This window comes from Streptomyces sp. NBC_01198, from assembly GCF_036010485.1.
In the GTDB taxonomy this organism is placed as follows: Bacteria; Actinomycetota; Actinomycetes; order Streptomycetales; family Streptomycetaceae; genus Actinacidiphila.
In genome coordinates this window covers 7165733-7217674 of sequence record NZ_CP108568.1, presented here as the reverse complement: position 1 = coordinate 7217674, position 51942 = coordinate 7165733, and the positions used below count along the sequence as shown (strand labels likewise).

The 51942-nt window shown below is 65.6% G+C and carries 85 protein-coding genes, 1 tRNA gene and 7 other RNA genes (1 of these 93 running past the window's edge); 49 read left to right on the top strand and 44 right to left on the bottom strand.

Annotated features, from left to right (window positions below; genetic code table 11):
- Window positions 1-195: 195 nt before the first annotated feature.
- Complete coding sequence (locus OG702_RS32275) at window positions 196-609, bottom strand: thioredoxin family protein (RefSeq protein WP_327292492.1); 414 nt, start codon at window positions 607-609, stop codon at window positions 196-198.
- A 132-nt stretch (window positions 610-741) separates the two neighbouring features.
- Between OG702_RS32275 and OG702_RS32270 the strand changes: the two genes are divergently transcribed.
- Entirely contained in the window at window positions 742-1149 is a 408-nt protein-coding gene (locus OG702_RS32270; protein ID WP_327292491.1) for a DUF4395 domain-containing protein, read from the top strand.
- Between the two features lie 194 nt (window positions 1150-1343).
- The gene (locus OG702_RS32265) at window positions 1344-2087 is read left to right on the top strand and encodes a lysophospholipid acyltransferase family protein (RefSeq protein WP_327292490.1); all 744 of its coding nucleotides are present in this window, start codon (window positions 1344-1346) and stop codon (window positions 2085-2087) included.
- On the opposite strand, the gene OG702_RS32260 is transcribed toward OG702_RS32265, so the two are convergent.
- The 41 genes from OG702_RS32260 to OG702_RS32060 form a co-directional block, all read right to left on the bottom strand.
- On the bottom strand, window positions 2084-2689 hold the full coding sequence (locus tag OG702_RS32260) for a transglutaminase-like domain-containing protein (protein WP_327292489.1): 606 nt from the start codon (window positions 2687-2689) through the stop codon (window positions 2084-2086). The two genes, OG702_RS32265 and OG702_RS32260, sit on opposite strands and share 4 nt — an antisense overlap.
- A gap of 84 nt (window positions 2690-2773) precedes the next feature.
- Complete coding sequence (locus OG702_RS32255) at window positions 2774-3904, bottom strand: threonine aldolase family protein (protein ID WP_442814645.1); 1131 nt, start codon at window positions 3902-3904, stop codon at window positions 2774-2776.
- Window positions 3883-4641 carry an SDR family oxidoreductase gene (locus OG702_RS32250; RefSeq protein WP_327292488.1) on the bottom strand — a complete coding sequence of 253 codons (759 nt, stop codon included), beginning with the start codon at window positions 4639-4641 and terminating at the stop codon, window positions 3883-3885. The genes OG702_RS32255 and OG702_RS32250 overlap by 22 nt, the downstream gene beginning before the upstream one ends.
- 23 nt (window positions 4642-4664) lie before the next feature.
- Window positions 4665-6626, bottom strand: a complete 1962-nt coding sequence (locus OG702_RS32245; protein WP_327292487.1) for a recombinase family protein — start codon at window positions 6624-6626, stop codon at window positions 4665-4667.
- Between the two features lie 301 nt (window positions 6627-6927).
- Window positions 6928-7461, bottom strand: a complete 534-nt coding sequence (locus OG702_RS32240; RefSeq protein WP_327292486.1) for a hypothetical protein — start codon at window positions 7459-7461, stop codon at window positions 6928-6930.
- A complete protein-coding gene (locus tag OG702_RS32235; protein ID WP_327292485.1) occupies window positions 7458-7703 on the bottom strand; it encodes a hypothetical protein in 246 nt (81 codons plus the stop codon). Before OG702_RS32235 ends, OG702_RS32240 begins: the two co-directional genes overlap by 4 nt.
- A 53-nt stretch (window positions 7704-7756) precedes the next feature.
- Window positions 7757-8227, bottom strand: coding sequence for a hypothetical protein (locus tag OG702_RS32230; protein WP_327292484.1), 471 nt, complete (start codon window positions 8225-8227; stop codon window positions 7757-7759).
- Complete coding sequence (locus tag OG702_RS32225) at window positions 8224-8421, bottom strand: hypothetical protein (RefSeq protein ID WP_327292483.1); 198 nt, start codon at window positions 8419-8421, stop codon at window positions 8224-8226. Before OG702_RS32225 ends, OG702_RS32230 begins: the two co-directional genes overlap by 4 nt.
- 1 nt (window position 8422) lies before the next feature.
- Window positions 8423-8629 (bottom strand): hypothetical protein, encoded by a 207-nt coding sequence (locus OG702_RS32220; RefSeq protein WP_327292482.1) that lies wholly within the window; start codon window positions 8627-8629, stop codon window positions 8423-8425.
- A gap of 17 nt (window positions 8630-8646) precedes the next feature.
- An RNA gene (locus OG702_RS32215) (hammerhead ribozyme type II) lies at window positions 8647-8712 on the bottom strand.
- A 176-nt stretch (window positions 8713-8888) separates the two neighbouring features.
- On the bottom strand, window positions 8889-9314 hold the full coding sequence (locus OG702_RS32210) for a hypothetical protein (RefSeq protein WP_327292481.1): 426 nt from the start codon (window positions 9312-9314) through the stop codon (window positions 8889-8891).
- Between the two features lie 54 nt (window positions 9315-9368).
- Window positions 9369-9938 (bottom strand): deoxynucleotide monophosphate kinase family protein, encoded by a 570-nt coding sequence (locus tag OG702_RS32205; protein WP_327292480.1) that lies wholly within the window; start codon window positions 9936-9938, stop codon window positions 9369-9371.
- Window positions 9935-10249: a hypothetical protein gene (locus OG702_RS32200; RefSeq protein ID WP_327292479.1), complete on the bottom strand. Its 315-nt coding sequence runs from the start codon at window positions 10247-10249 to the stop codon at window positions 9935-9937. The genes OG702_RS32205 and OG702_RS32200 overlap by 4 nt, the downstream gene beginning before the upstream one ends.
- On the bottom strand, window positions 10246-10524 hold the full coding sequence (locus OG702_RS32195) for a hypothetical protein (RefSeq protein WP_327292478.1): 279 nt from the start codon (window positions 10522-10524) through the stop codon (window positions 10246-10248). Before OG702_RS32195 ends, OG702_RS32200 begins: the two co-directional genes overlap by 4 nt.
- The gene (locus tag OG702_RS32190; RefSeq protein ID WP_327292477.1) at window positions 10521-10757 is read right to left on the bottom strand and encodes a hypothetical protein; all 237 of its coding nucleotides are present in this window, start codon (window positions 10755-10757) and stop codon (window positions 10521-10523) included. The genes OG702_RS32195 and OG702_RS32190 overlap by 4 nt, the downstream gene beginning before the upstream one ends.
- A complete protein-coding gene (locus OG702_RS32185; RefSeq protein ID WP_327292476.1) occupies window positions 10757-11038 on the bottom strand; it encodes a hypothetical protein in 282 nt (93 codons plus the stop codon). The genes OG702_RS32190 and OG702_RS32185 overlap by 1 nt, the downstream gene beginning before the upstream one ends.
- Before the next feature lie 18 nt (window positions 11039-11056).
- An RNA gene (locus OG702_RS32180) (hammerhead ribozyme type II) lies at window positions 11057-11122 on the bottom strand.
- A gap of 229 nt (window positions 11123-11351) precedes the next feature.
- Window positions 11352-11909: a hypothetical protein gene (locus OG702_RS32175; protein ID WP_327292475.1), complete on the bottom strand. Its 558-nt coding sequence runs from the start codon at window positions 11907-11909 to the stop codon at window positions 11352-11354.
- Window positions 11910-12003: 94 nt separating this feature from the next.
- Window positions 12004-12300 carry a hypothetical protein gene (locus OG702_RS32170; RefSeq protein WP_327292474.1) on the bottom strand — a complete coding sequence of 99 codons (297 nt, stop codon included), beginning with the start codon at window positions 12298-12300 and terminating at the stop codon, window positions 12004-12006.
- Entirely contained in the window at window positions 12297-12506 is a 210-nt protein-coding gene (locus OG702_RS32165; protein WP_327292473.1) for a hypothetical protein, read from the bottom strand. The genes OG702_RS32170 and OG702_RS32165 overlap by 4 nt, the downstream gene beginning before the upstream one ends.
- A complete protein-coding gene (locus OG702_RS32160; protein WP_327292472.1) occupies window positions 12503-12748 on the bottom strand; it encodes a hypothetical protein in 246 nt (81 codons plus the stop codon). Before OG702_RS32160 ends, OG702_RS32165 begins: the two co-directional genes overlap by 4 nt.
- Complete coding sequence (locus tag OG702_RS32155) at window positions 12745-13113, bottom strand: hypothetical protein (RefSeq protein ID WP_327292471.1); 369 nt, start codon at window positions 13111-13113, stop codon at window positions 12745-12747. Before OG702_RS32155 ends, OG702_RS32160 begins: the two co-directional genes overlap by 4 nt.
- Before the next feature lie 3 nt (window positions 13114-13116).
- A complete protein-coding gene (locus tag OG702_RS32150) occupies window positions 13117-13305 on the bottom strand; it encodes a hypothetical protein (protein ID WP_327292470.1) in 189 nt (62 codons plus the stop codon).
- A 13-nt stretch (window positions 13306-13318) separates the two neighbouring features.
- Window positions 13319-13786 (bottom strand): hypothetical protein, encoded by a 468-nt coding sequence (locus OG702_RS32145; RefSeq protein WP_327292469.1) that lies wholly within the window; start codon window positions 13784-13786, stop codon window positions 13319-13321.
- The gene (locus OG702_RS32140) at window positions 13786-14028 is read right to left on the bottom strand and encodes a hypothetical protein (RefSeq protein ID WP_327292468.1); all 243 of its coding nucleotides are present in this window, start codon (window positions 14026-14028) and stop codon (window positions 13786-13788) included. The genes OG702_RS32145 and OG702_RS32140 overlap by 1 nt, the downstream gene beginning before the upstream one ends.
- 107 nt (window positions 14029-14135) lie before the next feature.
- Window positions 14136-14678: an antirestriction protein ArdA gene (locus tag OG702_RS32135; RefSeq protein WP_327292467.1), complete on the bottom strand. Its 543-nt coding sequence runs from the start codon at window positions 14676-14678 to the stop codon at window positions 14136-14138.
- Window positions 14679-14697: 19 nt separating this feature from the next.
- Window positions 14698-14759, bottom strand: an RNA gene (locus tag OG702_RS32130) — hammerhead ribozyme type II.
- Between the two features lie 31 nt (window positions 14760-14790).
- Complete coding sequence (locus tag OG702_RS32125; protein ID WP_327292466.1) at window positions 14791-14937, bottom strand: hypothetical protein; 147 nt, start codon at window positions 14935-14937, stop codon at window positions 14791-14793.
- Window positions 14938-14959: 22 nt separating this feature from the next.
- Window positions 14960-15023, bottom strand: an RNA gene (locus OG702_RS32120) — hammerhead ribozyme type II.
- Window positions 15023-15238: a hypothetical protein gene (locus tag OG702_RS32115; protein WP_327292465.1), complete on the bottom strand. Its 216-nt coding sequence runs from the start codon at window positions 15236-15238 to the stop codon at window positions 15023-15025. Before OG702_RS32115 ends, OG702_RS32120 begins: the two co-directional genes overlap by 1 nt.
- Window positions 15235-15471, bottom strand: coding sequence for a hypothetical protein (locus OG702_RS32110; RefSeq protein WP_327292464.1), 237 nt, complete (start codon window positions 15469-15471; stop codon window positions 15235-15237). The genes OG702_RS32115 and OG702_RS32110 overlap by 4 nt, the downstream gene beginning before the upstream one ends.
- On the bottom strand, window positions 15468-15791 hold the full coding sequence (locus tag OG702_RS32105) for a hypothetical protein (protein WP_327292463.1): 324 nt from the start codon (window positions 15789-15791) through the stop codon (window positions 15468-15470). Before OG702_RS32105 ends, OG702_RS32110 begins: the two co-directional genes overlap by 4 nt.
- Before the next feature lie 25 nt (window positions 15792-15816).
- An RNA gene (locus OG702_RS32100) (hammerhead ribozyme type II) lies at window positions 15817-15881 on the bottom strand.
- 2 nt (window positions 15882-15883) lie between these two features.
- Entirely contained in the window at window positions 15884-16201 is a 318-nt protein-coding gene (locus tag OG702_RS32095) for a hypothetical protein (protein WP_327292462.1), read from the bottom strand.
- Between the two features lie 4 nt (window positions 16202-16205).
- Window positions 16206-17087, bottom strand: coding sequence for a hypothetical protein (locus OG702_RS32090; RefSeq protein ID WP_327292461.1), 882 nt, complete (start codon window positions 17085-17087; stop codon window positions 16206-16208).
- A 31-nt stretch (window positions 17088-17118) separates the two neighbouring features.
- Window positions 17119-17183: hammerhead ribozyme type II (locus OG702_RS32085), an RNA gene on the bottom strand.
- Between the two features lie 2 nt (window positions 17184-17185).
- Window positions 17186-17500 (bottom strand): hypothetical protein, encoded by a 315-nt coding sequence (locus tag OG702_RS32080; RefSeq protein ID WP_327292460.1) that lies wholly within the window; start codon window positions 17498-17500, stop codon window positions 17186-17188.
- A gap of 18 nt (window positions 17501-17518) precedes the next feature.
- Window positions 17519-17585: hammerhead ribozyme type II (locus OG702_RS32075), an RNA gene on the bottom strand.
- Between the two features lie 2 nt (window positions 17586-17587).
- Window positions 17588-17845 (bottom strand): hypothetical protein, encoded by a 258-nt coding sequence (locus OG702_RS32070; RefSeq protein ID WP_327292459.1) that lies wholly within the window; start codon window positions 17843-17845, stop codon window positions 17588-17590.
- A 173-nt stretch (window positions 17846-18018) separates the two neighbouring features.
- A complete protein-coding gene (locus tag OG702_RS32065; RefSeq protein ID WP_327292458.1) occupies window positions 18019-18195 on the bottom strand; it encodes a hypothetical protein in 177 nt (58 codons plus the stop codon).
- Window positions 18196-19371: 1176 nt separating this feature from the next.
- The gene (locus OG702_RS32060) at window positions 19372-19965 is read right to left on the bottom strand and encodes a hypothetical protein (RefSeq protein WP_327292457.1); all 594 of its coding nucleotides are present in this window, start codon (window positions 19963-19965) and stop codon (window positions 19372-19374) included.
- Window positions 19966-20975: 1010 nt separating this feature from the next.
- Between OG702_RS32060 and OG702_RS32055 the strand changes: the two genes are divergently transcribed.
- From OG702_RS32055 to OG702_RS32020, 8 genes are all read left to right on the top strand, one after another.
- A tRNA-Lys gene (locus OG702_RS32055) sits at window positions 20976-21048 on the top strand.
- A 103-nt stretch (window positions 21049-21151) separates the two neighbouring features.
- The gene (locus tag OG702_RS32050) at window positions 21152-21367 is read left to right on the top strand and encodes a hypothetical protein (protein WP_327292456.1); all 216 of its coding nucleotides are present in this window, start codon (window positions 21152-21154) and stop codon (window positions 21365-21367) included.
- 18 nt (window positions 21368-21385) lie between these two features.
- Window positions 21386-21820, top strand: coding sequence for a phage terminase small subunit (locus tag OG702_RS32045; RefSeq protein WP_327292454.1), 435 nt, complete (start codon window positions 21386-21388; stop codon window positions 21818-21820).
- Between the two features lie 151 nt (window positions 21821-21971).
- Window positions 21972-23639, top strand: coding sequence for a terminase (locus tag OG702_RS32040; protein ID WP_327292453.1), 1668 nt, complete (start codon window positions 21972-21974; stop codon window positions 23637-23639).
- Between the two features lie 34 nt (window positions 23640-23673).
- A complete protein-coding gene (locus tag OG702_RS32035) occupies window positions 23674-25101 on the top strand; it encodes a phage portal protein (RefSeq protein ID WP_327292452.1) in 1428 nt (475 codons plus the stop codon).
- Window positions 25098-26153, top strand: coding sequence for a VG15 protein (locus OG702_RS32030; protein ID WP_327292451.1), 1056 nt, complete (start codon window positions 25098-25100; stop codon window positions 26151-26153). Before OG702_RS32035 ends, OG702_RS32030 begins: the two co-directional genes overlap by 4 nt.
- Before the next feature lie 25 nt (window positions 26154-26178).
- Window positions 26179-26691 carry a hypothetical protein gene (locus OG702_RS32025; protein ID WP_327292450.1) on the top strand — a complete coding sequence of 171 codons (513 nt, stop codon included), beginning with the start codon at window positions 26179-26181 and terminating at the stop codon, window positions 26689-26691.
- 70 nt (window positions 26692-26761) lie between these two features.
- Window positions 26762-27835 carry a hypothetical protein gene (locus OG702_RS32020; protein ID WP_327292449.1) on the top strand — a complete coding sequence of 358 codons (1074 nt, stop codon included), beginning with the start codon at window positions 26762-26764 and terminating at the stop codon, window positions 27833-27835.
- Window positions 27836-27881: 46 nt separating this feature from the next.
- On the opposite strand, the gene OG702_RS32015 is transcribed toward OG702_RS32020, so the two are convergent.
- Window positions 27882-28328 carry a hypothetical protein gene (locus tag OG702_RS32015; protein WP_327292448.1) on the bottom strand — a complete coding sequence of 149 codons (447 nt, stop codon included), beginning with the start codon at window positions 28326-28328 and terminating at the stop codon, window positions 27882-27884.
- Between the two features lie 47 nt (window positions 28329-28375).
- Here OG702_RS32015 and OG702_RS32010 point away from each other — a divergent pair, with 47 nt between their 5' ends.
- From OG702_RS32010 to OG702_RS31935, 16 genes are all read left to right on the top strand, one after another.
- Complete coding sequence (locus OG702_RS32010) at window positions 28376-28888, top strand: hypothetical protein (RefSeq protein ID WP_327292447.1); 513 nt, start codon at window positions 28376-28378, stop codon at window positions 28886-28888.
- A 5-nt stretch (window positions 28889-28893) separates the two neighbouring features.
- Window positions 28894-29223: a phage head-tail adapter protein gene (locus tag OG702_RS32005; protein WP_327293446.1), complete on the top strand. Its 330-nt coding sequence runs from the start codon at window positions 28894-28896 to the stop codon at window positions 29221-29223.
- Entirely contained in the window at window positions 29220-29603 is a 384-nt protein-coding gene (locus tag OG702_RS32000) for a DUF5403 family protein (protein ID WP_327292446.1), read from the top strand. The genes OG702_RS32005 and OG702_RS32000 overlap by 4 nt, the downstream gene beginning before the upstream one ends.
- Window positions 29603-30103: a hypothetical protein gene (locus OG702_RS31995; protein WP_327292445.1), complete on the top strand. Its 501-nt coding sequence runs from the start codon at window positions 29603-29605 to the stop codon at window positions 30101-30103. Before OG702_RS32000 ends, OG702_RS31995 begins: the two co-directional genes overlap by 1 nt.
- Before the next feature lie 6 nt (window positions 30104-30109).
- Window positions 30110-30862: a phage tail tube protein gene (locus OG702_RS31990; protein WP_327292444.1), complete on the top strand. Its 753-nt coding sequence runs from the start codon at window positions 30110-30112 to the stop codon at window positions 30860-30862.
- Between the two features lie 117 nt (window positions 30863-30979).
- A complete protein-coding gene (locus OG702_RS31985; protein WP_327292443.1) occupies window positions 30980-31321 on the top strand; it encodes a phage tail assembly protein in 342 nt (113 codons plus the stop codon).
- Window positions 31322-31386: 65 nt separating this feature from the next.
- The gene (locus OG702_RS31980) at window positions 31387-31695 is read left to right on the top strand and encodes a hypothetical protein (protein WP_327292442.1); all 309 of its coding nucleotides are present in this window, start codon (window positions 31387-31389) and stop codon (window positions 31693-31695) included.
- 3 nt (window positions 31696-31698) lie between these two features.
- A complete protein-coding gene (locus tag OG702_RS31975) occupies window positions 31699-34998 on the top strand; it encodes a phage tail protein (protein WP_327292440.1) in 3300 nt (1099 codons plus the stop codon).
- Between the two features lie 3 nt (window positions 34999-35001).
- Entirely contained in the window at window positions 35002-35859 is an 858-nt protein-coding gene (locus OG702_RS31970; protein ID WP_327292439.1) for a phage tail domain-containing protein, read from the top strand.
- 28 nt (window positions 35860-35887) lie between these two features.
- Entirely contained in the window at window positions 35888-37072 is a 1185-nt protein-coding gene (locus OG702_RS31965; protein ID WP_327292438.1) for a siphovirus ReqiPepy6 Gp37-like family protein, read from the top strand.
- On the top strand, window positions 37073-37378 hold the full coding sequence (locus OG702_RS31960) for a hypothetical protein (protein WP_327292437.1): 306 nt from the start codon (window positions 37073-37075) through the stop codon (window positions 37376-37378).
- Window positions 37378-37881 (top strand): DUF7298 domain-containing protein, encoded by a 504-nt coding sequence (locus OG702_RS31955; protein ID WP_327292436.1) that lies wholly within the window; start codon window positions 37378-37380, stop codon window positions 37879-37881. The genes OG702_RS31960 and OG702_RS31955 overlap by 1 nt, the downstream gene beginning before the upstream one ends.
- 58 nt (window positions 37882-37939) lie before the next feature.
- Window positions 37940-39202 (top strand): tail fiber domain-containing protein, encoded by a 1263-nt coding sequence (locus tag OG702_RS31950; RefSeq protein ID WP_327292435.1) that lies wholly within the window; start codon window positions 37940-37942, stop codon window positions 39200-39202.
- Window positions 39199-39561 carry a DUF2746 domain-containing protein gene (locus tag OG702_RS31945; RefSeq protein WP_327292434.1) on the top strand — a complete coding sequence of 121 codons (363 nt, stop codon included), beginning with the start codon at window positions 39199-39201 and terminating at the stop codon, window positions 39559-39561. Before OG702_RS31950 ends, OG702_RS31945 begins: the two co-directional genes overlap by 4 nt.
- Window positions 39562-39629: 68 nt before the next feature.
- On the top strand, window positions 39630-40520 hold the full coding sequence (locus OG702_RS31940; protein ID WP_327292433.1) for a GH25 family lysozyme: 891 nt from the start codon (window positions 39630-39632) through the stop codon (window positions 40518-40520).
- A gap of 25 nt (window positions 40521-40545) precedes the next feature.
- The gene (locus OG702_RS31935) at window positions 40546-40725 is read left to right on the top strand and encodes a DUF7439 family protein (RefSeq protein ID WP_327292432.1); all 180 of its coding nucleotides are present in this window, start codon (window positions 40546-40548) and stop codon (window positions 40723-40725) included.
- Between the two features lie 51 nt (window positions 40726-40776).
- On the opposite strand, the gene OG702_RS31930 is transcribed toward OG702_RS31935, so the two are convergent.
- Window positions 40777-41178 carry a hypothetical protein gene (locus OG702_RS31930; RefSeq protein ID WP_327292431.1) on the bottom strand — a complete coding sequence of 134 codons (402 nt, stop codon included), beginning with the start codon at window positions 41176-41178 and terminating at the stop codon, window positions 40777-40779.
- A gap of 158 nt (window positions 41179-41336) precedes the next feature.
- Here OG702_RS31930 and OG702_RS31925 point away from each other — a divergent pair, with 158 nt between their 5' ends.
- The 23 genes from OG702_RS31925 to OG702_RS31815 all read left to right on the top strand — a co-directional run.
- Window positions 41337-41792, top strand: a complete 456-nt coding sequence (locus OG702_RS31925; protein WP_327292430.1) for a hypothetical protein — start codon at window positions 41337-41339, stop codon at window positions 41790-41792.
- 231 nt (window positions 41793-42023) lie between these two features.
- Complete coding sequence (locus OG702_RS31920; protein ID WP_327292429.1) at window positions 42024-42317, top strand: hypothetical protein; 294 nt, start codon at window positions 42024-42026, stop codon at window positions 42315-42317.
- Entirely contained in the window at window positions 42314-43312 is a 999-nt protein-coding gene (locus tag OG702_RS31915; RefSeq protein WP_327292428.1) for a hypothetical protein, read from the top strand. The genes OG702_RS31920 and OG702_RS31915 overlap by 4 nt, the downstream gene beginning before the upstream one ends.
- Before the next feature lie 73 nt (window positions 43313-43385).
- Window positions 43386-43883: a hypothetical protein gene (locus OG702_RS31910; protein WP_327292427.1), complete on the top strand. Its 498-nt coding sequence runs from the start codon at window positions 43386-43388 to the stop codon at window positions 43881-43883.
- Complete coding sequence (locus tag OG702_RS31905; RefSeq protein WP_327292426.1) at window positions 43880-44080, top strand: hypothetical protein; 201 nt, start codon at window positions 43880-43882, stop codon at window positions 44078-44080. The genes OG702_RS31910 and OG702_RS31905 overlap by 4 nt, the downstream gene beginning before the upstream one ends.
- 52 nt (window positions 44081-44132) lie before the next feature.
- The gene (locus OG702_RS31900) at window positions 44133-44570 is read left to right on the top strand and encodes a hypothetical protein (protein WP_327292425.1); all 438 of its coding nucleotides are present in this window, start codon (window positions 44133-44135) and stop codon (window positions 44568-44570) included.
- Window positions 44571-45082: 512 nt separating this feature from the next.
- A complete protein-coding gene (locus OG702_RS31895; RefSeq protein WP_327292424.1) occupies window positions 45083-45976 on the top strand; it encodes an AAA family ATPase in 894 nt (297 codons plus the stop codon).
- Between the two features lie 4 nt (window positions 45977-45980).
- Window positions 45981-46346: a hypothetical protein gene (locus OG702_RS31890; protein WP_327292423.1), complete on the top strand. Its 366-nt coding sequence runs from the start codon at window positions 45981-45983 to the stop codon at window positions 46344-46346.
- A gap of 20 nt (window positions 46347-46366) precedes the next feature.
- Complete coding sequence (locus tag OG702_RS31885; protein WP_327292422.1) at window positions 46367-46492, top strand: DUF7215 family protein; 126 nt, start codon at window positions 46367-46369, stop codon at window positions 46490-46492.
- A 98-nt stretch (window positions 46493-46590) separates the two neighbouring features.
- Window positions 46591-46911: a CHC2 zinc finger domain-containing protein gene (locus OG702_RS31880; protein ID WP_327293445.1), complete on the top strand. Its 321-nt coding sequence runs from the start codon at window positions 46591-46593 to the stop codon at window positions 46909-46911.
- Between the two features lie 31 nt (window positions 46912-46942).
- Window positions 46943-47410, top strand: a complete 468-nt coding sequence (locus OG702_RS31875; RefSeq protein ID WP_327292421.1) for a toprim domain-containing protein — start codon at window positions 46943-46945, stop codon at window positions 47408-47410.
- Window positions 47407-47763 (top strand): hypothetical protein, encoded by a 357-nt coding sequence (locus OG702_RS31870; protein WP_327292420.1) that lies wholly within the window; start codon window positions 47407-47409, stop codon window positions 47761-47763. The genes OG702_RS31875 and OG702_RS31870 overlap by 4 nt, the downstream gene beginning before the upstream one ends.
- Entirely contained in the window at window positions 47763-47933 is a 171-nt protein-coding gene (locus tag OG702_RS31865) for a hypothetical protein (RefSeq protein WP_327292419.1), read from the top strand. Before OG702_RS31870 ends, OG702_RS31865 begins: the two co-directional genes overlap by 1 nt.
- Window positions 47930-48325 carry a hypothetical protein gene (locus OG702_RS31860; protein ID WP_327292418.1) on the top strand — a complete coding sequence of 132 codons (396 nt, stop codon included), beginning with the start codon at window positions 47930-47932 and terminating at the stop codon, window positions 48323-48325. Before OG702_RS31865 ends, OG702_RS31860 begins: the two co-directional genes overlap by 4 nt.
- Window positions 48322-48648 (top strand): DUF7768 domain-containing protein, encoded by a 327-nt coding sequence (locus OG702_RS31855; protein WP_327292417.1) that lies wholly within the window; start codon window positions 48322-48324, stop codon window positions 48646-48648. The genes OG702_RS31860 and OG702_RS31855 overlap by 4 nt, the downstream gene beginning before the upstream one ends.
- Window positions 48645-48863 carry a hypothetical protein gene (locus OG702_RS31850; RefSeq protein ID WP_327292416.1) on the top strand — a complete coding sequence of 73 codons (219 nt, stop codon included), beginning with the start codon at window positions 48645-48647 and terminating at the stop codon, window positions 48861-48863. Before OG702_RS31855 ends, OG702_RS31850 begins: the two co-directional genes overlap by 4 nt.
- 4 nt (window positions 48864-48867) lie before the next feature.
- Window positions 48868-49065 (top strand): hypothetical protein, encoded by a 198-nt coding sequence (locus tag OG702_RS31845; RefSeq protein WP_327292415.1) that lies wholly within the window; start codon window positions 48868-48870, stop codon window positions 49063-49065.
- Window positions 49062-50252 (top strand): hypothetical protein, encoded by a 1191-nt coding sequence (locus tag OG702_RS31840; RefSeq protein ID WP_327292414.1) that lies wholly within the window; start codon window positions 49062-49064, stop codon window positions 50250-50252. The genes OG702_RS31845 and OG702_RS31840 overlap by 4 nt, the downstream gene beginning before the upstream one ends.
- Window positions 50249-50596 carry a hypothetical protein gene (locus tag OG702_RS31835; RefSeq protein ID WP_327292413.1) on the top strand — a complete coding sequence of 116 codons (348 nt, stop codon included), beginning with the start codon at window positions 50249-50251 and terminating at the stop codon, window positions 50594-50596. The genes OG702_RS31840 and OG702_RS31835 overlap by 4 nt, the downstream gene beginning before the upstream one ends.
- Window positions 50593-50985, top strand: coding sequence for a hypothetical protein (locus OG702_RS31830; protein WP_327292412.1), 393 nt, complete (start codon window positions 50593-50595; stop codon window positions 50983-50985). The genes OG702_RS31835 and OG702_RS31830 overlap by 4 nt, the downstream gene beginning before the upstream one ends.
- Window positions 50986-51090: 105 nt before the next feature.
- Window positions 51091-51555, top strand: coding sequence for a hypothetical protein (locus OG702_RS31825; protein ID WP_327292411.1), 465 nt, complete (start codon window positions 51091-51093; stop codon window positions 51553-51555).
- Window positions 51556-51645: 90 nt separating this feature from the next.
- A complete protein-coding gene (locus OG702_RS31820; protein WP_327292410.1) occupies window positions 51646-51783 on the top strand; it encodes a hypothetical protein in 138 nt (45 codons plus the stop codon).
- A gap of 144 nt (window positions 51784-51927) precedes the next feature.
- Window positions 51928-51942, top strand: the beginning of a protein-coding gene (locus OG702_RS31815) for a pentapeptide repeat-containing protein (RefSeq protein ID WP_327292409.1). Its footprint extends 669 nt past the window's final position; the window shows 15 of its 684 coding nt (coding positions 1-15); its start codon is at window positions 51928-51930; its stop codon lies off the right edge, out of view.

Genomic DNA, 51942 nt, shown 5'->3' with positions numbered 1-51942 from the left:
CAGCGCCCTGGCAAGTGCCCCGGAATTGGCAGCATAGGCGCCTGCGGCCGCGGCTCCCCGCCGGAACGCAGCACGCGTCGCGGCGAGTACCCCGGCAGATATATTACTCGTCAGTACACAGACCGTGCGGCCGGTTGGCAAGGTTCCCGCGCTGTGACCTGTCCTACGCCCGTGCCGGCGCCGCCGGCCGCGCCGTCAGACCGCGGCGCCCAGGGCGGCGATCACGTCGGCGCGCCGGGGCTGTCCTGACGCCCTGCGGACCACCGAGCCGCCCGCGTCCAGGACCAGCACGGTGGGGGTCTTGAGGATGTGCAGCCGCCGGACCAGGTCGAGTTGCGCCTCGGCGTCGATCTCCACGTGGCGCACCCCCTCGACCATCCCCGAGACCTCGGCGAGCACCCGCTTGGTGGCCCGGCAGGGCGCGCAGAAGGCGCTGGAGAACTGCACCAGCGTCGCCCGCTCCCCCAGCGGTTCGCCGAGATCGGCCGCCGTCAGCCGCTCTTCGCCGGCCCTGGCACCCACCCTGATCCTCCCGTCGCGCCGCCGGTGGAGCACGCCGAAGACGCTCGCCGCCGCGAGCACGGCGAGGCAGACCACCAGACCCGTCATCGCCGCCCTCCTCCGCTGCCGCACCGCATTGTCCACCCGCCGAGGGGCGCTGTATTCCCGCACGTCAGCGTTCATACGAACGCAATGATTCCCGCGGACCCGGTCGCGCGCCGGTGCGTCATCATTCCCGTCATGGAGATCGACGTACGCGGCCCCCGGTTCGGCGCGGCCCTGACCACCGCGGTGCTCGCGGCGGTCCTGATCACCGGCAGCGGTCCGCTGCTCGCGGTGCAGGCGGCGCTGTTCGCGGTGGGCGCGGCGGCCGGCGTGCAGCGCTCGCCGTACGGGTGGCTCTTCCGCGCCGTGGTACGGCCGAGGATCGGCCCGCCGCCGGCCACCGAGGATCCGGCTCCGCCGCGGTTCGCGCAGGCCGTGGGCCTGGTCTTCGCCGTCATCGGGGTGGTGGGCTATCTGGCGGGGCCGCGGTGGCTGGGTATGGCCGCCGCCGGCTGCGCCCTGGCGGCGGCCTTCCTGAACGCGGCCTTCGCCTACTGCCTGGGCTGCGAGATGTACCTGGCCCTGAGGCGTACGCTCGGCTGAGCGGAAGGCCGGCCTCCGACGTGGAACCGGCGCGAGGGTGACATCGGCATGACGTGAGAAGAATCTCCCCGTGGCAGGGTCGCCCGGGGTGACAGCGGGCCCGCTGCCAGGGCACCATCGCTCAGCGGCCGGACAACCTACGGGCGCGTAACTTCCACCGGGAGCGCCGCCCCGGAGAGAGCAGGTGCCCTGACATGGCCGAACTCGTCTACCCGCCGGTGATCGGCTTTGCCCGCACCATGTTCAAGGTGCAGGGCCTGCGGTTCGACATCCGGGGCACGGAGAACGTGCCCCGTGAGGGCGGCGCGCTGCTGGTGAGCAATCACATCGGCTATCTGGACTTCATCTTCTGCGGGCTGACGACGCTGCCCGCCAAGCGGCTGGTGCGCTTCATGGCCAAGGAGTCGGTCTTCCGGCACAAGGTGTCGGGTCCGCTGATGCGCGCGATGAAGCACATCCCGGTGGACCGCTCCGAGGGCATGCACGCCTACGCGCACGCGCTGGAGGCACTGCGCAGCGGCGAGATCATCGGCGTCTTCCCCGAGGCGACCATCTCGCAGTCCTTCACCCTCAAGTCGTTCAAGTCGGGCGCCGCCCGGCTGGCGATGGAGGCCGGCGTTCCGCTGCTGCCGATGGCGCTGTGGGGCACCCAGCGGCTGTGGACCAAGGGCCACCCGCGCAACCTCGGCCGGACCCGGTTCCCCATCTCGCTGCGGATCGGCGAGCAGATGCGCCCGCACCCCGACGAGAAGGCGGGCGCGCTGACCCGGCGGCTGCGGATGCGGGTGCAGGAGCTGCTGGAGGACGCGCAGCGTGCCTACCCGGGGCGCCCCTCGGGCCCCGACGACCGGTGGTGGCTGCCGTCCCACCTGGGCGGCACCGCCCCGACGCCCGAGGTGGCGGCGGAGCGGGACCGCGAGCAGCAGGCGGCCGGCTAGGAACCGTCTGATACCTCGGTGGGCACCACGATCGCGGTGCTGGCCGGTGCGGCCCGCAGGCAGGCCACCACGGCCGGCAGCGGGGACGCGTAGACCAGCGGGTAGTCACGTTCCCCCAGCTCCGGGCGCACCGGGAAGGCCAGCCGCTCGGTGGCCAGGCTGAAACGGGCGTCCACACCGGGTTTGTTGCCCCGGGCGTCCAGCCGGCTCCAGCGGTCGGTGCCCGGCAGCCGCAGGGCGATCAGGCCGTGCAGGGCGGGGTCCGAGCCGTCGTCCTCGGTCAGCCGCTGGTAGCAGAGGCCGGCGGGGATGCCGCGGGTCCGCAGCAGCGCGGTCAGGGCGTGCGACTTGGCGTAGCAGATGCCGTTGCGCTGCTCCAGCACGTCGGACGCGCGCCAGCTGACCCGCGGATCGCCCGAGTCGAACGAGTGCGGGATCGCGTCGCGGACGTACTCGAAGGCCGCCTCCGCGTACTCATGCGGGTTGTGAGTGCCTTGGGCCAGCAGCGCGGCGGTCTCCAGGACCTGCGGGTCATGGTGGTCGATCACATCACCGGCGGCTAGGTACGCGGAGAGGTCCGGGGTCTCCGGAATCGGTTCCATGGACCGACCCTAGAGACCCCGGACCTCTCCATCAATCGATTTACTGATCTTCGTATATTTATTCAGAGGTCGGCTCGCCGGACCTCACGCGCCGGACGCCATCTCCTCGGCGATCGCCGCGGCGAAGCCGTCCACGTCGTCCTCGGTGGTGTCGAAGGCGCACATCCAGCGGACCTCGCCGGTCGACTCGTCCCAGAAGTAGAAGCGGAAGCGCTTCTGCAGCCGCTCGCTGACCTCGCGCGGCAATAGCGCGAAGACCGCGTTGGACTCCACGGGCCGCATCACACGCACCCCGTCGATGCCGCGCACCGCCGCGTCGAGCCTGCGGGCCATCGCGTTGGCGTGCTCGGCGCCGCGCAGCCACAGGTCGCCCGCCAGCAGCGCCTCGAACTGCACCGACACGAACCGCATCTTCGACGCCAGCTGCATCGACAGCTTGCGCAGATACCGCACGGAGCGCACTCGCTGCGGGTTGAGCACCACCACGCACTCGCCGAGCAGCAGGCCGTTCTTGGTGCCGCCGAAGGACAGGATGTCGACGCCTGCGTCGGTGGTGAAGCGGGCGAGCGGCACCCCGAGGCTCGCCGCCGCGTTGGCCAGCCGGGCCCCGTCCATGTACACCGCCATGCCGAGCTGGTGGGCGTGGTCGCAGATCGCCTTGACCTCCTCGGGCGTGTAACAGGTGCCCTGCTCGGTGGTCTGGGTGATCGAGACGACCTGCGGCTGCGCCCGGTGCTCGTCGTCGAAGCCGTACGCCTGCCGGTCGATCAGCTCGGGGGTGAGCTTGCCGTCGGCGGTGGGCACGGTCAGCAGCTTCAGCCCGCCGACCCGCTCGGGTGCGCCGCACTCGTCCACGTTGATGTGCGCGGACTCGACACAGATCACCGCGCCCCAGCGCTCGGTCACGGCCTGCAGCGCCGTGACATTGGCGCCGGTGCCGTTGAAGACCGGGAAGACCTCGGCGGTCGGGCCGAAGTGCTGCCGGAAGATCTCCTGCAGGTGCGCGGTGTACGCGTCCCCGCCGTAGGCGACCTGGTGCCCGCCGTTGGCCAGCGCCAGCGCGGCGAGCACCTCGGGGTGCACGCCCGCGTAGTTGTCGCTGGCGAAGCCGCGCGCGGCCGGGTCGTGCCGCCGGGCTGCGTCGGTCGGCGACGCCGCCCGGTCCGCGGGATCGGTCCTGTCGGTCGGTTCGGTCAGGGTTGGGGCGTCAGCCACTGGCGGGTCCCGTTCAGGTCGTCGGCGGTGCGGTTCCAGACGCCCGCGATCGCGTCGGCGAGATCGCGTACATCGGTGAAACCGGCGAATTTGGACTGCGGGCGCTCGGCCCGCATCCCATCGTGCACCAACGCCTTGATCACCAGCACAGTGGCCGCCGCGGTGGGGCCCTCGTCGCCGCTGAGCTTGAGGAACGAGTCGCCGAGCGCGAGCGTCCAGGCCTCGGCGGCGGCCTTCGCCGCTGCGTAGGCCGCGTTCCCCGCCGTAGGCCGGCTGGCGCCCGCCGCGCTGATCAGCACGTAGCGCCCGCCCGGGCTGCGCATCAGGCCGTCGTGGAAGGCGAGCGAGGTGTGCTGCACCGTCTGGATCAGCAGCTTGTGCAGCACGTCCCAGTCGGCGAGCTCGGTCTCGGGGAAGGAGGCGGAGCCGCGCCAGCCCCCGACGAGGTGGACCAGGCCGTCGACCCGGCCGTGGTCCTTCTCGATCCGGCCCGCCCAGTCCTCGGTGGCCTCCAGGTCCAGCAGGTCGACGATCTCCCCGGTGATGTCGGCGCCGCCGGCGTCGTAGCGGGCCGCGTCCACCGCCTCGGCGAGCCGTTCGGGGTCGGCGTCCGCGGCGATCACATGGCCGCCTTCCCTGGCCAGCCGCTGCAGTACCGCCCGGCCTGCCGGTCCGCCGGCGCCCGCCACCGCGATCACCGCTCCATCCAGACCGCCGGAATACGTGTCCGTCGTCATGTCCGCCTCCTCGGCCGCACCGGTCACGCGGCGCTCCGTACCGGGCTGTCGCCCGTGATCCCCTTGGTGGAGGCCGTAGCTCCGCCTGCGCCAGTTTTCACGAAACCCTCCGGGGTATCGTCGATCGCACCGTAAATCTTCATGGGTGGCAGAGTGTAGCCATCCGGCACGCCGACCCCCTCATAGTCACCCAGGGCCTTCAGCGCGAGGGCGTACGTCCCCTCGTCGAACCACCGGCGAGCCACGCGGTAGAAGTAGGCCCAGCCCTTCCCGCCCATGCGCTCGTCATGGTTGTAGTCGTGCCACGACTTGTCGTGACGCAACTTCTCCAGCAGCATCTCGAAGCACGCGCTATCCTCCGGCTTCGGATTCGACCCCGCTTCCAGGATGCTCTTTATCTGCTCCCATTGTCCTCCGGAGACGCTGATCGGGACCTTGATCTTGTTCTTGCGGTGCCACTCCGACATCGGGTTCTTGCTGCCGCCCGATCGCGTGGCGGTGTCGCCGACAATGTCGACCCGCACCCGCAGGAGCTCCAGGATTTGTTTCTTGTCGCCAGGCTCCAGCTTGGTCACGTTGACCTTGACCTGATCAATCAGCTTGCGCATGGAGTCGGCGCGCTGCCCCTTGTGCTCGGCTTCTTCCAGCCACTCGGTGATGCGCTCCTGCTCCTGGCGGAGCTCCTTCTCCTTGGCTGCGATCTCCTCCTTCAGCTCGACGATCAGTTGCTGATCCTGCTCGTCATCCTCGTCGAGCGAGGCAACCAGCATGGCGATCTTCTTGCGTCGGGTGTTGCGCAGGGTGTTCAACTTGGCGTCGATCTCCTCCGAGCGAGCCCGGTAGGACTCGGCACGCTCGGGGACGCTCCCCAGCCATTCGTCGACCAGGCTCATGATGGCGTCGGGATCGGAGAGGAGCTTGGAGACCTCGCCCCACACCAGTTCTTCGGCCTCCTCGCCGGGGATCGGCTTGCAGGTGTGCCCCTTGGCGGCGGTGGCGGAGTTCGAGCATTTATAGGAGAAGTCGTCGATGTCTTGACGGCGGACGCCGTAGCGGCTGTGGCCGCAGGTGCTGTACAGGTGGCCCGAGAGGAGGTGGGAGCTGTAGTTGGTTCGGGGGGCACCCTTCATGTCGTCCAGGGCTGCTTGCAGCGCCTTGCGGCGGTCCTCGGACTCGAAGAGCGGGGGGAGCTCCAGGCGGTAGGAGGTTGTGATCTCTTCGCCGTCCTCGTTCACGCCAGCGAAGGTGAAGTCGACGTAGCCTCGTACGGCCAGTCGCAGGCGAAGGACCAGATTGTCGCCCGTCCAGAGCTTGCCCGTCCGGGTGAGGTATTTGAGGCTGTTGAGCGTCTCGGCGGCCTCTCCTCGGCTCATCTTGCCGTCGATCAGGCACTCGGCGGCCTTGAAGATGACCTTCTGCTCGTGGGGGTTGACGATGGGCTCGCCTTCCTCGTCGAGCATGTAGCCGTACGGCGGCGTGCCGCTGGCCCAGCCACCCCCGGAGACCTTCTTGATTCGGCCGCCCATCGTGCGCTCCAGGATCAGGGCGTGTTCAACTTCCGCCATGTAGGCGAGGAGAGAGAGCTGAATGCCGAACATGGAGTCTTCAGAGTCGATCCGGCCGTCAGCGGTTGCGACGCGTACGCCAAAGTCAGTGGCGTCATAGACCCAGCGGTGGATGTCGCGCATCGTTCGGCCTATACGGTCCAGCTTGCCGAAGACGACCACGTCGACTAGGCCGGCCTGAATGTCGGCCATGAGTCGGTCCACGTCTTCGCGGTGTGCGAGCTTGCCGGACACTCCCCCGTCGCAGTAGGTGTCGACGATGACGTGCGGGAAGTTCCGGAGTTTGTAGGCGACCCACGCCCGGCAGCGCTCGTCTTGGTCGTCAAGGCCGTAGCCGTCGACCTGCTTCGCCGTGGAGACGCGCAGGTAGATGGCAACGCGGAGCGTCTTATGCTTCCGCGGCAACGTCTTGCTTCGCATGGTTGCCCCCCTTGGTTAGGCGATTGCCCGCGAAGCCCCCCAGTCGCTGACCGGGGGGCTTTTCGGGTTCATGTTACTGTACCTGTGTTACTGTCACTTTGCTACTGGGCCAAGAAGGATGCGGGCGAGGAGCTCCCGCTGAGCCGGCGTCCACGTCGTCTTGCGCCACTCCACGGTCACCGCGGGCCTGTCACTCACCGGCCGGCAGCCTTCGGCCCGTTGCCAGTCGCGGAGCCGTCCGCCTCGCCGTCGAAGCGGGACTTCGAGGCGAGCAGGATGGCGTCGGGGTCCACCTGCCCCATCACAAACCCCGCGTGCTCAGCGACGCTTGGAGGAAGGCGAGGCTGCTGAAAGCCGGGGGCCTCACCTCGACGAGGACGGCGCTCAGGTGGGCGATGTACTGCTTCTGCGCCTCGATCGCCATGGCCGCGCCCCGAGCCCGATAGACGACGCGCTGCATGTTCGCCGGGTGCCAGACATCCCGAGTGGGCTTGTCGTCCCAGAGATCGAAGCCGAGCGCCTTCGCCGTCGCCGCAACGACCTGCCGGGCGTGCCCGCCCTCCTCGTTCTGCGCGTACGCCGCGTCGCAGTGACCGCGCCCGCAGACCGCGTGCGCCTCACGCAGCTCCGCGAGTTCACGCCCCTGATCTCCGAGCTCATCGTCCTCGACGTAGCGCCAGGTGCGCCCCCCGAGGTGACGCAAGCGAAGGGTGGCGACCCACTCGTCGTCTGTCAGCAGGGCAAAGCCCCCCTCGCCCGGAAGGTCCACCACCTCGTGGCGAAGGCCGCCCTTCCAGACGTAGTCGCTTAGTCGGACCTCGGTCTCCTCGCTCACGCGGAGACCGCCTGTCGCTCCTCAAAGGACTTCCGGCTCTCCTTGGTCAGATGGAAGAAGCCGTAGTCACATCGGTAGTGCCGGTTCTCGATCTCCAGGCCTCGCCTGGTTCCGTGAGCGTCCGCGCGCCTGGTCCTCTTGGCCTTGGCGCGGCCGAGAGCCTTCTCCGCATCGCGGCGGCTACCAAAGCCCCGCTTGATCCCGCACTCGCAGGGCCGCCACTCGACCGTCTTGGTTCCCATTACCTCGATCTCCTTTCGCTACAGTATCACAAACGGACGAAGGGCAGACCGCCTTACGCGGTCAGTCCCGACGCCTTTTTCGTCTTCTTCGGGGCTCCGGACTGCCATGCATCGCAGGGACATCCGGTGAGCTGGCACTCGCCTCGGGCTGCGCCCCGAGAGGAGTGCGTAAAGGGCGCATGACCGCACTCAGGATGGAAGCAGTAGCCCTTCCAGCCCTTTCGCCCCTCCGCGTTGGCGAGCATGACGCCGGGCGAGTAGAGCTTCACGAGGTGGCCAGTGCCGCCAATCGAGAGCTTGCCCGCGAATGCCTTAGCCTCGGTCTCCGCGCCGAACGGACCGAAGTTGAGCCCCCTCGTGCCGTCGCTCCAGGTGTGCACGAGCGCGAAGGTGTCGCGCATGCCATAGATGTCCGCGGCCTCACGGAGGATCGCCTTCGCCATGTCTGCCGGCGTATCGAAGCCGGGGCTCGTCAGGATGGTGACGATCGCGGCAATCTCCTCAGACCTCGGAGTGATCCTCACTGGCGCTCGCCCTCGGGGACTTCGCTCTCGTCCACCACGTCGAAGCCCCAGGTGTACTCCTGGTTGACGACGTCCTGTGCGATCTCCTCCAGTTCATCCGGGCTGTACTCCTTGCCGTCGTCGAGCGGAGTGAAGACCGTCACGTCAGTGCCGACGAACTTCCCCTCGATGTCGACCTTCACGTACCTCTTCATGTCAGCCCGCCGCGATGTCGGCGACTCGGAGCTCACGGGCCTTCTTGATCTGCTCGCGAGCGTGGTCGATGTCGTGGCGGAAGTGGTCGACGACCTCGGCCTTCGCCTCCGCCAACGACAGCGGCTCGGCGTACTCGGACGCGAACTTGATGTCGAGGATCCGGGGGAATGCCGCGTCGCTCCAGTCGACGAAGAACTTGCGTGCCACTGTCAGACTCCTCTCTCTGCGGCCTGCCTCATCAGCACGGGGAAGCCATCTCCCGTGGACCGCCCCGAAGGGCGGTTTCGGCAGTTACACCATCACACGTGCTGCCATCAGATCGCGCGCCTCTGAATCAGGCCGCAGACCTTGCAGACTCGACGTTGTCCGTAGGCCTTGAAGGGACCGAAGTACGTCCTCGGCACCTCCTCGATCCACTACGGCCAGCGATGGATGAAGTGCCACCAGGGCACCCCCTTCTCTTCCATCAGGCGGCCACCTCCGCCGGGTCCTCCGCGAGGAGCATGAGGTACTGCGGGCCGACGACCTGGTCGAGGCCATAGTCCGCCCGCACCCCGATGTCCCCGTCCTCGTTCACCTCCTCGATCACCTCGCCGACGATCTCGCCACCGAAGTAGACCTCGTCGCCGTGCGCGGTCTCCGCCTCCGCCGCGACCTTGACTCGGTCACCGACCCTGAAGGTTCGCCGCTCCAGCTCGCCGGCCATGTACGGGAAGTTGTCGTAGGGCGGCGCGCCCTTGGTGACGAAGATGAAGGTGTCGCCGCGGTCCTGGTGGAACGAGGTCACCTTCCCCGTCGTCCCCTCCGGGTCCTCGAACTCCTTCGTCGTGACGATCACCGTGTCGCCGACCTTGAAGCCCTCGTGCTCCGTGATCTCGATGCTGTCGCTCACTGTTTGATCCCCTCTCGTTGACTGCTCACACTATTTCAGACACAGTATCCCACGTCAATGCAGTTGGGCGACCCACTGCAACTCGCCGTGCACCGCGTCCCGCAGATCCTCGATCGTGCCGTCGTTGTGGATGCGGCCGTCGAAGGCCCAGTCGTCTAGGGCCGTTTCGCTGTCGTGGACCTCGCCGTCCTCGCCGACCGCAGGCTCGACCCCGAGGCGTTCGATGCGAAGCACCACTCCCCCACGACTGCGAATCGCCATCGCCTCGTTGGGAAAGCGGACATCCGGGATGACCAGCTTCTCGCCCACCTCGTGATCACGGAAAAGCGCGTTGATCCAGACGTCCCCGCCGAGGATCGTACGGCCGGCCTCAGTGCCGGTCCGCTGAAGTAGCGCCCGCACCTCCGGGAACTCATCCTTCACGCGCTCCCAGCCGTACGCCTCCACGAGGAGGGACAGCCGGTAGGGACCGCCGTCAGGAGCTCCGGGGATCAGCGGGTCGACGGCGAGGAGAAAGGCCCGCAGGGGGTCAGCGAAGCCTTCCCGCCTCCAGCCCCACTCGCCGAGTGCCTTCGCCGTCTCGTCCTTGCCCGAGCGGGCATAGCCGCTCAATCCGATGATCACTCGCCGTCCTCCTCGTCCTCGTCGTAGGCGGGGTCGAAGTCGACGATGACGCGGGCGATGCGGCCATCGACGATCTCGGCGTGCACGGGCCAGGAACCGTCACCCCAGAAGGTCGGGATGGACAGGCCAACGCCAGGTCCGGCAGGCTCCGTCACGTCGTACGGCTTCTCGCCCCATGGCGTCCTGTCGCAGAACTCGGACCATGTCTTGATGTGATGGCTCGCGTCGCCCGTGATCGTGTAGCAGGGGTCGCCGATGAACACCGTTCCCGAATCCACTCCCACGCTGCCGATCTGCACTCGCTCGGTCACTCGTCCACCTTGGGATAGTTGGGCAAGATGGTGTCGGCCGCTTTCTGGAAGCCGATGCACTGACCGAGATCCAGTTCTTCGCGGCACGACTCCTCGTACAGCTTCTCCGCCGCGTCGCGCTGCGCCGCCCGCACGAGGTATTCCAGCTCCTTGCGAGCCTGGTCGTACTCCTCGCCGTACTTGCTGACGAGGATGTTCGCCATTGCCACTTCTACGGTCGGCGCCCAGCGCGCCTCACCGTTCACGTACTCCCAGCCGTCCGTCTCCCGGCTCACCACTCACGCTCCCCGTAGTCGCGGATGCGCTGGACGATGTCCTCGCCGACGAAGCCGCCGAAGAGCGAGCCGAGCGGGTTGGGGTCGGGGAATTCTTCCCGGACGATGTCCGCGATCTCGTTGGCACCCGCCTGAACGAGCCCGCTCAACAGCTCGTGCAGCTCGCAGAGATCCGTCCCGTCCAGCAGTGCAACGATCGCGCCCTTCGCCTCCGCAACGGACGGCCGGCGCATCACTGGCTCACCGCCACGAGCGAGCGCCAGACGCGCCGCGGTCCGTGGTGGCCGGAGGCGTAGACGGACTTCACCAGGCGGCCGGTGTCTTCGATCACGCCCGCCTTCTGCGCCTGGATGAAGACGGGGCCGAGGGCGCGCGGGTTGGCCGGCCGGGGCAGGCCCGAAAGCCAGGCGTCGTCGGCGGAGAACTCGGTCTTCTTCAGGGCCAGGTCTTCGATGGTCGACAAGGCGAGGGTCCTCCAGGACTCGTCAGCCTCGACGGTCGCGGTGCTACTCAATGCGTGACTCCTTGGGTTGGGTGGCGGCTCGTCAGTACGGGATCGCCAGGCCCCGCAGACCCCTGTGCGACAGGGGTTTCGCCATGTCATTCGCCTTGTACGACAGGCCGGGCGAAGACGTATTCGAGCAGCTCAGGCGTCTGCCCCTCGGGAACTACGCCGGCTCTCCAGGCTTGTTCGTGGAGATCACGCAGGACCGAGACTCCCTGCTTGACCATGTCGGCGTATGACAGGCCAGCCTTGGTCAGGACGCCGATGTCGTACGCGAGCTCTTCGTCGACCCGAGCCTGTAGGGCTCGCGGTGGCTCCGGGGTCACTGCCACGTGTCGCTGTACTTCGCGAGGGACCGGGCGCTGTCGAGGCTGTAGATGTCCCGAACGGAGTGAACGGGCGTCCACTCCTGGCGCTCCTCACCCGTCTCTTCGTTGACCCAGATGACGAGCCGCTCTTTGACGACTGCGTAGACCTCTCCGGATGCCCACGCCCGGTACTCGTCGTCGGTCCGGATCAGGTAGTTCCGCACCGTCTCGCGGTCGTACTCCTGGTGGCGCCAGTAACTCGGCAGCGAGTACCAGATCACCACCGCACCGTCGATCTTGTGGCTGAAGTGGGTCACGGCGCCGTGATAGATGCGCGCCCAGCGCTCGAAGATGTCGACCGCGTCCTTGGCCCGCCACGAGATCCGGCTCCACCCCTCTTCGAGAGGTCCACCGGTCGGGTCGACCTCGACGTAGTGGCCCATGTGCGTATCGATCGTCAGCGCGTGGCAGTCCAGGGCTCCCGCAGCGCCGCGCGGGTTGCTTGGAGCAGGGTCGATGACGATGCGGACTCGCACCTTGCCGTCGTCCTTCACGGTTTCGATGATGTACATCTCTTGCCTCACTATCACACGGGTGGCAGGCTCATCGGGAATGGAATGCCAATCCATCCGACGCCCCGTAGGGCGTTCGCCGTAGCTCACACTATCACACTGGCTCCTGACGTTCGACGCTCCAGAAGGCCAGCTCGTTCCCTTGCACCGCCCAGTAGTCCTCGCGGTCGGTAACCCAGCCGCCCTCCCACTTATGCGTACGGAGAAAGGATGGGGGGATGAAGCCCTCCTCCAGGACCTCATCCAGGTTCAGGACCGTCCCCTCCCAGTGCCATACGCCCGGTGTCTTTGAGGTTTCGACGTCCAGGCGGGTGCGCATCCCGTAGCTGAGGACGATGTCCCCCTTGCGCAGCTCGGACGTATCGAGGTGAAGGATCTTCGCGTCGCTCACCAATCCTCCTTGAACCAGCCGGTCATGTAGGCCTTGCCGTCCTTGTCCATCCACACGCGCCGGACCATCCCGTTCGGGAACTCCACGCGAAGGACTCGCTGACGCGCCTGCCTGATTGGGCACCGCCAGCCGGGGTGATAGAACGCCACCCCGATGGGCCGGCCGTCGTCCTTGCCGTTGTGCGTGAGTGTTCGACGCTCGATCACTCCGCCACCACTTGGATGGACACTTCCTCGGGAGGGAGTTCGTCCCAGTCGATGACGATTCGCGTTCCGCCGACCACAAGGAGGGTGCGCACGATGCTGGAATCCTTGAAGTCGTCCTCGACCCGTTCGAGCGTGCCGGCCACCACCCGCGCATCGCTCGCGTACTCGATGTCCACCAGGACCACGCGGCCGATCAGATGCGCGCACTGCGACCCCGCGCACAAGGCTTCACGCTCAATCACGCGAGCACCCCCACAATGAGGCTCACCGAGTAGGCCTGGCCAAGGTCGTGCTCTCCGTCGTACCCGGGCGTGTCTCCGTAGATCGTGCCCGTGCCGTCCGAGGCGGTCGGCCAGTCCTCGTGCGGGTTGCCGTGCTCGTGCGTCTCGCGGGTCAGACGCAGGTCACTACCCGCGATGTAACGCAGGTACATCAGGGTGTCGCTGTACTCGAACTGACCCAGGTCGTCGGGTCCGTACTCGGCCGAGTCCTCTTCGCGCTCTCTTTCCTCCGCCAGCCAGGCCCAGGCCTCTCCTGCCGTCTCGAAGGTGGGCGGCTCGTCGTCCATCGGGAGGTATCCCGGGGTGCTGATCGTCGCTACGAACATCGGCTACTTCCCCTCGTCCTCGGTCATGGCGTCGAGCCACGCCCACCACTCCAGGCCGTCGATGGTGTAGTCGCCCGGCTGTCCCTTGATGTCGCCAGGCGTGAGCGTCACCCCCTTGCGCTCGGCGATGGTGATGATGTCGTCCACCTCCGCGAGCCACGGTTGGGCCGCGATGCGGTCAGCGCGCAGCATCAGTTGCTCTCCTTCAGCTAGTGGTGTGGAAGTCGTCCCAGCAGACGATGTAGGTCGTGTCTCCGACCTTCGCGTAACAGTCCTGGTGACCGTCGTAGGCACCCCAGGCCACCCAGCCGGCCGCCTTCTTGTCGTCGCCCCAGGCGAGGCGCTGCGCGGTGTCGTTCTTCTTCGGGTCCAAGTAGGTCACCCAGCCGACCGCATCCACCCAGTAGCTGTAACCTCGCCCGTCGCCTGACCGAGCCGCGTCGTGGAAGCAGTTGCGCGTGACGTCGTCGCCGCAGGCCTTCGTCGGAAGCTTCACGCTCGGCACCTTGACCGTCTTCGGGATGCCATGAGCCGGCGTCGCCGTACTCGTCACGCGGGGCTTCGCCTTGGCAGCCTCCTGCGTGTGCACGACTTTGTAGCTTCCTCCGACGTGTGCGGCCAGCACCAGGGCCAGGCCGGCGCCGATGCCGTAGAGCACCTTCTTCTGATCCATCACCGCACCACCGTTTCGCCCCGCTGGACTCGCCCGAGGAGTGAGAGAACCCAGTCCTCGGCAATGTCGAGCCAGTGAGCGGGGATGGGACCCCCATCCGTCGGGTCGGGGTCCTCGATAAGGCTGGTCGCCAGACCCCTTACCACTTCCGGCTGCTGCCGCATCCACTCTGCGGCCTCGGGGATGGTGATTCCGTCGCTCACGGCGACGTACTCGACGCACTGAAACGTCGCGTTGCGCATTCGACTTACGGCACCCATCGATTTACCTCACACTATCACACATGCTGGCTGGCATCGTCAGGGAGCAGGAGCCACCCACCCCGACCCCCGAAGGGGTTTCGCCTTGGTCAGTCATCCAGAACGAACACGTACACGCCACCGTTCGAAGAAGCCTCGGCCTCCTCTGAGCCATTCACGAACATGTCCTCCGAGGCGGCGTCCCAGTCGATGCTGTCGAAGGGCCAGACCTTGTCTGCGACGAGACGCTGCAACTCCGGCTCCGCCGTGTCGTAGAACCAGTTCTCGGCGTAGTCGGCCTGACTGCCCCACTCCCCGCGGTACTGCTCGCGGAACTTGTTCGCCCACTCCCAGGGGCTGTAGCTCTCGCTTTCGACCAAGCGTAGCCAGATGGCGAATGCCGGCGCCCCGTCCTCGGGGATATCGCTCAGACCCTCGGCGACCTGCTGCGCCCAGCCCGGCGAGCATTCTCCCGTCAGCGCGCCAAGAAAGCCCTCGTGGTCGAAGACCCACAACTCCTCATGGTCTGTCTCGCCTCCGTGCACCTGTTCGGGCGTGACGTCCCCCGCGAACTCGGCGTCGCTCCAGTTGCCCACCAACTCGCCTGCGTTGTAGCAACCGAGGCAGCCGATCCAGACCCTTGCGTCGCTCATTCTTTCGCCCCACTATCACATCAGGTTGGCTCATCAGGGCCGGAGATCCACTCCGACCGACCCCGCGCGGGGGTTTCGCCTTGACATAGTCACAGTATCACACCACCTCGATTCAGTGGATCCCCGCAGCGCGCTGGATGACGTCCTCGGCCGGCACGTACTTGGCGTCACGCACTGCCCGGCGGTGCAGCGTTACGGCCTTGTCCTTACGGCGGCTGTCGCGGATCTTGCGCTCGGGGTCACGGAACTTCGGAGTCATAGTTGCGGGTCTCGCTTTCGTTTCTCGGCAGGCTCATCAGCGCGAGGTCGCCAGGCCTCACGGACGCCCCGTAGGGCGTTTCGCCTCAGTGCTTCAGGCACTCCTCGACCTCGCGCTCCAGGCCCTCGAAGCCGTCGTCGTCGCCTATCTCGGCGAGCTCCTCCTCCAGGCCCTCGAAGACGTCGTCTTCGTCCATCTCGGCCAGGTCTTCGAGGCTCACGCCCTTGATCCGGGCCATTTCCTCGTCGCTCAGCTCGCGCTCATGGGTGCTGATCTCGGTCCACCGCACGGTGTAGGTCACGAGGTCTCCCCTTGCTCGTTCTGGACGCGGTCGTACTCGGCGTCGGCGAAGTCACGAAGGGCTATGTAGGCCTTCGTCCAGTCGAAGTAGCCGTACTCGTCGGCCATCCCCGAGAGCGTGCTTCCGTAGTGCGCCAGGTAGCCACACAGCTCGCCGAACTCCATGCCGGCCGTGGACTCCATGTCCCGCACGATGCGCTCGCGGTGCTCGGGCTTGATGTCTTCTGCTCTCATGCCGCCAGCCACCCTGCGTACTCGCGGAGCTCTAGGGCATTCAGGACGCGCCCCTCGTCCTTGGGGTCGTCCTCGTCGTAGGTGAAGTGGGAGTCGTCGACCTCGTCGCCGTCTGCGTGGCAGGACAGCCACGTCAACGCCTCGTCCCTGTGCCCGCTGAGCAGAAGCACACGGGCGATACTGTCCGCCTCCGAGCAGGTGAAGAAACCCCCAACGTGGCTTGCGAACATGCCGTCACCGAACACGTCCGCCATCATCGCCAGGGACTCGGTCAGCGCGTCGCGCTTCATCATCCTGGAGGGATCGCAGAGAAGCTCCATTACTCGTCACACTCTCACAATCGGATGCAGGCTGGCATCATCAGGAGTAGGGCACCACCCCTACTCGACGCCCCGCAGGGCGTTTCGCCACACTATCCCACTTGGCGCTCAGCAAGCGCCCTTCGGAGCTTGTCGCCGTAGTCGAAGAGGCTCGTCTTCTCTTGCACCGAAAGCCCCCGAAGGCTCGCGCCACTCAACACGCAGAGCCGTTCGACGATCTCTCGTTCATCAAGCCACAGCAGGCGAGGAGTCATCGCCTCGTAGGGAAGCGGGGTCCGCTCCCCGTAGACCGGCCGATAAGGGCCGTCGTACTTCGCTCCACGCAGAGCCAAGGGCGTTACCTGCTGCCAGGCCTGCCACTCCTCGATCATGTCCCGCACAGTCGGATTCTCGACGGGCATCTTCGGCATGTCGTCACACCCCCGGAAGGACGAGCTGTCCCGGACCCGGGTACCCCCGGCCGTCCATGACCAAGAGACTCCGCGCGCTCAGCTCGTCGGCAATCTCCTGCGCCTGTGAGGTGAAGTGCTCGTCTCGGATCTCCCGGTACTCGTCTGCCACCTCACTCCAATTGACATCCTCCGCACGGCACCACTGGTCACGGTGGTGACCCTCTTCGTAGAAACGCTGTGCGATCGTCTCGACCTCGCTGTCGGAGTCCTCGGCGTATGCACGCTGGGCGTACTCCACGGCCTCAGTCAGGACCGCCTCGTAGGCCTTCCACTCCCGCTCGCTGTAGTCGTCCTCGTCGAGGAACGGGTAGTCGCGGAGGTGCTGAGCGATGACCACGGCCATCTTGAACGCGGCAGAGAACTCGGGCTCGTACGGCGTCACTGTGGCGTTCGCGTCGACCGGTTCACCACGCTCCCACGTCCACCCTGTGTCGAACGGGTCTCCGAGGGTAATCCAGTCCGCGTGCCACTGGCACAGAGCGCCGCCCTCGTGCACGTCGGACTTCACCACCACCTCGGCCGGCGTCCCGCACTCGTCCCACGTGCACTGGTTCGGCTCTTCGTAGACCAGGACACGAAGCTCTCGGGTGTTACCGAAGAGCCAGTCTCGGCACGGCTGGTCAGTCACGTACTCGTCCGCGTCCTTGTCATTCCACACCGCCGCAGCGTTGAGCAGCTCCAGGGCGGATGAATAGTTCGACTCGGCCATCAGGTCGTCCGAACTCTCGACGAGGCTGTACACCGTCACGTACGGCTCGCCACTGTCCTTGTCGTGTGCCTCTTCCGCAGCCTCCTTCAAGGTATCCGCGTCGAGGTTGTCCATCTCGGTCGGATCGAAACGCATAGTAGCCACACTATCCCACGTAGGGCTGATGAACCGGCTGGCATCATCAGGAGGCGGGAACCACCCCACCCCGACGCCCCGAAGGGCGTTTCGCCAAATCAGTTGGTCGCATAGCCGCGGAGCTCGGCCAGGATCATCAAGCACTCCGTGATCGTCTGAAGGTCGTGGTACGGATGGTTGGCGCAGGTTCCGTCACAGTAGATCGCCTCGCCGATACCCACGGACATCAGGGCGGCGTCCTCGTCGCAGTGCCCCTGACAGCCGCCGACCCCGGCCTCTTCGGCGATCAACTTGCGGAGATCCTTGACGCTCGCCGGAAGGTACTCGGCCATGAGCAAGTCGAGGTGATGCGCGTCGGTCTGGTACTGCCCGTGCGTCTTGATGTTGATCGTGATGCGGTCCGTCTCGGCCATGCCTGACCCTCTCGTCATCGTGGGCTGGCTCATCAGTGCCAGGTAGCCCAGTTCTGGCAGACGCCCCCGAAGAGGCGTTTCGCCACACTATCCCATCGTGGCGGAGGGATGCTCTAGATCGTCGAGACCATGAGTGTCCGATCGACTAGCACCCTCCCATTGCACGCGGAGGATCACGTCACCTGCACCGCTCTCGTAAACATCCACGTCGATGCCCACGAGCTTGCCGGTCAAGCCGTGATCAACGTCGGTTCGATCGCCGCGGTACTGCACCACGTCTCCGACCCTCCACGTCGCGCCCTCGTGCTTGTAGGTGTTCGTCGGCACCGTCACGACCAAGTCCATGAGGCCTTCCTCCGTCGTCATGACCGGCCGCCCCACACGGGGCGGCGGCTCCTCCTGTGCACACCGGGATACCCGGTGGAGTCTTCGCGGTTCCGTGGCCGTGCGAGTAAGCCGCGCCCCTTGGAATCGCTGGTCATCGTCCTCCTCAGTGGGGTGAGAGTGGAGTTACAGTATCACACATGCTGCGGAATGATGACGCTCTCGAACCAGTAGTGATCCGCCAGGGCTTCCAGGTCATTCGCCCGAAGGCCAGCGTTCACCGACGCCCTGAAGCCCTGAAGCTCGATCGAGGCGGGGGTCTTCTTCAGTGAGACGACCGACTTCTTGGTGGCAGTAGCGGTGTTGGACATGTACCCCTCCTGGGCGGTTGGACTTGCTCACACTCTCGTATGAGAGCTATAGGTCAAGCGACCGGATGGTCGCGACCTCGAACCTCTTGGAGCTATGACGCTCCCAGCCCCCTGATGGGCGAGGCTGCCTCCCTGACTCCCCCAACGGCGAACCGAGAGGGGAGTCGGGCGACTTCGTGAGCGATCCTTGCAAATCGCTCTCCGCACTAGGTGCGGATCGTTCATGTGCGCAATTGGCAGGTTGCGCATCCTGTCACCGTTCCCGTCCGGCCCGTTCGGCGCTTTCCTTGCGGTTGGCGCCTTCCGGCCCGTTCGTCTGAACGGTGAGCCCTGGTTACCTAATAGCGCTGGCAGCGTCTGTAGACCCCCCGATCGTGGCATCCCTCTCGGAGGCGTACGTCCTAGACGATGCTGTCCGATGGGACTGGACGGCATTCGGTAGCTGTACCCCAGGGGTTCGCTCTCTGCCTAGCGGTCCTGCCCGGATCACGGGAGTGGATACCCACTCCTACCAGGCCCTTCCGTTTCGGGGGAGCTGTGCCCTGCATACTCCACCACACCGACTAGTCGGCTGCGACGTCCCTTTCGGGGGCCGGTAGAGCGACGATCTAAGCTTCGTTGTGCTGTCCTGCGGTGTTGCTGAAGCTACAGCATCACACTTTCTGTAGCCGGTCAATCTGCCGTGCTGTCCGCTTGACGCTGGGGTTCGCCGTTAAGTCGCCGTTCCGCTTCGCTCGCACCCGGTTTGGCTGATGCTCACTTGCCCCTGTCCTGCTGACGAGGAAGACATTGCCACACCATCACACCTCGTGTCAACTCTGCCCGCTCTGAGCTGTCGGATGATCATGGTTTCGAAGCTCTTCTGCAGGGGTCAGCCGATCAGTCTCTGCGCTGGTCAGAGTGCAGATCGCACCTGCCTGTCAGGCCTATCCGCAGAGCAAGGCTCAAAGAGCCTTGAATGCCCGTCTGAGCGGCTGTACCGGTCGCGTTGGCGCTTGCCCTAGGGCTTGGCCTTAAAGGCCTAGAGATGAGCGCGTAGGCAAGCGCGCGAGGGTATGCGTCGAGGCGACGGCGAGTCAAGAGGAAAGGCGAAGGGGTGGGGGTTGACCCCCGTTCCGACCGGCCGCGTACCGCCACGTCTTAGCCGCTCGGTTTCTGCCACGGTTATGGGGTCGATCAGCCGTAGAGCCCCGTCCGAGTAACCGTGCCCAGCCCGAAGGCCCAGATACTAACCTCACGTTCCCTAGTTGTCGTCAGCTCTACGTTCACGAGAGACGGCCGAGACTCCAGCGTCTCGACCGGTCCGTCGAAGAGAATCGAGATGCTGATCTTCTGCTTCCGAGCAACATGCAAGGGCTTCATGGATAGTTCGGACCCATGCGCTGTGAAGTAGCGCGGCCCGGCGGACGGAGAGACTCCTTGCCACTGCATCAAGGCGACGATGGGCTCACCAAAGTCGAAAGCGGTCGCCTCGCCACCGTGGAACATGTCTGCGGTGATATCCCGCCGGCCCGTGTTGGTGATGTCGAACACCAATAGGTGGGGGTCATGGAGGGTGGCTCCGTTGTAGGAGACTGTGAGCTGGTCCTGCACACTCGTCGCCGCAAGTAGGCGTGTGATCGAGTCCACCTGGATGTTGAGCCGCAGTTTCGGATAGCTGGCCCGTAGGGTGGCCCATGCTCCGAGCGCCCCAACCAGCACGCCAGCGAGGATGCCGACGATCGTCCACAGCAGGCTCGATTGGTACCAGGCGCCGGCAAGAGTCTCCATGGTCGGAGGCTAGAGCAGCGTACGAGCCCAACGAGCCTGCATTCCTCGGGCGTTGCCCGACCGCAACCTCGCGACCGCTAGCGAGCTTCGAGCAGTGGGCGGCTTCGCCGCCCCATCGTGCCTACCCGCTTCCTTTCTGAGCCCTTCTCCCGCCGGGTACAGCGACAGGCGCCGTCTGGCTTCTTCTCGCCGCTGCCCTGCATCTCTTCGCCGCCGCCTGTACGCGCTGTGGCGCCCTCGGGGCGCCCCTGTGTAAGTGTGGCCCAGGTCACACAAAGAGCCCTTTCCAAGCTCAGGCCGGAGCTGGGTACTTATATATGTAAGCGTGTAAGTCACTGAGAAGTGCAGGTCAGCGCTTCTGAGCCCACTTCGTGGGCCGTCTGTCGAAGAGTGCTAGACCGCTTGGCCAGTGGGGCGCGAAGCGCCCGCTGAACGTAGCGGGTTAGCGCGCTTGCGTCAGAACAGCAGAGGTACAGAGACAGCCCCGAGTCGACAGCGATAGGACAGCTCCCTCGTCAGGGAGGACGTCGTCGGGGCGAGACTTCCGCGGAGGTGACCCGATGCCCCAGTGGGCCGGCTCGGACAGACGAGATCGCCTGCCGGCCAACTGGCCCCAGATCAGGCATCGGGTCCTGAGGCGGGACGGCGGACGGTGCACCGAGCGGAACGACTACGGAGTGCGCTGCGCCGAGCTGGCCACGGACGTCGACCACATCAAGGCCGGCGACGATCACAGTCTCTCGAACCTGAGGTCGCTGTGTGAGTGGCACCACGACCGCAAGAGCGGTGCTGAAGGGGCTGCGGCCCGTGCCGCGAACTGGCGGCGCAACAACAGGAAGTTTCGGCGGACCGAGAGTCATCCCGGCCTGCTGTAGGGCACGCGCTCCCGAGAAGCGACGGCAGCCGATAGTCGGCCTGCAAGCCCGTCTCGGTCGAGTGCGTCGGCACCCCGGGGTCCTCCTCTTCCCCGGCGCGGTGCCTGCCTCTCCTGGATAGCCGGGAGAGCGCAATGGCGCGTAGCTCAATTGGTAGAGCGGCGGACTCTTAATCCGCAGGTTGTCGGTTCAAGTCCGACCGGGCCAACAAGGAGCGGATAGCGACCATGCTCCTTCGATCAAATAGCTCGCTCGTGCATCCGGGGCCGCACGTTAATCCGCCCCGGGCGTAGAGGAGGGGAGGTGATTCCATGGAGCGCTCATACCGCTTACTGGCACCCAGCCCCTTGGTGTTCGAACAGAACGTCGAGCACACGCCGGAAATCCAGGCCGCCGCCCAGACCGCCGCACGGGCCTACCACGACCTCGTCGCGCTGGTTTGTCCCCAGTCTGTCTCGATCGGTGACTCGGCAGTCGCCTTCCAGTACATCGAAACGGAAGTCACCGAGGAGTTCGTCGTTTCCTAGTACAAGGGGGGTGAGCCCGTGGGTCAACGCGGACCCGTACCGAATCGCTCCGAAGACCTGGCTCGCCCCCGCGAGCGCAAGGGTGGCGATGGTCAGGTGGTTTCCAAGGGAACGCGCCTGCCGGCCAAGGCCCCGAACGCTGACCGCACCTGGCACCCGATCGCACAGAAGTTGTGGGATGGGGTTAAGGAGTCCGGCCAGACCGACTTCTACCAGCAGTCGGACTGGGCCATCCTCTACAGCCTGTGCGACGACCTGAGCCACTTCAAGAAGAGTGCGAAGCGCTCCTCGCAGATGGCGCAGACGATCTACTCGGCCCTCGGGAACCTCCTTGTTACCGAGGGGGACCGGCGCCGCGTTCGGATCGAGCTGGACGAGCCGGTTGAGGAACAGGCTTCCGCCGCGGTGCTGGCCATCGCGGACTACAAGGCCGAGCTCGGGGTCGACGAATGAGCTTCTGTCTGGTTGTCGGCCGCTGGATCCTGTCGTTCTCGCTGTCCCGTGCAGACGTAGAGGCTGAGGAGGAAGCACCTCCGCTCTCCTCGGAGCTGGCTTTCGGCTTCCAGCCACCCGGCGACGAGGGGTAACGCAAGGGGGGTGAGCGATGGCTGCCCAGCAGAAGGCGCTCACCGCCGAGGAGATCGAGGCTCTGGAGCCCGACTTCCACGGTCCCACATGGCAGCGCGACCCCTTCACGGGTAAGTGGCACCTTCCGAAGCACACTCTCGGATGGCAGATCGTCGGCTGGTGCGCTGAGTACCTGAGCGGCGAGGGCTCCACCGACGAAAAGCCGGTCCCGTGGAAGTTCACGAAGGAACAGCTCCGCTTCGTCCTCTGGTGGTACGCCATCGACGGGGACGGCGAGTTCGTCTACAGGACGGGCGTCCTGCAACGGCTGAAGGGCTGGGGCAAGGATCCGCTCCTCGCGGTGATCTCGCTCGTCGAGTTCGTCGGGCCTTCGCGCTTCTCCCACTGGGACGAGGCCGGCGAGCCGGTAGCCAAGTCGCATCCGCAAGCATGGGTGCAGATCACGGCCGTCAGCCAAGAGCAGACCACGAACACGATGGCCTACCTGCCCGTCCTCATGAGCGACAAGCTCATCAGGGCGTACGGCATCAAGATGGGCGCCGAGCTGATCCGAGCCGACCGCGGGCGCAAGCGCCTCCAGGCGGTCACCAGCTCGTACCGTGCGATCGAAGGTAAGCGGACCACATTCACGCTGCTCAATGAAACGCACCACTGGATCGCCGGCAACGGCGGTCACAAGATGTACGAGACCATCGACGGTAACGCGACGAAGATGGACTCGCGGTACCTGGCAATCACCAACGCGTACATGCCCGGTGAGGACTCTGTCGCTGAGCGGATGCGCGAGGCGTACGAGAAGGTCCGTGAGGGCAAGGCCGCCGACGTTGGCGCCCTGTACGACTCGATCGAGGCTCACCCGAAGACGCCGCTCACGGCCGAGGCCCTGCGCATCGTAATTCCGAAGATCCGGGGCGATGCGGTCTGGCTGAAGGTCGAGTCGATCATCAAGTCGGTTCTGAACCTGACGATCTCGGCCTCGCGGTCGAGGCGCATGTACCTGAACCAGATCGTCGCCGAGGAGGACGCCCTCTACGGTCCAGCCGAGTGGGACGTGCTCCGCGACGAGGAGCTGATACTGAGGCCCGGTGACGAGATCACGCTCGGGTTCGATGGTGGCAAGACGGACGACTCGACTGGCCTAGTGGCCGTCCGCGTCTCGGATATGGCCGCCTTCCTGCTCGGCCTGTGGGAACGTCCGGACGGCGAGGCCGGCCAGAACTGGAGCGTTCCTCGCGCTGCCGTTGACTCGGCGGTGCACGACGCATTCCGCATGTTCAGCGTCCAGGGCTTCTTCGCCGACGTCGCCCTCTGGGAGAGCTACATCAGCGAATGGGACGACGCATACGGCGAGGGCCTGGCCGTTCGCTCGCCGCTGGGTAAGGACTCGATCGGCTGGGACATGCGAGCGTCGCAGAAGACCTCAACTCTGGCGCACGAGCGCCTGATGCGCATCGTCTTCGACCAGAAGCTGAAGCACGACGGAGACCTGAAGCTCCGGCGCCACGCGCTCAATGCGCGCCGCGCCACCAACAACTACGGCATCAGCTTCCGGAAGGAGTCGAAGGACTCCCCGAAGAAGGTCGACGCCTACGCGGCTCTGCTCTTGGCGCACGAGTGCCTCATCGAGCTGCGTGCCCGAGGCAAGAAAATCCGCAAGCGGACTGGCCGCGGCTACTTCATGTAGGTGTGTGTTACTGTGACGAAAGGATGGTGAGACGATGGCGGAGCCTTCTGCGCTCTCGCTGGCAAAGCAACTCCTCGCCGTCCTTCACAAGGACCGCGACCGGCTGGAGCGCATCGACAGCTACCTGCACGGTCACCACGACGATCCGTACATGCCACCGATGGCTGACGACGAGTACCGCCTCCTTGCGAGGCGTGCGGTGTCGAACTGGATGCCCCTGCTCGTCAGCACGCCGGCACAGGCGATGTACGTCGATGGCGTTCGCACGAGCAAGGACAAGCCCGACGCCACGGAGACCACTCCGGAGTGGGCACACTGGCAGCGCAGCCGCCTCGACAGCCGCCAGGCCGCCATCTATCGCGGCGCCCTGGCCTACGGCCACTCCTTCACTCTGACGGAGAAGGTCCGCTCGGGTCAGGTCCGCACGAAGGGCCTGAGCGCCCTGCGCACTGCCGCGCTGTTCGAGGATCCGGCCAACGACGACACTCCATACGTTGCGCTGACCGTCACACGCTGGCCGACCGAGAGCAGTGTCGGCAAGGCCCGTATGTGGGATGGCCGGCGCGAGTATGCGGTCACCTTCAAGGACGACGGCGGCCAGGACGGCGTCATCGTCTCGGCGGGCAAGGCGCACGGCGCGAGCGAATGCCCAGTGACCCGCTTTGCCGCTTCGGTGGACCTCGAAGGCCGGACGGTCGGGGTGATCGAGCCCATGATCGCCCTTCAGAACCGGATCAACCAGACGGTCTTCGATCTGCTCGTCGCCCAGACGTACGCATCCGTGAAGGTGCGCACGGTCTCGGGCATGGCTCCTCCGATCAAGCGCGATCCAGAGACAGGCGAGCCGGTCCTCGACGACGCCGGCAACGAGCAGCCGCTCCCGATCAACCACAACGCGCGTCGGTTCCTCTTCGCGGAGGACAGTGATACCAAGTTCGGCAGCCTCGACGAGACGCCGCTCGGCGGCTTCATTGAGTCCATCGACATGTCCGTCAGGCACCTGTCGGCCCTGTCTCAGGTCCCCCCGACCCACCTGTTGGGTCAGATCGCGAATCTGTCCGCAGAGGCGCTTGCGGCGGCCGAGACATCGCTCGCTCGCATGGTGACCGAGTTCAAGACGGGCTTCGGCGAGAGCTGGGAGCGCGTCTTCCGTCTCGCCGCCGAGATGCTCGGCCTGCCCGCCAACGCCGACGACTTCCTGACCGAAGTCTCCTGGCGTGACATGGAGTCGCGGAGCCTGGCCCAGAGCGCTGACGCGCTCGGCAAGCTGCGTGACCAGCTCGGCATTCCCGCCAAGGGGCTCTGGCGCCGCGTGCCTGGCGTGACACAGACGGAGTACGAGGACTGGGTCGAGATGGCCGAGAGCGACGACTCTGTCGGACAGCTCGCCAGCGCGCTGAAGCGTGCGACGCCGCCCAAGGCTGTACCGGCCCCGGCCGGCACTCCCCCGGTGGCAGCATGACGAGCAAGGCCCGCCTGAGGGAGGCTGACGAAGCGTCGGCCGCCTTCCATCTCGCACTGACTCAGATCGGAGCCGGAACGGTCCAGGAGGCCATTCTGCTCTGGGACGAGACGGCAACAGACAAGCGCGGCGCCATCGCGGAAGGGTGGCTGGACAAGGCCGTCGAGCTGGTCATGACTCGACGGTCGCTGAGCACGGCCCTTGCCCGTGCGTACTACCGCCTCGCGCGAGCCCTGCTCACCGGCACGACCGTGGCAGATCCGTACCATCCCGAGCCGACCTACATCACGCTCGGAGTCCTGCGAGATGAGTTCGCTCAACTAGCCGGAGGTGCTGAGAGCCCCCAGGAGGGGCAAACGCAGCAGCCAAGGTCCAGCGAGTCGGACACACCATCACATGCCGCGAGCGAGCCCCCTGCGGACGCGGAAGGCACCGAAGACGATGACGACGATCGTGTCCTCGTCGAGGAGCTGGAAGACCTCCGTAAGGCCGAAGAAGAGGCCGACAGCCAGGCCGAGGAAGAGATCCGTACGGACCTCGAAGCCCTCGGACCGAAGAACCTTCAGAAGAAGCTCGGCGAAATCGACACCGGCCAGCCAGCCGACAAGGTCGACGACGAGCGAGAAGAGGCCCGCCGGCAAGCCGGTGCTCGCCAGGCGGCGGCAGCCGAGAGAGTCGCCCAGAACGGCGGACGGTCCCTGATCTGGAATCAGGCCGGCCGCGACAAGCGCGCCATCGGTTACGTCCGGATGAGCCGCACCGGCACCCCCTGTGGGTGGTGCGCGATGCTCATCTCCCGCGGAGCTGTCTATCGCTCCGAGAAATCCGCGCTGTACGCGGAGGGCGATCTCTACCACGACAACTGCCACTGCTACGCGCAGCCCATCTTCACGCGCGAGCAGTACAAGAACTCGCAGTCGTACGAGCTCAACCGCCGGTACTCCGAGCTGTGGCCGAAGGTCACCAAGGGTCTGACCGGCAAGGCCGCGGTGAGCGCTTGGCGGCGATTCATTCGGCAGGAACAGAAGGCCGCAGCCCAGGAGGCGCGGTAACCCCCGAGCGTCCAGGAGGCGTGCAGTGCCCGAAGAGCAGAAGCCCGAAGTGGAGACCGGCGAGACTCCTCCGGAGAGCAAGCCCCCCGAGGGGAACGGGCCGGACGACAAGAAGCCGGACGGCAAGCCCGGCGAGGAGCTGCCCCCCGAGGTGCTGCGCAAGAAGCTCACGGACGCCAACGCCGAGGCTGCGAACTATCGCACCAAGCTCCGCGAGGCCGAGGACAAGCTCTCCAAGGCCAAGACCGTCGAGGAGTTCGAAACGGCGACCGCAGACCTGAAGGCGAAGAACGCCGAGCTGGAGCGCTCGCTCCTGGTGACCAAGGTCGCCGGGAAACACGAGCTGCCCGCCGAGCTGGCCGAGCTTCTGAAGGGCGACGACGAAGCCGCCCTGGAGGAGCACGCCAAGAAGCTCGCGAAGCTCGTCGGCCAGGCCGCTCCCGAGGATCTGTCCGGCGGGCTCAACCCGTCCGACAAGGATGACGGCGAGATGAACCCGCGCAAGCTGGCCGGTCGCGTCGGACGTCGTCGCTTCTGACCATATCGAGACCCAACCAACCGCCCCTGCCTTCCAGGCCAGGGGCTTTCCCATGCCTGGAGGCTAGTAAGTGCCCACCACCGAACATCAGGTCGTCAAGCCGGAGAAGCTCGTCGCGACTGCGGTCGGCGTCCTGGAGCAGGAGCTCGTCCTTTCCCGGCTGATCGCACGCGAAGGCGTCGACCAGTACAAGGGTGCCGAGGACGACACCATCTCCTACAAGGTCGAAGGCGTCCTACCGCACCACTCGTACGCGTGGCGGAACGACCGGTCGACCGGCATCACGTTCGACGTGTACAAGGAACGGAAGATCGCCGTCAGCTTCGGCGGCAACACCTACTCTGCGGTCAAGCTGACCGACGAGCAGAACGACTTCGACCTCGACTCGTGGGCCAAGCTGCTCACACCGCAGGCCAAGGCCGTCGCGCGGGGCCTGGAGCACAAGGTGCTCTCGACCATGACCGGGGCCACCTACAACGTCGTCATCGGCAACGCCGGCCAGAAGATCCGGTCCGCCGTGATCGAGGCCCGCCGGGTCCTGAACAAGTTCCACGCCCCCAAGGGCAACCGCATCCTCCTGGTGGGCTCGGAGTTCGAGGCCGCCATGCTGGAGGACCCGGACCTGGTCATCGCCTCGAACGTCGGCGACTCCCTCGCCGAGTCGGCCCTGCGCGACGCCGTGATCGGTCGGGCCGGCGGCTTCACCATCGTCATGGACGAAAGCATCCCCGGCGACGAGGCCATTGCCTTCGCCGACTCCGCCTTCTTCCTGGCGACCGGCGCCCCGTCCGTTCCGCAGTCCGCGCCCTACGGCGCGACGACCTCCTTCGAGGGCTTCGCGCTGCGCTGGGTCCGTGACTACGACTCCGAATACATGCAGGACCGGAGCGTCGTCAACTGCTACAGCGGTACCCGCGTGGTCACCGACCCGCTGATGTACTGGGACCCGACCGCGAACGGCGGCAACGGCGCCGAGGTCGTGACCGACGCCGAGTACATGGTGCGCGCCATCAAGCTGACCCTCGACGGGGCCAGCAACTACCCGGCCGCCAGTTCAGAGCTGGCGAAGGCCACCGGCATCAGCGACGCGGCGGTTTGGACCCCGACCGGCGCCGCGGCCGAGACCGACCCGGCCAACGCCTGATCCCGAGCGGGCAGGGTGTGATAACTGAGCATCCTGCCCGCTTTCGTCATTCACCGGATTCAGCTTCTCGCGCTACCTCTTCCAGCTCCTCACCAGTCCAATCGGTCCTCTCCATCAGGTCACGCGCTGCGCACAGTAGCTTTTCTACTTCTCGGGCTGAATGTCCGTTCACGACGACAGTCTCGCCACTCAGCAATTCGATCTGGAATTCCTTACCCTTATTCCTTTCGGCCAGTCCTCGAATTGCCGAATTGATCGCTACCCAGACTCCCGGAGCGACGAACACTCCTAAACCCCAGGCCAGCGGTCCGCCGAACATCGTATTGCGCGAGTGGAATCCCAACTCGCGCAAATCTGCTTGCAATTCATCCATCACGCGCTGCCGCCCCTCCCAGTCCTCAGGGGGGGTAAGGACTACTGGACGGTCCTCGTCGAATTTAAATCCATGGACGCCAACAGTCAGATGAATGGTCTCCAAAGGGTGCACCTCCATCAACTGACGGTACATCCGACTCGACGCCGAGGAGGCGCTTCGTAGAAATGCCCTACGCCACCCTGGATGACCTGAAGGGCCGCCTTGATTGGGAGCTGGATGCAGACGAGCTGCGCATCGCCACGGCCGCCCTGGAGGACGCCACCGACCTCGCCGCCCACTACGGCCGCGAGTGGGCCGACGACACCGCGCCGCGCCTCGTACGGACCCTGGTCCTGAAGGCCTGCATGCGCTACATGACCAACCCGGACGGCTACACGCAGAGCCGGGCTGGCGACGAGACGCTGACATGGAACGACGACCAGGGCGAGAACGCCGGCACCGTCTACTTCACGGACGACGAGATCAAGCTCCTGGCCGAGCTGGGGGGCAAGAAGCGGGGTCTGGCCAGCGCTCAGGTGTCCGCCTGGTCCTCGCGGATTCGCCCGCGACACCGCGGCGTGATGCGCCTGCCCCGCCGGGCCTGTGACGCCGAGTACGTCCAGACGGACGAGGGTCTCGTCCCCGTCGACTACGACGGCAATCCCTTCCCCCTCTTCGACGGGGACGGCCCCTGGTGAGCAGCATGCAGCGCAGGCGCGGCCTGAAGGCGAAGGTCTGGAAGACGGCAGTCACGACGGACCGGCGCGGAAACACGGTAACCGCCGCGATCGAGGACGGTCCGTATGAGGTCAAGGTCGCGGTGATCCCCCAGCGCAGCGCGCGGGCCGAGGTCCCCGGCCAGCAGCAGATCAACGTCATTCGCATCCTCGTCGACCCCAACCTCCCCGACGTGAACCTCTGGTCGCGCGTCGAGCTCCTCGGGTCCACGTGGGACGTCGTCACGCCGCCCGCCTACCACCACGGCAGCCGCAGGACGCGGCACTGGGGCCTTGACCTGAGGGAGCGCCCGTGACCGCGTACATCTACGAGGGAGTCAGCGGCAAGAAGCTAACCAAGCTGATTGCGACGCTGCCCGAGGTATCCGCCGCGCTCGACGAGGTCCAGTTCGAAATCTTCATCCGCGCCACTCAGCTCCTGGCCGACCACCTCTACTCGGGCGCCGCTGAGATCGACGTCGCCACCGGTGATGTCGACCGGTACGTCGTCCTGTCCGACGAACTCGGCCAGAAGCACGCGCTGAGTATCGAATACGGCCGCGCAGCCGGCAAGTTCGAGACCACCGATAAGAACGGCGTCCGGCGCGAGGTCAAGTACGGCGCGATGGACGGACTGTTCATTCTCGCAGAGGCGTCGAACCTGCCGAAGAAGCGGAGAGCGAAGGTGCGTCTCTGATGGCCGGACTGCCACCCGAGATCAAGGCGCTCGCCGAACTCTCCCCCGTCGAAGACCTGATGCTGGCAATTCTTCGCGCCGGCCTGCCGGGCATTCAGGTCGGCTCGCTGATTGCCACCGACCAGACCTTCCCATTCGTTCTCGTCCGTCGTGATCCGTCCTTCGGGAATGTGGGCGGCGACGTCCGCTTCGTCGACGACGCGATCGTCGCCGTGCAGTCGTTCTGCGTCGATCCGGACGGAGATGAGGACGCCGCAATCCTGGCCGAGGCGGCGCGTGTTGTCATCCGTAACGCCTGGCTCGATCAACTCGTCATCCCAGGTCGCGGCCACATCACGAGCTTCGACATCAGCAGCTCTCCGCGCAGGGCGCCCGACTGGGCGACTAGCACCGGGCCGGTCCAGTACGCCGACCTCCCCACTGGGGTGTGGCGATACGAGACGAAGTACCAACTCTCGATCCGCCGACCGCGGATACGCCCCTACCCCAACACCCCCTAAGGAGTAATGCCCGTGCTCAATGATGCCGCAACCCTTGTCATCGGTAGCGGAAACTACCTGACCGCACCGACCGGCACGCCCATTCCGCCGGACCTTCTGACGCCCGTCTCTCCCTGGGAGAACGTCGGTCACACGTCGCTCGACGACATCTTCGGAATTTCCAGCGACGGCGGCGACGCCACGACCATCGGGACCTTGCAGAACAAGTCGCTGCGCACCAAGTACGCGGCTCGGACTGAGACCATGGCTGTCACTTTGCAGCAATTCGACGTGGCCGGCCTGAAGCTCTACTACGGCTCGAACGCACCGATCCTGTCGGATGGGAGTGTCGGCGTTCCGAGCGACCCGACTCCGACCACCTGCGCCTTTCTGGCAGTTTTCGTGGACGGCGAAGCGCACTTCGCGTTCTACGCCCCCAAGGCCGAAATCTACCGGGCCGACGACCTGTCGATCAGCGACACCGAGTCGCTCGCCGGACTGCCGATCGGGATCAAGCCGCTCGCGTACGGGTCGAACGACTGGACGTACGCGGTGACCCCGCTGGGAGGTGCCCCGACCGTCGCGACTGGCGCCACCGCCGGCACGCCTGGGGCCTTCACTCCGGTGGGAGCCCTGACCCCCATGGACCTCGCGGACCTGGGCGACGTCACCGCCAATCCAGCGACCGCCTGGACCACTGGCCAGTACGTCGTCCTGGGCGACTCCTCGTCGGCCCACTGGGACGGCGACTCCTGGGTCACCGGCACTGCCGGCGCCTAACAATCTCCCCCGGTGTGATAGTGTAGCGGATCTCTATCGCGCCGGGGGCTCCATCCGGAGCGCCCTCTCCAGGTCCGCATTCCCTGCACACCCACACGCCTGGAGGTCCGCAACCCCATGACCGCTTTCTCTCTCGACGACATCCGCGCCGCTGCCGAAGCCAAGTACGGGTCGACCGACATCGATCTCGGCGGCGAGAACATCGTCCGCCTGCTCAACCCGCTGCGTCTGGCCAAGGCCGCCCGCGCGCGCCTGGTCGCGATTCAGGACGAGCTCGGCGAGGACGACGCCGACCAGGAGGCCCTCCTCTCCGAGGCCCTGGTGCTGGTCGCCGAGACTCCGGGCAAGGGCAAGGCCCTACTGAAGGCGGTCGGTGACGACCTCGCCGTCCTGGCCTCGCTGTTCGAGCGGTACTCCGAGGGGACCCAGGCGGGGGAAGCCTCAGCCTCGCAGAGCTGATCGACGAATACGGCGAGGGCCTCTATCCGGACCTGCGTTTCTACTACGGCGTTGATCTCGCCGACGTGATCGCAGGGCGTGGACCCTCGCCGTTTCTCGTCCTTTCGCTCGCACAGAGGCTTCCCGACACCAGTTTGACTTTCGCCCTCGCGCAGGGCGGCAGAGAGCATTTCGGCTGGGGCGTGGATCGCCATATGACCGCCGACCTGTTCGACGCGATCAACGCGAACACCCGGGCTACCGGTAACTGGGCCAAAGGGAAAACCCCGAAGCTCCCCATTTGGCCACGCCCGAAGGTGCAGGCCGAGACGCAGCCCGAGAGCAAGAAGCGACGCTCTGTCGCCGACATTTACCAGCAGCTCACTCGGAGGTGATCCATGCCCGAGTCGGGCCAGGTTGTCGGCCGAATTAGCGTCAAGATCCTCCCGGACACCAGCGACTTCCGACAGAAGGCGCAGAAGGATCTCGACAAGATCGAGAAGCGACTGAAGGTCGAAGTCCCGACCACAGTCGACATGACTGGCGCCAAGCGGGATCTCCTTGAAGGCATTCGCACGATCAACGCGGAGAACGCCTCGAAGGATTCGAGGAAGATCAAGTTCCGGACGGCGATCACCACCACCGGGATGACTGCCGAGATCCAGAAGGCAGTCAAAGAGCTTCAGGCTCGCATGAAGACCAAGAGCGTCAAGATCAAGATCAAGGACGTCGAGGTTACCGGCGACGTCCACCTTGAATTGAATGGCGACTCGGCCAGGAAGACCAAAGATGACATCGACCATTGGCGGCGCGACAACAACCCCGTCAAGATCGACGTGGAGTTCAACTGGCAGTCTACCGCGGCTGCGGTAGTTTCCGCCCGCCTCGGAGTCCTGACTCGGCCTCGTACCGTCAGTATTTTCCCGAAGATCGACAAGGGCGCTGTCGCTGCGGTCGGAACCGCCCTCGCCGCCCTCTCCGGCGGTCGCGTTCTCACCGACATGTTCCGGGGCTTCAAGAATTGGCTGAAGGATCTCGATAAGGCGGTCCCTCGGATCGGCTTGCTCACCGAAGGACTCGGTGGTCTGTCGGCTTGGCTGCTTACCGCAGTCAGCAATTCATTCGCGCTCGGCACCTCCTTGGCGCAAATCGGGCCAGCTGCCCTTCTCCTGCCGGGCCTCCTCGGCGGAATCGCTGTCGGCGTCGGCGTCATGATCGCGGCGTTCAAGGACTTCAACAAGGTCTTGCCCGAGGTGAAGAAGCAGTTCTCCGGCCTCCAGGACGCCATCAGCGATAACTTCTGGTCCAAGGCCGCTACGCCTATCCGGTCAATGATCGACGAGCTCCTTCCGGAGTTCACTGCCGGCGTCAAGCTCACCGCCACTCAGTTGGGCGGCTTCTTTGCTGGACTTGCTACCGGGCTGAAGGGCGCACTAAATCCGGCACTCACTCAGATGTTCAAGGATCTGGGCGATTCGATCAGCATTGCCACGGGTGGCACTGGGGCTTTCGCGAACATCATCGCGGTTCTTGGAAAGGTCGGCAGTTCCTACCTACCGGAACTCGCACAATGGTTCGTCGACATCTCCACGAAGTTCTCCAATTTCTTGTCGGCCGCAGAAAAGGACGGCCGCCTGAAGGGCTGGATCGACACTGCGATTCAGAACCTGAAGGACTTGGGCTCGGTCTTCACGGGCCTCGGCGGAATCTCGAAGGGCGTCGGCGAGGCTGCGACTAAGGCTGGCGGATCCACGCTCGGGATGATGGCGGATACGCTCCACCGCGTCTCTGACGTCGTCAACGGCGCGGATTTTCAGGTCAAGCTCGTCGGCGTATTTCACTCCGCTCACGAAGCGATGTCGCAGATCGCGACGCAGTCCGGCCCGCAGGTGCGAGAGCTCTTCGCTCAGCTTGCCGACCTCATGGCCGACGTCCTTCCGGAAATCGGCTCGACCATCGGCACGGCCGTTGGTGCAATCGCTGGCGCCCTTTCGCAGCCCGCGATAGTCAACGGGATAAAGGCTCTACTCGACGGCCTTCAGACGGCCGTAGAGAGCCTCGCGCCCGCCTTGGATCCGATCGGAAAGACCCTTAGCGCGCTGATGCAACTCATCGGCCCATTCGCGGCAATGCTCGGCGGTTTGGTCGCCGCCGCGATTGTTCCCCTAGCGTCCGCCTTCAGTACGCTCCTGCCGCAACTTCAGCCCATCATCGACATCCTCGGTGGCGCGCTGATGACAGCTATTCAGGATCTTACCCCGCTCGTTGCGACCCTGGTACCAATTATCGGCGATTTGCTTGGTGGCGCCTTTTCAATCCTGGCTTCCATCCTGCCGCCGATCGAGCAGATTTTCGGTCAGATAGTCGATGCGGTTCAGCCGCTCGTGCAGCAGCTCGGCGATTCCCTCGCCCCGCTCTTGCCGGTAATCAGTGACGCGCTCGGGGAATTGCTGACCGCATTGCAGCCAATTGTGGACGTGGCGCTCCAGCTCATCAATGCCGTACTCATGCCGCTTTTGCCGATCGTCTCGAATTTGCTTCAGCAGGTACTTCCCCCCTTGGCCGACGCGATCTCCCGCATCCTGGCGGCAATCCAGCCCATCCTTGATGCCCTGCTCGCGCTGGTGAATTTCCTGATGCCGATCCTAGTTCCGGTTCTTGCCTTCGTCGCTCAGATGATCGGCGATGTTCTGGTCCTGGCGGTAAATGGTGCCGCTCTCGTGATCGAGGGTTTCGTCGAACTCTTCGTCGGAATCTGGGACGTCATCAAGGGCGCATGGGAGGTCTTCTGGGGGACGTTCGAGGGATCCTTTACTGGCTCCTGGGACACCTTCAAGCAGGGATGGGAAGACCTCTGGAATGGCATCTGGAAGTTCCTAAAGGGAATTTGGGACATCATCCTTGGCGCCTTCGAGCTTGTCTTCGCTGCCGCATTCTTGGATGGTGCCGGCGAACTCGTAGACGGCGTCGCTGCCGCCTTCCGAGCTGGCTGGAAGGTGATCAGCGATCTGTTCACCGGTAACTTCGCGCTGATACGCGGCTACATCACGCTGTTTACGACCGGCGCGCGACAGCTCTTTGTCGATGGCATGTCCTCGATTGAGACGGCGTTCTCGTCCGCTTGGAGCACCATCTCCACACGGGCCACTGCGGCGCTCTCCTCCCTGCGGACCACCGTCAGCGACAAGATCGCGCAACTGGGAACCCTGATCTCGGACTTGCCGGGCAACATCGTCAAGTGGCTCGGCAGCCTGAAGACCCTTCTGGTACAGGCCGGCAAGGATCTGATCGAGGGCTTCGTCAAGGGAATCACCGCCTCCTACCAGAAGGTGAAGGGCGCCCTCGGCAGCCTGACGGGAAAGCTGACGAGCTGGAAGGGTCCGGAGAGCCTTGACCGCGTGCTCCTGGTGAACGCCGGGCAGCTCGTCATCAACGGCTTCATCAATGGCCTGGAGTCCCGCTATGACGCGGTACGGAAGTCGCTTCAGGGGCTCACCGATGACGTCGCCGGCACGGCATTTGAAAGCCCGAGCCTGAACAAGGCCGCGGGCCTGTCGGCATCCCTCAATGGGTCGCTGGCCGGAGCTCTCAGCGGCGGCACCACGAAGGTTCTCAACTACTACGCGGCACCGGGCAGCGGCCTTTCCTCGGAAGAGGATCTGTTCGCTGCCACCGGCCGGGCAAGGGCGGGGTGGTAAGCGATGCCGAAGCTCCAGCTCGAAAGCCCGACCGACGTCATCAACCTCAATGAGCAGTACGAGACAGGTACGGGGATCCAGGTCACGTCCGGCGTCACCGGACTTGGCGTGCCCCCCGTCTCGGTCCAATGGCTCACCGGGGCTGGTGACGGCGCCGTGTATCGCGGCCAGCGCGTTCAGCCCCGCGAGATCGACCTACCCCTCGACATCGTCGGGCGGGACCGTGCGCACCTGAAGCAGCTCGTGTCCCGGCTGGCCCTGGCGCTGGCCGGGCCGTGCACCCTCGCCCTGATCGAGGATGACGGTACGCGCTGGACGACAACCGTCTACCGCACCGGCGGAGGCGAGTACACGTATGGGGTCGACACTGTCGGCAGCCGTGACGTCCAGATGGTCGTCACGGTAACGGCGGGCGACCCGTACTTCACCAGCTCGGTCGTCACCGGCCAGACCATCGGCGGAGACACCAGCACTGGCGCTTTCCTCGACACGCTGGCGAACCTGTCAGTCGCCTCCTCGCAGGCAATCGGCGCGATCACCCTGACCAACACGGGCGACGCTCGCGCCTACCCCGTATGGAACATCTACGGCCCCGGGCACGGCTTCGAGGCTGTCGCCCCCACCGGTGAGCGGCTGGCCTGGCTGGGCACCCTGGCGTCCGGCCAGCACCTCACCATCGACACACTGCGCGGCTCCGTGGTCGACGGGACAGGGGCGAATCGGTACTCCGACCTCGACGTCGCCCCGCGCTTCTGGAGCGTTGCTCCGGGCACCACGACGGCGACGGCAAGCCTCCTGGGTGTGACCAGCGCCAGCAAGATCGTGTGCACCTGGCGGGCTCGGAGATGGGTGGTGATCTGACCTGAAGCTCTCCGACATCACCGTCGAAGTGCGCGACAAGTCGCTGACGCGTCTAGGCCTGATACGCCCCGAGGAGCTGTCATTGAAGGTGCAGCCCACCTTCAACAACGTCGGCACCTGGTCACTGAGCCTGGCCTACGACCACCCCCTTACGGAGGCGCTGCGCACGCCCGGTGGGGGCGTCATCATCACCGGCCCGACTGACGTCATCCTGAGCGGCCCGGTGGTCACACCAACTTTCGCCACCAGCGCTCAGGACCCGGCGGGCACGGTCACCTTCGATGGCGTCTCAGATGATGTCGTCCTGGCCGACATGCTGGCCTATCCGGACCCGACCAACCCTGACGGGGCACACCAGACGCTTGCGCATGACGTGCGATCCGGCCCAGCCGAAACCGTCATACACGCGTACGTCAACGCCAACGTCGGGCCGTCCGCCCCGGTCCAGCGCCGCAAAGCGAAGCTCACCATGGGTGCGAACCTCGGCCGCGGGCCGACCGTATCCAAGTCCGCCCGCTTCCCGGTGCTCGGCAACCTGCTCGCGGAGATCGCGGTCGTCGCCGATCTCGGCTTCCGTGTCATACAGCGTGATGACGTCCTCGTCTTCGAGACATACCTCGTGTCTGACAAGAGCCGCGAGATCCGCCTCGACACGAGGACCGGGACGCTCAGCGGCCAGAAGGTCGCCATCAGCCCGCCTGGCGTCACCCGCGCCATCGTGGCCGGTCAAGGAGACCTGACCGAGCGGCAGTTCCTTGAAGTGGACACCGCCGAGTCCCTCGCCGCCGAGGTGGCCTGGGGCCGGCGGATCGAGCAGTTCATCGACCAACGCCAAACCGATGACTGGAACGAGCTCCAGCAAGCCGGCGATGAAGCGATGGCCAACAGCGGCTTCACCTCCGTCGCCGTGCAGGCCATCCCCATGGAGGACTCCGTCATGGAGTTCGGCCACGACTGGTATCTCGGCGACAAGGTGACAGTCGTCGTCGAAGATCAGGAACTCGCCTCGACCGCGACGGGAATGTCGCTCCTCGCCGACTCGAACGGATTCAAGATCGGCGCTCTCCTCGGCGACGCCTCCGGGTTCGATCCACAAGTCGCCCTTTCCAAGCGAGTGCAGAACACGGAGACGCGCGTATCGCAACTGGAGCAGAACGTCAGCGCCGCCGACCCTCAGGACGACCAAATCATGCGAATCATGGGGGTGTACTAAATGGCTGCAACTCCAGCAAAGCTCTATCGCGGTACCGCAACCACCACCCTCACTACCGCATACACGGCCCCCTCTGCTACCACCGCGATCCTGACAAATCTGATCGTAAGCAACACAACCTCGTCGGCCGCCACGGTCTCGATCCAAGTCGATGGCTTCTACCTGATGAAGCAATCGCCGGTCCCGCCGAACGGGATGTTGGCGCTTGATCTTTCGCAGGTCATCCCGCCCAGTTCAACGATCAAGGTTCAGGCCAGCGTGGCAACCGCGGTCGATGTGCATGCAAGCGGCGTGGAGGTGACCTGATGGGCCTGATGATCTACCCGAGTCGCGAGCCCAGAGGGATCGTCGCCTCAATGGAGTGCGGCTCGGTCCCGTCAGGCGAGGTCTACATCGGAAACACCGAGACGATGCTTTTCACTCAGCAGTTCATCGCCGAGCCCGGCAGGAACTACCGAGTGACTTTCCAGATGGGCTCAGTCGATGCCAACGGCACGGGAACCAACGCCTCTGCCGGCGCGAAGAACTCCGCCCTCACGTCTTGCCGGTGGGCATCCGGCTCTTCGGTGACGACAAGCGGCACGCTCGTTGGCCAGATCCTCACGCCGCTCTTCAGTGACGATTCTGGCCTGTCGGGCGGCGTCGTCTGCGAGTCATACATCCGCAACCCACCGGCCGGATTGACCACGGTCGGAATCAGCCTCTACACGAACAAGACTGCGACGGCCAGCGGATCCGCTCGCTACCTAGCCTTCGGCTCCTCGGCGGCAAACATCTTCGCAGTGGAAGACGTCGGGCCAGCCTTCTGATCTCCGTCAACCCAACCCCCGCTGAGGGGTTTTCTAGTATCCCCTGGAGGCCCCCACCGTGGCACAGAGCTCATACCCCTTCGACAGTCAGGTTGTGACGGAAGGACAATTCAGTCGTTTCTTCCGAGAGCTCCAGGACTCCGGCGTCGCCGCCTCGCCCGACGCGCTGGACCTCACCGTCTCCGCTGACGGCTCGGGTATGACCGTCAAGGTTCAGCCGGGCTTCGCGGTAGTCCGCGGCTGCGCCTACTTCTCGACCGCCGTCGAGGTGCTGACCATCGCCGCGTCGGAGTCGGCGGCGCGTACGGACCGCGTTGTCCTGAGGCTCGACCCTGCAGAGAACAGCATCGTCCTCGCAGTCTTGAAGGGCGTGGCCGGCGGCTCGGCCCTGGATCCGACGCAGACGGACACGGACGTCTACGAGCTCCCCCTCGCGCGGGTCACCGTGCCTGCCGGCGCGACCAACGTCGGCGCATCGACGGTGACGGATGACCGGCGCTTCGTCGGCAGTCGCCTGGGTAGCTGGTCGACCGACACCCGCCCGGCCGCAGCGCGCGTTGGCCAGCTCGGCTACAACCGCACGACCTCCTCGTGGGAGTGGTGGGGCGGCTCGGCCTGGACAGACCTCGCACCCGTCGTGACGTGGGCAAACGTCGCAGGGAAGCCCAACGCGTTCCCGCCGGACACCCATACGCACGACTGGACGGCAATCCTCAACAAGCCGACCACCTTCCCCCCGTCGAGCCATACGCACGACTGGGGCCAGGTCACCGGCAAGCCCACCACGTTCCCGCCCGCGACACACGCCCACACCTGGTCGTCGATCACCGCGAAGCCGAGCACCTTCCCGCCGGCCGGACACAGCCACGGCAGCTACCTGACCTCCGGCGACACCATCTCGTGGGCCAACGGCTCACAGCGGCCGTACTCCAACACCGCCACGGACGGCACGTTCTACTCGGTATGGGTCGAAGGCTCGGGCTCCTTCTGCCGCAACACCTCGGCTCGGAAGTTCAAGGAGAACATCCGGGACTTCCCCATCGACCCCTCCGACGTACTGAAGATGCGTCCGGTCATCTACGACCGCAAGGGCAAGGCCGACGAGGAAACGGGCGACTGGATGGAGGGACGCAAGGACGAAGTCGGGCTCATCGCAGACGAGGTCGACGACCTCGGCCTGAAGTGGCTCGTTCAGTACATGGACGGCGAGGTCGACGGCCTGCGGTACGACCTGCTCGGCGTAGCCCTCCTGTCGGTCGTGCAGGCCCAGGAGGAGCGAATCAAGCGCCTGGAGGCGCTCGTCTTCGGGATGGGCCAGTGATCAATCCCGACGTCCAGGTCTCCATCATCACGGCCGGCGGCGTCGTCGGCACTGCGGCTCTCGGCCTTCTGGCGGAGATGCTGCGTCGCAATACGGCCGCCCTCGCAGAGGTGCGCGAGCACACGCAGGAAGCCCGGGATCAGGTGGCTAACACCCACACCACGAACCTGCGTGACGACCTCGACCGCGTCATCGACGGCCTGGACCGCGTCCTCGAAGGCCAGGCCCGCCACGACGAGGCGTTGAACCAACACGGCCGCGACATCGGCGGCCTGCGCGAGGAGGTAGCCCACGAGCGCCGCGAGCGCCTGGCCCTCGCCGAGCGCCTCGACGACCACGTCGTCAGCTCCCGTAGCTGAACCACCAGCACACCGCAGCCCCGGCTCATTCCGAGTCGGGGCTTTCGCATACCCAAAGGAGATTGCCCGTGACCGTCAACGGTCAGGATTGGTCCAGCCACCAGAGCGCAGAGCCCTCTACCGCCGGGCTGACCTTCGTCATCATCAAGACCACCGAGGGCACGAGCTACCTCAGCCCGCGCATGAAGGCCCAGGTGGCTCACGCCCGCAAGGGCGGGCTCCTGGTCGGCTTCTACCACTTCCTTCGGCCCGGCAGCATGACCGCCCAGGCCGCCTACTTCGTCAAGAACACCCCCATGGTCGACGGCGACACCCTGTGGGCGGACTGGGAGGACCCGGGCGTCTCCTGCGCCCAGAAGGACGCGTTCATCAAGGAGGTCAAGCGGCTGCGGCCGACCCACCGCGTGGGCCTGTACTGCAACCGCGACTTCTGGCTGAACCACGACTCGACCTCGTACGCGGGCGACGCGCTGTGGATCGCCCAGTACAACGGCTCCGCCGGCCACCCGACCATCCAGCACGCCTGGGTGATCGACCAGTGGACCTCGTCCCCCGTGGACACGGACGTCGCCGCCTTCGCGACCAAGGCGGCCATGGAGGCGTGGCAGCGAGGGCTCATCCCCAAGGCGAGCGCTCCGGCCAAGCCCGCACCGAAGCCCGGCCCTGCGAAGGTCGTCGACCTGAGCAACCTGATCGCGGCGGCCAAGGCCGACCCCAAGGGGAAGCAGGGCCACCAGACCCATGCGGCCGACGTGAAGTTCGTCGAGACCGCCCTGAAGGCCGAAGGCCTCCTCTCCGCGAAGTACGCGAGCGACGGCTCCTTCGGCACCACCACCGTTGCCGCCTACAAGGCCTGGCAGAAGAAGCTCCACTACACCGGCAGCGACGCGGACGGCATCCCCGGCTCCGCCTCCCTGACCGCCCTCGGCAAGCGGCACGGCTTCGCCGTCAAGGCCTAATCCACCCCCCAAGGAGGATCCACTCGTGAATCTGCTCAACCTGCTCCCCGCCAAGCTCCAGCCCTACGCGAAGGCCGTCGTCGCCGCGATCGGCGCCCTGGCCGGCGTCGCCGTCTTCTATTTCGGCGATCAGCCCGACGTGGCCGCCGCCATACAGGTGCTCACCGCGCTCGGCGTCTACGCCCAGCCCAACGGCGCCAAGTAAGCAGAGCAACGCCCCCGCTGGCTCACACTGGCGGGGGCGCTTTCTCCGTCTCTAGTTCCCTCTCGCGGCCTTCTTCTGCTCGATCTGCGCCATGGTGGTCACGGGCGGACGGCGACGACGACGGCCGGCGGGGGCCGGCTCCTCCTCCGAGGATGCCCCAGGCTCCGCGGCGGTCTTCTTGGCCGCCGCCTTCTTCGCCGCGGCCGTCTTCCTCGGTACGGCGCCATGTCCGCGCACCCTCACCGGAGGGGGACCGTCGTCCGACTCGCTCTCGCCCTCGGGGCCAGGGTCCTCCTCCCTGAGGAGTGCTTCGAAGGGCTCCGCATGGTTCGGGCATAGTTCCCTCGTGACCGTCCGGCCGTCGTCAGCCGTGATGCTGTAGCGCTTTGCCGGTACCTCCGGGTCCGGGTCGATGTCGCATACAGTCACTTCTACGGTTACCTCAATTTTCACTCCGGCTCCCAACCGTCACTGTGATACTTGCGCGATCCCGCAACGGCGCGGATCCGCCGCTAAGGGTTGCCTCATTTGCCAACCCTTCCTTGACTACGTAACACACTGTGTGTAACTGTGTCTGTTGTCAGACCTACAGTGTATGAGAGTGGAGGACCATGCCAGCGAGCAAGATCCAGGACAAGGCAGAGGTTCTGCGTTGGTTCGAGGAGGATCGACCTTATAGCTACATGATCGAGCAGTACGAGCAGAAGTACCACATCACGACAACCCAGACGATGTGGGCCAATTTTCGCACGCGGAACGGCATCCCGCGCCGCATCGCGCGTAACGACGAGCTGATCCCGTGGTTCGTACGGGAGGAGCACCGGTGGGCCTACCCGATCACCATGCTCCGCCAGGAGGCGCGGCGACGCGAAGGGCTGCCACTGACCGACGACTACGCCGGCCGGCTTCAGTCCTGGCTCGACATACTCAAAGAAGAGGACGTAGTCGTGCACTACGACGAAGAGACAGAGGAGGGCTGGTTCTATGTGCCGCGCGAGGAAACTGACACCGACATCATCCGCACGCCAGCCAAGCGGACTCGGGTCCGCGGCACAGTTGAGGAGTAGGCCGCGCCCCACTCCGAGAGCACCCTCCCGCCTGTAGACGGGGGGGTGTTCGCACGTCAGGGGACACATGAGGGTCATTCAAAATTAAAGTTACCCGGGGAAACTTTTGGGAAGTGGTTGACGTTTTGTGGAGGACTTGTGCAGACTGACGCTCTCAGTCACACTTACACACTGGAGGCGCAAAGTATGGACCTAGCCCAGGGGGGGGCCTCTGCATCTGAGAGGTCATCTGTGGTCGACTTCGAGGCGCCACAGGGGCTCATCCACGTACACGTAGACGTGGACGCAGAGGATTGCTACATCGACGCAGCACCGGGGTACAGCCCGAGCATCATGGGTCAGGTGCTTCGTCACGTAAGGTCGATCGGCCTGGAGCCCATCGACGACGGTTACGGGGAGCCCGAGTTGCTCCCGGATGGGAGCGTGCGCATCTACCTGACCGAGACCAGCGAGCGTCCGAGTGTCGCTGGCCTGGCGACCCTCGCAACGACGCCCATCCTGAGCCGCGTTGCGGTAACCGCGTGAGTCTGAACCTGCGGGAGATTCCCGCGAAGGCCGCCGTCCACCCGAACGATTCCGTCCCGCGTGACGGCCGGGGAAGCCCGCTCATCATTCCGCCGGACGGCGGCAAGCCGATGGTGCTGACGAGGACGACGACGTTCATCGACTGCATCGAAGACAAGAGCGCCCTGTCCACCTGGAAGCAGCGCATGACGCTTCTCGGCGCGGCAGAACAGCCTTCAATCCTCGGTGAGACCGAAGGTCTCAACCCGAGCAGCCCCGAAGGCAAGCGCAAGTTGAACGCCCTCGCGGAGAGAGCCGCCGACGTGGCCGGTGCGAGCAAGGCCAGCGCGCAGGGTACACACCTGCACACCCTCTCGGAGTACGTCGACCGGGGCGAGCCTCTGCCGCAGGGCACTACGCCGGAAGAGGTCGAGCTCATGGCCTCGTACATGATCGAGACCAGCGGCCTGCACATGATCTCCGCCGAACAGTTCGTCGTCGTGCCGGAGTTGGGTGTCGGAGGCACCTTCGACCGCACCGCCGAGTTGGACTTTCCCTGTCGCTCCGGCGATGCCTGCCCAGGTCGCCACATCGTGGACCTGAAGACCGGCGGGGAGACGGCCATCGACTACGGCAAGATCAAGATGCCGGCGCAGCTCGCCATCTACTCGCGGGGCCAGAAGTACGACCACACCGTCTTTCCGGCGCCCACCCGAATCAGGGGCGACAAGGAATCCGAGAAGGCGTGGGCGAAGTGGCGCAAGACTGAGGTGTCCGCCGAGGAGGCGGCGAAGGCGTACGAGCCCCTAGGGGACATCTGCCAGGACTGGGGCATCATCATTCACCTGCCGCAGGATGGCACCGAGTGCAACCTGTACTGGGCAGACCTTCGACAGGGCTGGGACGACGCGCTGTTCGCACTGGACATCCGAGCTCGCCGAGCAAGGAAGGGCGGACTGATCCGCCTCGTGAGCCAGGTCACACGAGAAGGTTCTTCTTCTTCGACGCCTGTGTGATACTGTAGCAACGTCAACAGGGAGAGCCCGGCAGGGCGAAGCCGCAGGACACGAGAGAGGAGCACACCACCGAGTGAGCGAAACCACGAGGGATCGCGGACTGAGCGTCACCATCAAGTACGGCAAGGGCTACGAGGAGACCTGGGCCGTCTTCCAGGGGTCCCCGGCCGACGTCCGCGAGGACATCATCGCCTACTTCGGCTTCGAGCGTGATAGTGTGGCGGGACTGACGCTGAACAGCCTCGTCGTCAACGCCACGCAGGCTGCGCACGGCAACGGCCTCATCGCCGCGCAGCTCGGCGGCGTCGTTGTCAGCGAAGAGCCCAGCGCGTCGACCGCGAAGCAGGAGGGCGACCCCTGGGCGCAGGCCGCAGGCGCCAAGCCCGCCGGCATCACCCCGACCGCACCGCAGCAGCCTGCGGCGGACCCGAATGCCTGGATCCTGGCCGAGATCGCGAAGCAGACCAACGTCGCCGACCTGAAGAAGCTGTGGGCGGAGAACCAGGCAATGTTCGCCGACGCCACCGTCATGGCCGCTTGGAAGGCCAAGGGCAAGGCGCTGTCGGCGTGAGCAAGGTCCGAGTCGTCTCGACCGTGACGCTCGCCCTGGAGGTTGACGTTCCTCCGGGCTACGTCGTGAACGAGCGCGAGCTCGCAAGCGCGATCTCCTCCAAGGCGCGGATGGACGCCCGCGAGCACTACTCCGACTTCGAGGGGGCTCGGCTTCTCGACGTGAAGGCCGCGACCCTGGCCGTCTTCACCCCATAGGCGCACGGCGCCAACACCATTCACCGATCACCGAACAAAGGAGACTTACACCGTGGCAATCGCACTGAAGACGATCCCCGTGCAGGGCGGCGGCTGGTTCAAGCCGAAGGAGAACCGGGACGCGGTCGCGGTCCTGATCGAGGTCAACCAGTTCGACTTGCAGAGGCCGACCCCCAACGGCCCGAAGGACTCGGCCCTCTGTGACGTGACCGTCTTCAAGTCCGCCGAGACGCTCGCGGCCGGCACGCCCGAGGTGGCGAAGGGGCAGCGCATCGAACAGACCGTGCTCGCCCGCGACCTGAAGGACATGGTCGGTGCGGCGGTTATCGTCACCCTCGATCAGATCCCCCCGTCCAAGCCCGGCCAGCAGCCGGCGTGGGTCTGGCGTACCGTCCATGACGCCGCGATCGTGCAGCAGGTCGTCGACTACGCCAACAAGCGCGACGAGGCCGCGGAGGCGGCGATTGCCGACGCGCCCGACTTCGACTAGTCGCGCCCGCCGCCACGAAAGACGTCCGCCCAGGCCCTGATCATGTCCGCGCGCTGCTCCGGGGTCGTGCCTCGGAAGGACGCAAGTACGACCACGGCTGCTATCGCGACAACGGCCGCCAGCACCCATGGCGCTGACGCAAGAAAATGTCCAATCGGGGTCCACACGGCCCGTCCTTCGTCCCACTCGGCCGCCCACGTAACGGGGCTCCCGAGGCAGGACGACCCGCAACGACAGGCGGAAGCCTGTTGTCGCACGGTGCCCGGAGCCGTGCGCCGTCTACTGACGGTTCGTTGCAGTCGCGGTTAGGTGGTGCGGGAATTGTCCGGGCTAACTTGGGACCCATAGGCCCAAGATGGACACGTCTACGCACGCCGTCTGGTTCAGAAGTTATCTGGACCTCGGGGGGGCGCTCAGGCTGGAAATGTAGCACGACACTCGCCGTGCGTGACGACGAAGGGAGGCGCATGACGGGGCACCTCGCCCCGCGAGAGAGGAGGTGGTGAGAGCAGATGCTCACCCCCGGAAGGTCCCTCGCGCTGCACGCCGAGGCGGGCAAGGAACTGCCTCGCGTGGAGGCGTTCGAGGCCCTGTACGCGATCGGCTGCCGCCCCCGGCATGGCCAGGTCATCATGGTCTGCGGTCGCAGTGGCACCCAGAAGTCCGGCTTCGCCCTCTTCTGGACGGCGATGATGAATCTGCCAACGCTCTACTTCTCCGCCGACATGAGCGCCTTCACAGCCTCGTCGCGGCTGGCCAGCATGGCGACCGGCGACACGACGGAGATGGTTGAGGCCGGCATGGCGGCGGGAGGTCGTCACCGTCAGGGCTACCTCGATGCACTGGCGGACTCGAAGATCACGTTCAGCTTCGGCAGTCCGATTTCCTGGCGGTCGGTCGACGAGGAGCTCGAAGCGTACGTCGAGCTGTGGGACGCGTACCCGCAGATCGTCTGTTTCGACAACCTCATGGACTTCGAGGGCGCCGAGAGCGACTACACCGAACAGATGGCGGTCATGTCGAACGCCACCGAGCTTGCTCGGGAGACGGGCAGCACGGTCATCCTGATGCACCACGCGAGCGACAAGGCGTGGGAGGCGAAGACGGATCCCTGGTCGCCGCCGAGCCGAGACCAGGTCAAGGGTGGCCTATCGGAGAAGCCTGAGTTGTCGCTGAGCGTCGCTCTCGACCCGACGAGCCTGGAGTACCGGGTCGCCGTCATCAAGCAGCGCATGGGGCCGTGTGACCCCACGGCAAGGCGGTATGCGTCGATGCGCTGCCACCCGGAGATCACTCGCTTCTCGGCTCTGCCTCGGCAGGTGGTCACCTCACAGCCCAACACCCCGGCCCCGGCCGGCTCAGGATGGACGCCCTCGACGGTCGTCCTTAACTCGAAGGGAGCGTAATAGTGTGACAAGTCAGGGGGCGCGGAACAAGCGCAAGGGTGCGCAGTGGGAGACCGACCTTCGCGAGGGACTGCGAGCCGAGGGTCTCGACGTTGAGTCGCTCCGGCTGCACGGCACCGAAGACGAAGGCGACATGGTCATCCGCGAGGACGACGGCCACTGGCTCGTGATCGAGGCGAAGAACGCGCGATTCGAGCCGGGGGTCTTCCTCGGTCAAGCGCAGATCGAGCGCGAGCACTTCGCCAAGCACCGCGGCCTCGACCTGGACCGGGTCGAGTCGATCGTCGTCGTAAAGCGCCGGGGGAAGCCCTGGCGGAAGGCGTTCGTGCTGACGACCGTCGAGGAGTACCTCGGGCTGGACCCTCAGTGATCGGCTCTATGGGCACCGGCATGACCCAAGACGAGCGCAACGAGCAATGGGATGAGCTGGAGGCCTTCTTCGCCTTCATCGAAGACCCCGACGCCGACCTCGGGCAGATTCTCGCCGTGGAGGAGCTCTACGGGGTGACCCATTGAGGTTCGGTCGAGTCAACGACCGCGGCTGGCGCCCCGACGAGCGAGTAAAGCCGACGCTCGAAGCGGTCCTCGCTCACTACGAAGTCCAGTTCAACCCGATGCGGAACACGTCGATGGTGTCGTGCCCGCTTCACGACGACCGAACGCCGTCTATGTCGATCAACCTCGGCGAGGGCCTGTTCAAGTGCCAGAGCTGCGGCGTCGGCGGAGATTCCTACACGCTCATCATGCAGAAGGAGGCTTGCGATTTCCGAGGAGCATGCGCCCTTGCGGCCTCTCTCAATCTCGCAGAGGGAACTACTGGAGGAGGCGACGAGCGCCTATCAGGCAGCCGTTACGGCGGAGGTCGCCGGGTACCTGCTGGCAAGGGGAGTCGGGCGGGAGGAGGCGGCTACACACCGACTTGGCGTCGTAAGTGATCCCTTCCCGGGGCACGAGCGCTACCGGGGAATGCTCGCCATCCCCTATCTGGGCCGCAACGGCAAGCCGCTAACGATCCGCTTCCGCTGCCTCCAGGAGCACAACCACCGGGACTTCTTCCACGGCAAGTACAACACGGTCAAGGACGACATTCCCAGGATGTACGGGGTCGACTCGATCCACGAGGCGGGCGACGAGATTCACCTGACCGAGGGCGAGCTCGACCGGATCATCCTGCGGAAGCTTGGTCTTTATGCGGTCGCCATCCCCGGCGTGAACATGTGGTTCGGCCGCCATCGGCGGATGCTCGCGGGGTTCAACCGGGTGTGGCTGTGGTCCGACCCGGACGACGCGGGCGCCGAGCTGACGTCGGCAGTGATGCGCGGGCTGCGGTCCGCCAAGCCCGTACGGCGGCTTCCGGCCGACGTCAACGACACGTATATGACGTACGGCGCAGAGGCAATCTACGCCGCCTTTCGAGAGGAGAAAGCAGCGTGACGACAAACGCCGAAGCGCCGAGGAAGCCGGGGCGTAAGCCCGACCCACTGACCGGCATCCTGGGCGAGGTCAAGGCGAAGGCGAAGGAGGCTCCGACTGAGGGCCTTCCGCTACGTGGTGGCAAGAACCCCGAGGCTGGCCGGCAGCACTACGAGGCCCAGGAGCAGCGCTGGTCGACGATCAACATTCAGCGCTCCGACGAGCAGGCGCTTGGCATGGACGGCCTGTTGATCGAGGACGTCTTCGCGGCGTTCGGAGACGCCGAGGCTTCGGGGTCGCGCGCCGCACTGGTCCTGCTTGCGGCACAGGCCGTCGTCGCGATCGACGCCATCGACCGAGGGCTGGGCGTCTGATGGCTGCCGAGATGATGATCCCCGTTCGTATCCAGGTGGGCGACGGCGGGCTGACCGAGGTGGGCCGCGTCGCCCTCGACCCAGAGTTCGCCGCCATAGAGGGGCACGTCCCCCGGCGGGTCGCTGAGTTCCTGCGCGGAGTCGCCGACGTCATGGACGGTGGCGAGTGATCCTCGACTTCGAGCACTTCGAGTCCCCCGACTGGGATTTTTGCATGCCAGAAGACGAGATTCGCTTCCCGGGTCGCCAGCCGAAGCACCATCAGCCTCACTGGCTGATCGTCGAGGATGACTCCGAGGACGGCTTCACCGTCGAGCACACCGACGACTGCATCGACCAGTACGGCGAGGTCGGCTGCGATGTCAGGCACGAAGAGGATTACTCGGGCCTCGACATGTTCTTCCGTCGCGCCGACGTGGGTCCGAACGAGTGGGACCGCACGGACGGCCTCCTCGTCGGCCGCTACCTGATCGAGTCCTACTGCACCAGATACGACAGCTACTGGTACGGCGAGGAGTACGACGCCGGCCTCTGCCTGATCCACCCCGAAGAGGCGATGTGAGACTCGTAGTCTTGGAGAGCCCGTACGCGGGCGACGTCGAGAAGAACCTGACCTACGCCCGAGCCGCCATGGCCGACTGCCTTCGACGCGGCGAGGCGCCCTTTGCGAGCCACCTGCTCTATACGCAGGAGGGCATCCTCGACGACGACAAGCCGGAGGAGCGGGAGATGGGCATCCGGGCCGGCCTCCTGTGGGGCGACAAGGTAAGGGCGACCATCGTCGTGTACGTCGACCTGGGCATCTCCAAGGGGATGGCCGCTGCGATCGAGCGGGCGAGCACCGCTGGCCGCCGTATCGAGATCAGGCACCTGGAGAAGTGGTGACCGAGCGCCTCGACGGGCTGCCGGGCGACCCGGGTCCGACGCTCCGCGACATCTACGCGGCCTTGACCGAGGCCGAGCAGACAGCCTTCGCGGCGCACCTACTCGGCGAGACCTCGGCCGACTGGCTGGCCTCGACCCTCAGGCGGTTCGGACACGACGTCTCCGCCTCGACCATCCGTACGTACCGCCGGACCTATCGTCAACAAGGAGTGTGATACTGTGACTCGATCCATCAGGATGGTCCGCGTCCGCCGTGAGCTCGTAGTCGAGTACGAGTCCCCCGTCGAGCATTACCACGGCATGAGCGACGAGGAAATCAAGACCTTCGAGCGCGAAGGCGTCCTCCTGGAGCACTTTGTCGAGTGGGCCCGGGAAACCAGCGTCGGCGTGGACATCGACCCCGAGGTGTCCGAGTGAGTGCGCTGGAGAAGGCGTTTCTCGCGAAGCCGGTAGGCCCGGCCATCCCGCCGCGCCTGACCAACCCGAGCAAGGACTTCACGTCCAAGCTGGAGGTGAAGGGCGAGGAGGCCGTCGCCGAGCTGCGCCGGCCGATCGGCGAGACGACGAGCACCGCGGCCCGCACCTACTTGGAAGAGCAGGGCCTCAACCCTGACGACTGGGAGCAGACCGGGTACCGGCGTAGCGAGTGGACGATGCCGAACGGCAATACCGGCGAGAGCGCCCGCTTCGTCTTCAGGCGTCGCGAGGGGACGGCTACGGCGGAGCGACCTCCGATCGACGATCTCCTTGCCGCCGTCAACACCTACGACCTCGGCGGGGAGAACCGTCGCAGGGACGGCTCGTGGACGTACGTGATCGCTCTCGGCGACATGCAGTTCGGGAAGATCGACGGAGACGGCGTCGAGGGGACGCTGAAGCGGACGGTCACCGGGCTAAACCGGGCAATGGTCCTCCTGGAGGCGTACCGGCTCCGCTTCGACATCGGCCATGTGCACTTCGGCTTCCTCGGGGACCACGTCGAAGGCTTCGTCAGCCAAGGCGGCGCAAACACCTGGCGCACGCCACTGACCCTGACGGAGCAGATCCGGCTCACGCGCCGAGTCATGCTGCACAGCATGTGCCTGGCGGCACCGGAGGTCAGTCGGGTCACGATGGCCGCAGTGCCGGGAAATCACGGCGAGGCCGTCCGGATCAACGGCAAGGGCTTGACGCGATATGACGACTCGCACGACACCGAGTCATTGATCGCCGTCAAGGACGCCGCGGACCTCGCCCCGGACAAGTTCGGCAACGTCGAGTTCTTCGTGCCCGACACGGACGAACTGACAGTCGTCGTGGACTGTTCGGGGACGGTCGCCGCCCACGCCCACGGTCACCAGTGGAGGCCGGGCAAGCACTTCGACTGGTGGAGGGGCCAGGCGTTCAACAAGGAGTCGGCGATGCACCAGGCGGACCTTCTCCTCGCCGGACACCTACATCACGAGTTCATCGACACGGACGGACCACGCACGTTCGTTCAGCCGCCGGCCATGGAGTCGGAGTCCACGTGGTGGCGGCACGCAAAGGGAACGACCGGAGCTCCGGGGCTCATGGTCATGGTCACCAAGGACGGCGAGACGCCGGTTAAGGAGGTTGTTCGTTGAACATCGAAATCACCGAGTTCTCGCCGAGCGAGAGCGTCGAAGAAGCCATGGTCGACTGGTCGGTCCTGGACGTCGAGGGCGTCCGCGAGGCGGCCGAGAAGGCGGCACGCCGGGTTGCCAGGCAGTACGACCGGCTGGAGTTCGAGGATCTCCGCCAGGAGGCGTACCTCGCGCTCGCTGCCCATGCCGGACAGATGCGTGCCGCTCTCGCCGAGGGAGGTCTCGGCCGGCTGCACCACGCGGTCTGGTGCGACCTGACCAATCTTGCCGCAAAGGAGACGAGGCGGCTGGAGCGGAACACCTCCTACGAGGCGAACCAGGCCACGTACGCGGAGGCTGTGTGAGCGGCGGCTATAACCGGGCGCTCGTGGAGCACCTCTTCCCCGCCGTCTGGGACTCAGAGGCCGCGTACGGCATTCGCAACCCGCAGGCGCCAGACGCAGACATGCCGAAGGCCAGCGTCGATAAGAAGAAGGGGTCGCCGCTCTTCGCTCACCTCGCCGACATCCGGCAGGGGTGGCGGAAGGCTCCGCTCTCCTACGTCGAGCGCCAGGCCCTCTTCATGCACTTCGCCCTCGACTCCCACGACGAGGTCATTGCCGCCTTCCAGGAGGTCTCTGGCCGGGCCGTGCGTTACCGGCTGGAGCGAGGCGTGGGTAAGGTCGCCGCCTGGCTCAACGGCGAAGAGTACGTGGACGGCTACGACAGTGAGGTCACATCCGACGCAGTGTGATACTGTGACTCACTTTGGACTCGCCGCCCAGTCAAGCACTTGACTGGTCAACCCTTTGACCACTAGCGTCCGGTCAAAGGGTTGACCACCAAGGAGGGAGGCGCCATGGACTTCGAGTACGCGCTCCGAGTGCCGGCACTGGCTAACGGTGAGGACGGATGGGAAAAACCCGCCAAGACTGAGACCGTCAGGGACTGGGCGGGAACTGCGCATGACCTCGGGCGCCTGACGCTGAAGAAGTGGCGCGACTCTGCGACAGGGTGGTACGCAGGCCTGCCGGCCATTGTCGAAGTGCATTCAGAACATGGCCATCACGCGGTAATCGACGACCCCACGCCCGCGAGCGGCCCGACACACGCCCTCGAAGTGGCGATCGAGGAGAAGCAGGTCGCCGACCTGGCGTCAGACATCGCGACCCAGACCCTCGAAGGGGCGATGCGTGACGCGCACGAGTTCGACGGGCTGTCGAAGAACAACATCGCGCACCGGGCGCGGTTCGTCGTCTCGCGCCCCACGGCCCTTGGCCTCATGAAGGGGTGCGCGGGCAAGTGCCAGTGCGACAGCCGGTGAGGCGTCTCAGTGCAGACAGCGAGGGGCCGTTCCGCTAGCATCGGTGCAGGTCAGAGACAAGGGGGGGTCATGGGGATGATCCGCAAGGTGATGTCCATTACGACGGTGGGCGTGGTGCCGTACCGCTCCGAGAAGGAGAAGAAGAAGCGCCACAAGAAGTTCGTGCGCAAGCAGCTCGCAGAGCAGACGGAGCTGCTTCGCCAGCAGGCGGCCCGCCAGGGCCAGTAGGACCGCACGAGGCCCCTAGCCACAACGGCTGGGGGCTTCATTCGTTTTTCACGACGGGGCCGGCAACAGCCAACGCCGGGACCACTGTTCCTCGTAGACTTCTGGTCTCCAGTATCGGCCCAACGGCGAATGGATATCTCACGCATGCCTCATCTGGCC

Coding starts and splice junctions, on each gene's coding strand:
- OG702_RS32030 (WP_327292451.1), top strand. CDS start 25,098: ATGACGAGCAAGGCCCGCCTGAGGGAGGCTGACGAAGCGTCGGCCGCC.
- OG702_RS32035 (WP_327292452.1), top strand. CDS start 23,674: ATGGCGGAGCCTTCTGCGCTCTCGCTGGCAAAGCAACTCCTCGCCGTC.
- OG702_RS32140 (WP_327292468.1), bottom strand. CDS start 14,028: ATGCGCAACGCGACGTTTCAGTGCGTCGAGTACGTCGCCGTGAGCGAC.
- OG702_RS32155 (WP_327292471.1), bottom strand. CDS start 13,113: ATGTTCGTAGCGACGATCAGCACCCCGGGATACCTCCCGATGGACGAC.
- OG702_RS32105 (WP_327292463.1), bottom strand. CDS start 15,791: ATGGAGCTTCTCTGCGATCCCTCCAGGATGATGAAGCGCGACGCGCTG.
- OG702_RS31875 (WP_327292421.1), top strand. CDS start 46,943: ATGCTCGCCATCCCCTATCTGGGCCGCAACGGCAAGCCGCTAACGATC.
- OG702_RS31880 (WP_327293445.1), top strand. CDS start 46,591: ATGCGGAACACGTCGATGGTGTCGTGCCCGCTTCACGACGACCGAACG.
- OG702_RS31995 (WP_327292445.1), top strand. CDS start 29,603: ATGGCCGGACTGCCACCCGAGATCAAGGCGCTCGCCGAACTCTCCCCC.
- OG702_RS31895 (WP_327292424.1), top strand. CDS start 45,083: ATGCTCACCCCCGGAAGGTCCCTCGCGCTGCACGCCGAGGCGGGCAAG.
- OG702_RS32010 (WP_327292447.1), top strand. CDS start 28,376: ATGCCCTACGCCACCCTGGATGACCTGAAGGGCCGCCTTGATTGGGAG.
- OG702_RS32245 (WP_327292487.1), bottom strand. CDS start 6,626: ATGCGAAGCAAGACGTTGCCGCGGAAGCATAAGACGCTCCGCGTTGCC.
- OG702_RS32265 (WP_327292490.1), top strand. CDS start 1,344: ATGGCCGAACTCGTCTACCCGCCGGTGATCGGCTTTGCCCGCACCATG.
- OG702_RS32150 (WP_327292470.1), bottom strand. CDS start 13,305: ATGCTGCGCGCTGACCGCATCGCGGCCCAACCGTGGCTCGCGGAGGTG.
- OG702_RS32260 (WP_327292489.1), bottom strand. CDS start 2,689: ATGGAACCGATTCCGGAGACCCCGGACCTCTCCGCGTACCTAGCCGCC.
- OG702_RS32015 (WP_327292448.1), bottom strand. CDS start 28,328: ATGGAGGTGCACCCTTTGGAGACCATTCATCTGACTGTTGGCGTCCAT.
- OG702_RS32270 (WP_327292491.1), top strand. CDS start 742: ATGGAGATCGACGTACGCGGCCCCCGGTTCGGCGCGGCCCTGACCACC.
- OG702_RS32065 (WP_327292458.1), bottom strand. CDS start 18,195: ATGTCCAACACCGCTACTGCCACCAAGAAGTCGGTCGTCTCACTGAAG.
- OG702_RS32125 (WP_327292466.1), bottom strand. CDS start 14,937: ATGACTCCGAAGTTCCGTGACCCCGAGCGCAAGATCCGCGACAGCCGC.
- OG702_RS32235 (WP_327292485.1), bottom strand. CDS start 7,703: ATGGGAACCAAGACGGTCGAGTGGCGGCCCTGCGAGTGCGGGATCAAG.
- OG702_RS31925 (WP_327292430.1), top strand. CDS start 41,337: ATGCCAGCGAGCAAGATCCAGGACAAGGCAGAGGTTCTGCGTTGGTTC.
- OG702_RS31975 (WP_327292440.1), top strand. CDS start 31,699: ATGCCCGAGTCGGGCCAGGTTGTCGGCCGAATTAGCGTCAAGATCCTC.
- OG702_RS32190 (WP_327292477.1), bottom strand. CDS start 10,757: ATGCGCCGGCCGTCCGTTGCGGAGGCGAAGGGCGCGATCGTTGCACTG.
- OG702_RS32250 (WP_327292488.1), bottom strand. CDS start 4,641: ATGACGACGGACACGTATTCCGGCGGTCTGGATGGAGCGGTGATCGCG.
- OG702_RS32060 (WP_327292457.1), bottom strand. CDS start 19,965: ATGGAGACTCTTGCCGGCGCCTGGTACCAATCGAGCCTGCTGTGGACG.
- OG702_RS32005 (WP_327293446.1), top strand. CDS start 28,894: ATGCAGCGCAGGCGCGGCCTGAAGGCGAAGGTCTGGAAGACGGCAGTC.
- OG702_RS32145 (WP_327292469.1), bottom strand. CDS start 13,786: ATGGATCAGAAGAAGGTGCTCTACGGCATCGGCGCCGGCCTGGCCCTG.
- OG702_RS32110 (WP_327292464.1), bottom strand. CDS start 15,471: ATGAGAGCAGAAGACATCAAGCCCGAGCACCGCGAGCGCATCGTGCGG.
- OG702_RS32135 (WP_327292467.1), bottom strand. CDS start 14,678: ATGAGCGACGCAAGGGTCTGGATCGGCTGCCTCGGTTGCTACAACGCA.
- OG702_RS31865 (WP_327292419.1), top strand. CDS start 47,763: ATGGCTGCCGAGATGATGATCCCCGTTCGTATCCAGGTGGGCGACGGC.
- OG702_RS32175 (WP_327292475.1), bottom strand. CDS start 11,909: ATGTACATCATCGAAACCGTGAAGGACGACGGCAAGGTGCGAGTCCGC.
- OG702_RS31985 (WP_327292443.1), top strand. CDS start 30,980: ATGACCGCTTTCTCTCTCGACGACATCCGCGCCGCTGCCGAAGCCAAG.
- OG702_RS32050 (WP_327292456.1), top strand. CDS start 21,152: ATGGAGCGCTCATACCGCTTACTGGCACCCAGCCCCTTGGTGTTCGAA.
- OG702_RS31820 (WP_327292410.1), top strand. CDS start 51,646: ATGTCCATTACGACGGTGGGCGTGGTGCCGTACCGCTCCGAGAAGGAG.
- OG702_RS32090 (WP_327292461.1), bottom strand. CDS start 17,087: ATGCGTTTCGATCCGACCGAGATGGACAACCTCGACGCGGATACCTTG.
- OG702_RS31990 (WP_327292444.1), top strand. CDS start 30,110: ATGCCCGTGCTCAATGATGCCGCAACCCTTGTCATCGGTAGCGGAAAC.
- OG702_RS32070 (WP_327292459.1), bottom strand. CDS start 17,845: ATGGACTTGGTCGTGACGGTGCCGACGAACACCTACAAGCACGAGGGC.
- OG702_RS31955 (WP_327292436.1), top strand. CDS start 37,378: ATGGGCCTGATGATCTACCCGAGTCGCGAGCCCAGAGGGATCGTCGCC.
- OG702_RS31885 (WP_327292422.1), top strand. CDS start 46,367: ATGACCCAAGACGAGCGCAACGAGCAATGGGATGAGCTGGAGGCCTTC.
- OG702_RS31960 (WP_327292437.1), top strand. CDS start 37,073: ATGGCTGCAACTCCAGCAAAGCTCTATCGCGGTACCGCAACCACCACC.
- OG702_RS32095 (WP_327292462.1), bottom strand. CDS start 16,201: ATGCCGAAGATGCCCGTCGAGAATCCGACTGTGCGGGACATGATCGAG.
- OG702_RS31970 (WP_327292439.1), top strand. CDS start 35,002: ATGCCGAAGCTCCAGCTCGAAAGCCCGACCGACGTCATCAACCTCAAT.
- OG702_RS32225 (WP_327292483.1), bottom strand. CDS start 8,421: ATGAAGAGGTACGTGAAGGTCGACATCGAGGGGAAGTTCGTCGGCACT.
- OG702_RS32275 (WP_327292492.1), bottom strand. CDS start 609: ATGACGGGTCTGGTGGTCTGCCTCGCCGTGCTCGCGGCGGCGAGCGTC.
- OG702_RS32040 (WP_327292453.1), top strand. CDS start 21,972: ATGGCTGCCCAGCAGAAGGCGCTCACCGCCGAGGAGATCGAGGCTCTG.
- OG702_RS32080 (WP_327292460.1), bottom strand. CDS start 17,500: ATGGCCGAGACGGACCGCATCACGATCAACATCAAGACGCACGGGCAG.
- OG702_RS31825 (WP_327292411.1), top strand. CDS start 51,091: ATGGACTTCGAGTACGCGCTCCGAGTGCCGGCACTGGCTAACGGTGAG.